The following is a 57,025-nucleotide window of genomic DNA, read 5'->3' on the forward strand; positions in this document are numbered from 1 at the left end:
AAAGAAAAAGGCTATGACCTAAAAATAAAAGTGCTTAGCGATTATAAAATGTACAATAAAGCTTTAGCTGAAAAAGAAGTGGATGCGAACTTTTTCCAACATATTCCTTACTTAAACGAAGAAAACAAATCAAACAAAGATTATAACCTAGTGAGTGCAGGTGCTATTCACCTTGAGCCTTTCGGTATCTACTCTAAGAAATACAAATCAGTCAAAGATATTCCAAACGGCGGCACGATCATCATGACAAACAACGTGGCTGAGCAAGGTCGTATGCTTGCCCTACTTCAAAATGCTGGCGTGATCAAGCTTGATTCAAAGGTTGATACAATCAACGCAACATTGAAAGACATTAAAGAAAACCCAAAGAACTTGAAATTCAAAAAAATCGCTCCTGAACTCACAGCGAAAGCTTATGAAAACAGTGAAGGAGACGCAGTCTTTATCAACGTAAACTATGCAATTCAAAATCATTTGAATCCGAAGAAAGATGCAATTGAACTTGAGCAAACAAAGAACAACCCTTACGCAAACATTGTAGCTGTTCGTAAAGGTGACGAAAAATCAGAGAAAATCAAGACTTTAATGGAAGTGCTTCACTCTAACAAAATTAAAGAATTCATCGAAAAAAAATATGATGGTGCAGTCTTACCTGTATCTGAATAATATGCTCGAAAACCTTGCTTGAATGAAAGCGAGGTTTTTTTGTGTATTTTTTTAAATCTCGCTCATAATAAAGACGTACAAATGACCTGAAGGGATTGAATCAATGTGAACGAACAGCATATGAACGGAACCATGCAACAATCACTAACCGATTATAAAACCGCAATGGGTGAATTTCAGAAGAAAATGCCGGTGTTTGGCAAGAAATTCAATGAATTTACGGAGCAATGCTTTCAAAGCGGTTCTTTGACGCAAAAAGAGAAACAAATGATTGCCCTTGGCATTAGCATTCATGCACAAGATGAATATTGTATGATTTATCATACAAAGGGGGCGCTTGATCAAGGAGCTACAGAAGAGAATGTATTGGAAGTCGTCAGTGTAGCAGCAGCGTTCGGCGGGGGAGCGGCACTCAGCCAAGGGATCACTGTTGTTCAGCAATGTATTGATGAATTTGGCGGACAGACGCATTAATAGAAGGAAAACACGGTATTTTTCCATATGGGAGAGATGAGTGATTCTCTTGCCAGTGTGTGAGTAAATATGCCAACATAAAGCGTCATATCCCTTTTGAGTGAAGTGCCATTGATTTGATAAAATAGAACTACACTAAAAGAAGGAGATGGTTTATTATCGGTTCGGACCAGAGTATACTGGGATTGGATTATACCGCCGAGATGGAAAAGGCCATGCACAAATCTCATGGCATGAGCTATGCAGAGTACGAAAGAAACCATGACTTACGGATGAAAGTAGAATATAAACGAGAGCAGTCCTATCGAGACGAGAAAAGGCAGCTCGCAAAAATGAATATACAGGGCTATTGATAGCTAAGGGGCGGGGAGATCACTCTCCGCTTTTTCTTTTTATGAGAACAGTCTTTTCGACATAAATTCTTTTATCCATCTGCATTTTTTGTTAGAATTTTGAGGGCATCCTCTTACGCTTGTCGTGAATGTGTTGTATTCACTTTTAATTTGTTATAAAATTAGAATGAGAATAAATTGAGAATAATGATTATTTTGGAGGTATCGATATATGACTGCTTCGACATTAACAATTAAGGACTTGCACGTTGAGATTGAAGGGAAAGAAATCTTAAAGGGTGTAAATCTCGAGATAAAAGGTGGAGAATTCCACGCAGTAATGGGACCAAACGGTACAGGTAAATCAACTTTATCTGCTGCAATTATGGGTCACCCGAAATATGAAGTCACAAAGGGTAGCATTTTGCTTGACGGCGAAGATGTACTTGAAATGGAAGTAGATGAGCGCGCAAAAGCAGGTCTTTTCCTTGCAATGCAATACCCATCTGAAATCAGCGGCGTCACAAATGCGGACTTTCTTCGTTCTGCCATCAATGCTCGCAGAGAAGAAGGTGATGAGATCTCACTGATGAAATTCATCCGCAAAATGGATGAAAACATGGAGTTTCTAGAAATGGACCCTGATATGGCACAGCGCTACCTAAATGAAGGTTTCTCAGGCGGTGAGAAAAAACGTAATGAAATTCTTCAATTAATGATGATTGAACCAAAGATCGCCATCCTAGACGAAATCGATTCTGGTCTTGATATCGATGCCTTAAAAGTTGTCTCTAAAGGGATTAATAAAATGCGCGGAGAAAACTTCGGTTGCTTAATAATCACGCACTATCAACGTCTTTTGAACTACATTACACCAGATAAGGTTCACGTGATGATGCAAGGACGTATCGTGAAATCTGGCGGACCAGAGCTTGCACATCGTCTAGAAGCAGAAGGCTATGACTGGATTAAAAAAGAATTAGGTATTGAAGACGAGACTGTTGGTCAAGAAGCGTAAGCGATAGGAGGATTATTGATGACATTAGAAACGAAATTATCTGTAGATCAAGATTATGTCAAAAGCTTCTCCGAGAAGCATCAGGAACCGGCATGGATGAGCTCCCTTCGCTTACAGGCTCTTGAAAAAGCAGAAGATCTCCCAATGCCAAAGCCTGATAAAACGAATATATCAAATTGGAATTTAACAAACTTTAAACAGCATACAGTCGAAAATGTGCCATTTAGATCATTAGAAGAGCTTCCAGAAGAAGTGAAATTGTTGATTGACCTCGAGGATACAGACAAGACATTATACATTCAGCGTGACCAAACGCCGGCTTACTTGTCGCTTTCCACTGAAGCGAAGGACAAAGGTGTCATCTTTACTGACATCCATACGGCCATTCGTGAACATGCTGATTTGGTTGAACAATATTTTATGAAAGATGCTGTAAAAGTCGACGAGCACAAGCTGACAGCCTTGCATGCTGCTTTAGTTAACGGCGGAGCTTTCCTTTACGTTCCGAAACATGTTGAGCTTGAAGCACCAATCCAAGCGGTTTATCTTCATGAAAAAGAAGAAACAACCCTATTCAACCATGTCATTGTGGTAGCAGATGATCATAGTGCTGTGACATATGTAGAAAACTACATCAGTACAGCAAAGCCAGAGGAAGCAATATTTAACATTGTCTCTGAAGTGTTTACAGGAGCGAATGCTCGGGTGACATACGGTGCAGTAGATAATCTTGCTGAAGGTGTCACGGTATACGTGAATAGGCGCGGAATGGCAAACGGCCGTGATAGTAAAATCGAATGGGCACTTGGCCTGATGAATGATGGAGACACAGTGTCTGAAAACATCACAAAGCTGATGGGAGACGGCACAATCGGTGATACGAAATCTGTTGTAGTTGGTCGAGGTAAACAGACAGAAAACTTCACAACAAGTATCATTCACTTCGGTAAAAACTCTGAAGGATATATCTTGAAGCATGGTGTGATGAAGGACCAAGCATCCTCTATTTTTAACGGAATTGGCAAAATCGAGCATGGTGCGACAAAGTCAAATGCAGAGCAGGAATCACGTGTACTTATGCTTAGTGAAAAAGCACGCGGAGATGCAAACCCAATTCTATTAATTGATGAAGATGATGTCACAGCAGGACACGCAGCCTCTGTTGGTCGTGTCGACCCAACTCAGCTTTATTACCTCATGAGCCGCGGGATTTCCAAAGAAGATGCAGAAAGACTTGTGATTTATGGATTCTTAAATCCAGTTGTAAAAGAACTGCCGATTGAAGGAGTTAAAAAGCAACTCATTTCTGTAATTGAAAGGAAAGTCAAATGATGAATATCAAAGACGTTCGTGAGCAATTTCCAATTCTTCATCAGCAAGTGAACGGGCATGATTTGGTGTATTTGGACAGTGCGGCTACTTCTCAAAAGCCAAGAGTTGTGATTGATGCATTGAATGAGTATTACCGGTCTTATAACTCGAACGTCCATAGAGGTGTTCATACCCTTGGCACGAAAGCAACGGATGCATACGAGGGTGCAAGAGAAAAAGTTCGTGCATTCATACGTGCTTCCTCTGTCCAAGAAATCATTTTTACAAGAGGAGCAACAACGGCACTTAATACGGTTGCGATGAGTTATGCAAGAGCGAACCTTAAAGAAGGCGATGAGATTGTGATAACGCATATGGAGCATCATGCGAATATCATCCCTTGGCAGCAGGCAGCGAAAGCAACGGGCGCAACATTAAAATATATTCCATTACAGGAAGACGGTACGTTATCACTTGAAGATGTGAAACAAACGATCACACATCATACGAAAATCGTGGCTGTCACACATGTCTCAAACGTATTAGGAACCATTAACCCGATTAAAGAAATCGCCAAAATCGCTCACGATCATGGGGCGATCATAGTGGTGGATGGTGCTCAAAGCACACCGCACATGCAAATCAATGTTCAAGAGCTAGATTGCGACTTTTTCGCTTTTTCTGGGCATAAAATGTGTGGACCGACGGGAATTGGTGTGCTTTATGGGAAGAAAGATCTTTTGAATAATATGGAGCCTGCCGAGTTTGGTGGTGAAATGATCGACTTTGTGGATCTGTACGATTCCACTTGGAAAGAGCTTCCGTGGAAATTTGAAGCGGGTACGCCGATCATCGCAGGAGCAGTTGGACTTGGAAAAGCGATTGATTTCTTAAATGAGATCGGTATGGACGAGATAAGCCGTTATGAGCAACAGCTTGCGTCTTATGCGCTTGAGCGCTTTAAGGAACTAGACGGTGCGGTTGTGTATGGTCCGGAGCATCGAGCTGGACTTGTGACGTTTAACTTAGATGACGTTCATCCGCATGATGCGTCAACTGTACTTGATTCGGAAGGTGTGGCCATTCGTGCTGGTCATCACTGTGCACAGCCGCTCATGAAATGGCTTGGCGTATCAGCGACTGCAAGAGCGAGCTTCTATATTTACAATACAGAAGAAGAGATTGACGAGCTCATTGCAGCGCTCCGTAAGACAAAGGAGTATTTTACGAATGTCTTTTAATGTAAACTTAGATACACTGTACAGACAAGTGATTATGGATCATTATAAAAATCCGAGAAACAAAGGTGTGCTAAACGACAGCATTGTAGTTGATATGAACAACCCGACATGTGGTGATCGCATTCGTTTAACAATGAAAATTGAAGATCAGCAGGTCAAGGATGCGAAATTTGAGGGGGAAGGATGCTCGATTTCAATGGCATCTGCCTCGATGATGACGCAGGCGATAAAAGGGAAAGATATTGCAACAGCCTTAAAAATGTCTCGGATTTTTTCAGATATGATGCAAGGTAAAGAATACGACGATTCCATTGATCTTGGCGACATTGAGGCGCTGCAAGGAGTAGCGAAATTCCCAGCACGCATCAAATGTGCAACATTATCATGGAAGGCGCTTGAAAAAGGCGCATCTGCCGAAGATAACGGCAAATCATAAGATTGGAGTGAAAATGGATGGCTAAAAAAATGCCAGATGTTGGTGAATATAAGTATGGCTTTTCTGATAAAGACGTTTCCATTTTCCGTTCAGAGCGCGGACTGACAAAAGAAATCGTTGAAGAAATTTCTCGTATGAAGGAAGAGCCTCAGTGGATGCTCGACTTTCGCTTGAAATCTCTTGAACACTTTTATAACATGCCGATGCCGCAATGGGGCGGAGACTTACATGCATTAAACTTTGATGAAATCACCTATTACGTTAAACCATCAGAACGTTCAGAGCGTTCTTGGGATGAAGTGCCTGAAGAAATTAAACAAACTTTTGATAAGCTTGGGATTCCAGAAGCAGAGCAAAAGTATTTAGCAGGTGTATCTGCTCAGTACGAATCTGAAGTTGTGTATCACAACATGAAGCAAGACCTTGAAGATCAAGGAATTGTATTCAAAGATACAGACAGTGCATTAAAAGAGAACGAAGACATCTTCCGCGAGCACTGGGCAAAGGTCATTCCGCCGACTGACAACAAATTTGCTGCGCTGAACTCGGCTGTATGGTCTGGTGGTTCATTTATCTACGTACCAAAAGGCGTAAAAGTAGACACTCCACTTCAAGCATACTTCCGTATCAATTCTGAAAACATGGGGCAGTTCGAGCGTACGCTGATCATCGTTGACGAAGGTGCACATGTGCATTATGTAGAAGGTTGCACAGCACCAGTTTATACAACAAACTCACTTCACAGTGCAGTTGTTGAAATCATTGTTAAAAAAGGCGGCTACTGTCGTTATACAACGATTCAAAACTGGGCAAACAACGTCTTCAACCTTGTAACAAAACGGACGGTTTGTGAAGAGAACGCAACAATGGAATGGATTGATGGAAACATCGGTTCTAAGCTGACAATGAAATACCCTGCTGTCATCTTAAAAGGTGAAGGCGCACGTGGTATGACATTAAGTATTGCCCTAGCAGGTAAAGGTCAGCACCAAGATGCAGGAGCAAAAATGATTCACCTTGCACCAAACACATCTTCTACGATCGTGTCGAAATCGATTTCGAAACAAGGTGGTAAAGTTACGTACCGCGGAATCGTACACTTCGGACGCAAAGCAGACGGTGCACGCTCAAACATCGAGTGTGACACACTCATTATGGATAACAAATCAACCTCTGATACGATTCCTTACAATGAAATCTTGAATGACAACATTTCATTAGAGCACGAAGCAAAAGTATCAAAAGTATCAGAAGAACAACTTTTCTACTTGATGAGCCGTGGTATTTCCGAAGAAGAAGCAACAGAAATGATCGTCATGGGTTTCATCGAGCCATTTACAAAAGAACTACCAATGGAATACGCCGTTGAAATGAATCGTTTGATTAAGTTTGAGATGGAAGGTAGTATAGGTTAACCGTTGATATACTGGGGATTAAAGGTGTTTAGGCATTACATTTTTATTAAGCACCCACAAAACACCCACAAAACACCCACAAAATTTAATTATTGAACATACCGCAGATACATTTCCATTGCTTGGTCCTCAATTTTTTTGGTGACATGGAGATACTTATCTGCGGTTGTTTTTATACTAGAATGCCCTAACCGTTCTGATACATATTTAATATTCACGCCAACTTCTAAAAGGTGTACAGCATGGCTATGTCTTAAAGCATGTGGAGACAGAACGGGAAGGTTTGCCCTTTTACAGACTTCTTTGAAATACTCTCTCACAACATTTGTTTTTAACCATTTTCCCTCATGCTGAAAGAAGACAATGTTATTCTCGGGCTGAACATAATTAGTGTACATTAAAACTACTTCATGTCTGTTTACTCTGTGTTTTTTAATAATGATACTGTGTGATCATCAATTTTTATTGTTCTGTAACTAGATTGTGTTTTGGGGAGCAAGACGCTGATGTTATCGGCTTCCTTTATCGTGATGGTGAAACAAAAATCGTTACACATGACAATAAAGTAACTCGTGTTAACTTCAACGAAGGCGAGTTATTCAAATAAATAAAACCGTTCTACCGGAAGGCCGGGGGACACTGATCATGACAGCAAAGCGCTGTGTGATTGGTGTCCCTTTTTTTATTTTCAGAAAAGGGGAGATTTATATGCAAAAACTAACAGCGGAAGAATTACAGGATCTTAGAAAATTAGAAAGATGGTGTTACGACACAATGAATTACGCACGGATTTCACCTACTTTATTGACTAAGTTACTAAACGGTTACAACCCGAAACAGGATAACTAGAAATTAAGGAGAGGAATGAAATGAAAACGTTGAGAGCTGCTTTTCTAAAAGCGGGTTATAAATCTATGCCAATGAAAAGAACTGACATTCCCAAGAACGAATGTGCCCGAAATCGTGCGCAGGTGATTTCAGATGAAGAGATAAAAGATCTCATGGGTATTTACCGCCCAATATATAAAAGAGGGCGTGGAGAGGCGTTTAAAAGCAAATAAAAAGGGGACATGGTTGATGTTAGGTGAACCACCTGTAATAGATAAAAAAGAAACTAGAAAAAGAGTTGAAAGTATTCTCGACAACTATCGTTTGTATCTTCTTCAAGTCCCAGATGATATGCTACCAAAGGTAACGGCTGGGTTTAGTATCGTGCCGCCCGCCACTACCAACGCTTTCCGCTCATCAACAGAAAGCACAGCCATTAAGCGGATTGAATGGGAACAGAAACGAAATGCCTTTCTTGAGAAGGTGCAAAGAGCGGTCAATCGTCTTCCGTATAACGAGAGACAGATCATTATAAAACGTTACATGCAGCAAGAACCTGTTTTCGATTACCAGGTTTATAATGAAATCGGCATGAGCGAAAGATCGTATACAAGGTTAAAAGCAAGGACTTTCCTAGACCTGGTTTACGCTCTCAATGAAGTTGTATATAAAGCACCCGTTTAGAGGTGTTTTTTTGTTCGACAAATTTTGCAAATGTTTAAAATTAGATAAAATGTGTCGATATATTATCGGGGTGATAATATGACGAGGACTTTTGGAGAAGCTAAAAATACTAACATCTACTTAGAAAATCGATATGGGAAAATCTATGATTTAACGTTTGATGGTGATAAGAAGTTACAAAAATCTATTATTTTAGATCACGATAAAGATGAATTAAAAAGGATGTTAAAAAATACTGAAGCTGCAATTAATGTAGCGAAAGATACTGAAGCACTGTACATTCAACCATATTCTATTATTTTGGTTATGATAACCGTTATAATGTCTGTTGGTATGACAATGATATCAACATTAACATCATTGTTGAATAATATTTTTGGAAGATATTTGGACAGTAAAGGTAGTAAAGATATTGATTTCTCTCAATTATTCGATTCAATGGCAGGATTTAAACCAGTAATGCAATATGCTTTATGGATAGCTATTGTGCCTTTTATTGTTTTAATTATTTTTTGGCTTGTTACTTCAAAAAGAACTAAGGCGAATGTTGAAAAAAGGTATACGGTCTTTGTTTTATTGAATGAGTGCTTAGAAAATTATGATTATGAAAAGAAGCAACAAGCAAAACTAGAATCTAAAAAAGATGATAATAGAGTCTGATTTTCAAAATGTAAGGGCTTCTAATGAAGTGGTCTTTTTCAGAGAAAGGGGGGAATATTTTGAATTTTTTAGAACACCTTGATTTTCCAACTGTTAATGATTGGAATGATTTGTTTAAGGACAAGAAGAAGTCTTTTGATAGAATAATATTAAGAGGAACCACAGAAGAGCAGAACATCTTTGAATTTATGCTGAGGCTTGAACTCGAGAGTTGGATAAATTTATTTAATAACCGAGTACACGATTTACAAATGAATTATGTAATGCTCAAGTTTTTTTATAGGAAGGGTATTCCAGATGACGTGTGGAATATTTCGCCGGGTTCAGAAGGTCAATCTGTGGAATATTTTCCGAATTTCAAAGAGGAGCATTATTCTTATCATTATTGGTTTGGAAGTTATGTCAAAGGTTACTATACAGAGTTTATTGGTATAGTAGATACTATATATCATTTAATAAATATAAAATTCAGGTATGATTTAGAACCAGGTATGCATTTTAATAAGGAAGTAATTAGAAAATTGTACGATGATGATAAAGAACTTTTTCACCAAATGAAAAGAATTAGAAAAAATGGTGTCTTTAAACAAGTGAACGATTATAGGAACAATTTAATACATAATTACTCACAGATGCAAGTTTCATCAGGGATCAGCAGAATTAATTTGCCTGATGGCGGCTTTAGAATAGAATATGGAGTTGGGGATTATACCAAAACAAAAGAATATTTTGAAAATATAGAAAGTAGTATTGATTTTCTAGCTTCCATTGTTGAAAAGATTAGAATAAAAATCACATGATCTTAGTAGCTCTTAAGCACCTTTTAAGGTGCTTTTTTTGTTGGCGTAACACTGGTGTGTTTTTGGCGTAATGTTGGCGCAGCATGAGAGAAAAAAGGTTGTAATATTGTATTATGCGATAGATTGAGAACAGGCTTCCATTGGAGGAGAATTTTCGTTCGACAAATTCTGCATCTCCTTCAAATTAGCCATTTTAGTTCGATAATTTAACTGATGTATTAAAAGCATTGGAGGGGTCCAGTTGAGACAACAATTTCGAGAGTTTTATTTTAATAAAGATAATGAGGATATTTGGGAAGAATCAATTATTGTCTTAGATACAAATGTTTTATTGAATTTATATAGATATACTAAAGAAACATCAGATCAGATCCTAAGTTTGTTACAAAAATACGAAAAAAACCTATGGATGCCTCATCAAGTGGCTTTGGAATATCATTATAATAGAAAATCCGTAATTGTAGAACAGAGTGGTTCATATAAGAAAGTGTGTGATACTTTTAATGAAGTGCCCGATAAAATTAGAAATATGCTGAATCAAGATTTGAGTAATTTTAAAAAGAGACACAAAGAGGATGTAGATAGTTTCATTAAGATTATTAAAGATATTACTAAAGAACAAATTAACAAACTAAAAGATAGAAATGATAGCGAATTGGATTTAACTAAAGAAGATACAATAAAAAATAAAATTACTGATCTATTTTTACATAAAGTAGGTAAACCATATGAAGAATCTAAATTGAAAGATTTAGAAAATGAAGCAGACGCTCGTTTAAAAAACAAAATACCCCCAGGATATAAAGATTATGATAAGAAGAAAGGTAATAAATTTCATAATGGTGTTGTCATACAAAATAAATATGGTGATTTAATTCTTTGGAAACAATTGCTCGATTTTGCAGGAGAAAATGAGGTTAATATAATTTTCTTAACTGATGAACAAAAGGAAGATTGGTGGTACGACATAAACAATCAAATAATTGGACCAAGAATTGAATTGTTAAATGAATTTACTCATGTAACTAATAAAGAGTTTCATATGTTTAGCTCAATTGGTTTTGTTGAAAGACATTCAAGTTATTTTAATGAAACTGCAGTTTCGGAAGTAAGAGAGGTAACAAAAGAGTACACAAACATAGAAAAATTAGCTTTTTTAAATAATCAATTTGCTGATAAACAATCAGAAGCTATGAGGCTTAAAGAAAAAGGTATCAAAATGATGAACTTATTTTCAGACCTTGAACACAAAAGTTTATTTGAAGCAAGATATAATGTTAAAACTAATGAAGAAATTTATGAAATAATAAGCGAAAGCTTACATACGAAAATTGAGAAAAGTTCGTTTCTAAGTTTTTGTTATTGGTTTAAAGATTATGATTTTACATTCGATGAATTTGAAGAGGGATATGAACGTTTTTATGCTAAAGTTAAAAATGAATTTACTATGTACATTGCTGATAAAATAATGAATATTTTATATAGGCTAAACATAGTTGAGACTGATCCAGCAAATAACAGCTGTATTAATATGAATGAATTGAGAAATGTTGTATACGGTTATCTGGTGGAATATGACAAATGATTTGACAGTAATCCTTTTTAGTACCCATTTGGGTGCTTTTTTATTTGAAAGTGTTCTGTATTAATAAGTAAAGGGGATGAATGATGCCGTTAAAAAGATGCAATACGCCTACTTGCCGAGAATATATAGACTGGACCGAACGCTATTGTAAGAAGCACTAGGGCTATGCTGATAAGCAATACAACAAAGATGTGAGGTACAACAGGGAGAACGAAGCGCATTACAAATACTATCAAAGCAGAGAATGGAAATCACTTCGAGAAGCGAAGTTGCGTGAGAGTCATTACAGATGCGCTGTGTGTGCCGCAGAGGGACGAGTAAACATGTCCAATAGGTTAGTGGTCCATCATAAGTATAAAGAGCTTAGAGAGGTATTTCATGATGATATAGAGCGCAATGATTTAAACAACCTTGAGGTGCTTTGTCAGTATCATCATAATAAAATTACATTCGGGAAGGGGAAAGGATGAGTCAAAATATAGTTGTGAGCCTATGGAGTGAAGATAAAAAAGAATTTGTGAAAGTATGTGTGAATAGCAAAAATAAGGAAGCTTTACTTGATGGGCACACTTATGAAGCAGCGAAGAAAATGTATAAAAAATTATTTTAAGTCCCCCCGACATTTAACGGGGTAGGCTTTTTTGATTCCTGGAAATCGGCGACCCGTCAACTTTAAGGAAAGTGTTGAAATGAAATTTTGATTTTTCCCGTTTTTTGTGGTTTTTCACCTTTTCTTAAAACGGCTTGAACTATTGCAGTTATTGAGATAGAGCGGTCTGACACATTTGTTTAATCTTCTAAAATTAATAAGATGCATTCTTAACATTTTTAATGATTTGGGATGACCGGAATATTGTTCCTGCCATGCTGAAAGGTGGTGGTTTTTATTGGCGAGAAGAAAACAAATGACGGACACATTAAAAGGACAAATATCAAACGAAGAACGAGAGCAGCGGCAACAGCATGAAGAAAAATTGAAAGGCTTTTCGCCATTGAAAGAAAACCCGCCTTTTTGGCTATCAACAATGGCAAAGAATGAATGGAAGAGGATTTACCCACATATTATCGAGCTGCCTATATCTGAACTAGATCGCACTTTGTTGGCTATGTACTGTAATAGTTACGCAAAGTATCGAAAGGCACCTTGTATAGTAAGGTGTTTTTTTAAGTTTTATTTCCTTAGATAATTGACGCAATCTGGTTCTTTTCATTGTATAAAATGTATTTCGCTAGACATTTGTTATTATTTTAAAATATATGGTTAATAAATCCAATATTCTGTTGGGGAAATCACCCTCATTATAGACAAAAATATATACTTGAAAGACTAGTAATCGTTTAAATTCTACTAAATGACAGATAATTTTACATAAAAAAGTTAATGTTGACATTTTATTCATAATTTGTTTATATTTATAATTGTAAGAAAATTCACGCAAAAGGAGTGGTTAGATTGAAAAAGCTAGGTTATGTAACAAACACTGACTCGAACGACATTTCAGTTATTGACATTAATACTAATGTTGAGATTGGAAGAATTCCGGTGGGAGGAAGTCCCCGTGGAGGAATGGCTATCGAAAATAATGGCGAGTTTGGATTTGTATCAAATTGCGCTGGAAACACGGTATCTGTAATCGACATCAAGAATTCAAAAGAAGTCACTAAAATAACTGTTGGTTTAGCTCCAAGAGGAGTAGTAATCTCTCCTGATAATTCATTACTATTTGTTTCTAATTCAGGTTCAAATGATGTATCAATTGTTGACCTAACTACAAAAGAAGAAATTACGAAAGTTCCAGTAGGAAACAATCCTAGAGCACTCTCTATTACACCTAGTGGAGAATACGTTAATATCCCTTGCTGGGGTGAAGATGCACTTTCAGTTATTAAAGTTAATTATGATCAACCTGAAAACTCTTATGAGACTACACGTATATCTTTAGGCGAATTCAGAAGACCTTATCATGCTTTTTCTGATGCAGACAATACTCATGTCTATACGGCTAACACGCACGGTCATTCAGTATCGATTGTCAACATCTTAGATGAAGTTATAGAAGCAGAAGTTAAAGTAGGTTACGGTCCAAGAGCTGTAATATCTGATTCAAAACACCCTTACTTATACGTAAGTTGCGAAGCTTCAAACGTAGTGAGTGTAATCAACAAGCACACATGGAAAGAAGAGAAACAAATTGATGCAGGGCTAACACCTAGAGGATTAAAACTAGACGAGGAAAATGGTACTATTTACGTTTCTAATTTCTCAAGAACTTTTCCAACCACATCTTCTCCTATCATGAACAGCCTATCTGTTATTGATTTAAAAGAACAAAAACAAATTGGCACTATCAAAACTGGGCTTGGACCATGCAGTATTAACATCTTTGATCCTGTAAAACTAAAAGTAGAATCAGTTGTAGATACTGAAGTCAAAGCAACCAATTAAAATGGTACAAAAAAGAAGGTAATTCGTAATTCGCCTTCTTTTTGTTTTTCTAAGGAGATGGATAACGTGAGCAACAATATTACTAAATTTTTGAAATTGAATGATTGGTCAATAATACCTGAAAAAAATAAGGGAGAGTCTCCAAACTCAAAAAAATTTGAGGATCTTCGATATGTTTATCATCAAAGAATCAAAGGTTTTTGCAGACCTTATGTATTAGCGCAAAGAATAAGTTGGGAAATTAGGTCACCAATAGAAGTTCAGGTTGAACCCGTGGAAGAATACCAGTTATCTTGTAAAGAAGAAGAGTTGCAAAGTTTGGGAAATACATTGAACATTGACTATTGGGTTAAGAGGGGGGATGTATTTCTAGGATTGAAACCTGACGGTTGGTTCAGACTTCATCAAGCTAAAATGAATGGTCAATGGCATAACTTATTTATCCCAAATGGTGAAAGAACATTTGAATGGAGGTTAGGTTGGGGGCTGGAATGTACAGAGGATCAAATAGCAATGTTACTACCCGCTGATGGTCAAGATAAAATAAAAGTACACCCAGGTATTTTAGAAAGTAAAACGTTAAACAGATTTAATGAAGCAGGTACTGGTATGTCTTTAGCTATTGAACCGATGAAAAAAGCGATAATTAAAAGAAATGAAGTAATTGCAAAATTAATAATAATGCCAAAAAGTGTACTAGAAATTAAAACTATAGTTGAAGAAAGAGGTATAAGGGATGAGTAAGTTCTCATTGTACTGGGAAGTCCTTAAAAATAAATATTTTTCTATTTTATTTTTATCTTCATTTTTAAATACATTAGCACACTCAATAGCTGTAATCACAATCATCTGGTTTATTTATCAAGAAACAAACAATCCTGTGTTCATTGCAATTTCTCTACTATGTTTAGAGTTGCCATCCATGTTGTTTGCACCAATTTGGGGGACTTTTTTAGATAAAGTTAAAATTGTTTATGTTGTTGTTTTTGCTAACTTAACAAGAGCTTTACTATTTTTATTTTTATTATTTAATATGACATTAATTACAACAATTGACTTCATTATCTTTTTTGTTTTATTGAGTTTATCAAGTTCGATAGCTCCAATTGTGAAATCTGGAGAGACTATGCTATTGTTCAGAATACTCCCCAAAAAAGATCTTCTTCCTGCAAATTCTTTAATGAATATTCAATTTGATTTAGCATTCGTTATAGGACCAATGATAGGAGGTATAATTGCTACAACAAAAATCGGCCCCTATGCTTTTTTGATTAATTTTGTCTTATTGGTGTTTGCATCAACATTCTTCTTCTTCTTAAGAAGTTTTTCTCATGTTAAGGAAAAAGTGAAGACAGTTACTAAGAATCGAATACTTGAGTGGTTTATTGAGTTTAAGAATGGGATTACATATATCGTTAAAGATAAAGTCGTAGGTTCCTTAGTAGTTTTAAATTTTTTCTATAACCTTTTTATATGGGGAACAACACCTACTTTATTACCTATATTAACTGAACAGACCAAAAATGCAGGTGCTACTGGATATGGTTTATTAATGGCTTCAACTTCTATTGGAATCATCATTGGATCAATTTTAGTTGGTGTATATAAAACTAAATTTAATCCCATATATATTGTTTTGTTATCATTAGGATTTCATGGAGTTTTCTACTCAACACTAGGTCTGCCAATGAATATATATTTCTTTGCCTTAATGCTTGGGATAGCAGGTCTTATATCCGCACCTTCAATGATTTACAACAGAACGATATTTCAATTACTAGTGCCAGAGAACAAACAAGGGAGAATTTTCACTTTATTAAGTACTGCCGGTGCATTAGGATTTCCACTAGGAACTATAACAGTTGCTCATATCACTACTCAGTTTGGTAGTGAAAGTGTAAGTAACATTTTTCTTATCTTTGGTTTATCGTTTGCTCTTATTACTCTAGTCATTGGTACTGTATATATGAAACATTTTAATAATCACTCCGCAAAATTAACTGAAATGACAAAAGAGGGGGGTTAAAAATGTTAAAGACAAACTTCAATACCTTAGTAAAAATTCAGTTATATAAACAAAAGCTTTTGAAGAAAAGCGAATTAAATGGAATCAACGGCATTAACACTTTATTAAATGACTTAAGTTATATTCAACTAGATACTATGAATGTAACAGCTAGAAGTCAGGATATATTTCTTTGGACGAGAATATTAGACTATAAGAAAAGTATGTTATTAGATCTATACAAACTAGATTTAATATTTGAACAATATTTATACGCCTTGTGCATATTACCTTATAGTTCAATATCGTATTTAAAAGATACTCATTTAAGTAATAAAGCAAAATTACAAGAGGACCCAGAACTAGACTTCATATTAGATATTTATAACAAAGCAAAAAGCAAAAAGAAATTGCAATCTATAGACTCTAATAGCAAGACCTCATCAAATGATGCGTGGCAAGTCACACCTACGAGAAATGCACTAGATAAATTATGGAGAGCAGACTTATTAAGAGTGAAAAGAGATAGTAACTTTAGAAAAGTTTATAGTTTACCACCTGAAAGATCTAATACAGTGGAGAACAAAAGTGAATCAATGCTTGAATATTTTATTGATAAAGCATTTGAAAATTTAGGTATTGCTACAATTAAAGAAGCGAAAAACTATTTTGGATTGAATAAAAAGAAGACATCAAAAATAATTAACGGTATGATTAGTGATAAAAAATTACTACCAATCATGATAAACGGGATAAATGATGGGGAGAGTCATTATATTAGAGATTGTGATGTTCACTTAATTGAGAAAATTGCTCAAGTTGAGAGTGAAGCATGCACACTATTAACTCCATTTGATAATCTACTCAGAGACAGATCAAGAGTACAAAAATTATTTAATGTGGATTATCGTCTAGAAAGTTATATACCTAAAGAAAAGAGAAAGTTTGGTTATTTCGGGATGCCAATTTTAATTGGTGAAAGATTAGTTGGAGTGATAGATCTGAAATTGTTTAGAAATGAGAAAAAACTACAAGTGAACAAATTATCTTTATTTTATCCTATGGAAAAAGAATTTCACTTAAAAGAGATAGGGGCGATTTTAAAACGGTTTGCTAAGTTTATTGGCGCGGAAAGTATTGAATATTCTGAAAATATAGAGTGCGCTTCTTTGGAGGTGTAAATATTTTGATAGATCTCAAAACGAGACCTCTTCGACAAATTCTAGAGAGTAACAATATTAAATACGTCGTTAGTGTACCTTGTACTATACTAGCTTCTTATTATGATTTTCATGATTCTGATAAACTCGAAAATATTATAGTTACAAGAGAGGAAGAAGGTATAGGTATTATCTCAGGATTATCAATTGCTAATGAAAAAGCAGTTATAATGATGCAAAACTCTGGTTTAGGTAACTGTTTAAATAGTTTGGCTTCTTTAAGCATTTCATACAAAATAGGTTTTGTAATATTGGTTTCTTTAAGGGGAGATGATACTTTTGAAACCAATCCTGTTCAAAATGTAATTGGTAGTGCTACAAGAAATATTATAGTTTCACTTGGGTGCAAATTCTTTGAAATATCCAGTATTTCTCAGCTAGAAAACACATTTAGGGAAGCTTTGGATTTAGTGGCTTATTACAATGAACCAGTGTTCATTTTGTTACCAAGAAAAGAGATGTTAAAATGAATAAAATTGATGTTTTTGTTGAATTTAACAAATTTATAAGTAATGAACTAGTTGTATCTCCCTTAGGTGAGACTTCAGAAATTTGGAAATCAATTAATGAAAGAGATAATAATTTCTACATGTTAGGTTCAATGGGGATGCCTATCTCATTTGGGCTAGGTCTAGCATTAGGAACTACAGAAAATGTATATGTAATAGATGGCGATGGATCTTTATTAATGAATTTGGGTGGATTAAGTACTGTAGCAAAAATAAATCAGAAAAATTTAAAAATTATAATTTTAGATAACGGCTGTTATGCAACTACTGGAGGGCAGTTAGCGTGTACTAGTGATGTTACTTCTTTACATGAAGTGGCAATTGCATGTGGTATAAAAGAAGTACATGTTGCTCATAACACCATTAAGTTCAAGGAGTTACTAAATGAAACTCGTTCTGTTGTAGACACCTCTATTATATTTTTAAAAATAAAAAATGAGAAGTCGAATTCTTCTTGTATAACTTTGCTACCAGAAGAAATATCCTCATCTTTTAGAAAGCATTTTGCTCAAAAGATGAATGCTTAAAAACAATCTACTAGACATATAACTATAGATTTTTTAAAAATGGTGATACCATTTTGATTTCACTTATTAATCAAATGCCTTCATGGCGTTGTGTTCTCTTTTATTATACGTCACGTTGTCGAGTAAATCTCGCTAGCAAATAAAGAAAATGAGGGTTTCTTTGACATCTTGTCTTTGAAAACCCTCACTTTCTCTTCAATCTGAGGCGAATTGTTGAAGTTCGTCTTTTTTCTATTTCTTATGGATTTTCTATTTACTATGATGGAAGTAGATGAGAAGGGAAAGAGTGAAAGATTCCTATTTCCTATCATGCATTTGAACAGATCAAACAGCAATCAGTAATCTATTTGTCGGTTCTATTACATGCAGGAGAGCAAATAGGTCGTACGATTCAAATGGGCAAAGTGGCATGTCATGCGATGAAACTGTCAAAATTAGCAAATCTCTATCTGTATTTTAAAATTTTACATTGACACCATCCTTTTCTATGATAAAATCATAGTGTGATAATGATAATCGTTATCAAATGATATAACTACATATAGATTGGATAGGTGAGGTACATGTTCAGAAAATCTTTTTTGTCTTTTTTAGTTGTGTTCTCCATTGTTTTGCTTGCGGCTTGCGGGAATAACAGCAGTGAAGGAAAATCAGACAGTAAAGAGAAAGCTCGGACTGTTGAAAGCGCTATCGGTTCAACTGAAATTAAAGGGACGCCTAAACGTGTTGTGACATTATACCAAGGAGCTACAGATGCAGCGGTAGCAATGGGCATTAAGCCAGTAGGTGTTGTGGAATCTTGGCTTGAGACGCCTAAATATAAATATTTAAGAGATGATCTAAAGGATGTTAAAATTGTTGGACAGGAAACGCAGCCGAACTTAGAGGAAATTAAAAAACTAAACCCAGATTTGATCATTGCGTCTAAAGTTCGTCATGAGCAAATCTTTGATCAGTTAAAAGAAATTGCACCGACTGTTGCAACAGAGACAGTCTATACGTTTAAAGATACAGTAAAACTCATGGGTGAAGCGTTAAATCGGGAAGACAAGTCGAAAGAACTGTTAACGAAGTGGAACGATCGTGTGGCTGACTTTAAAGAAAAGGCCCAAAAGAAGATTAAAAACTGGCCAATGAATGTAGCGGTTGTAAACTTCCGTGCAGATCATGCAAGAATTTATCAAACTGGCTTTGCGGGATCTATTTTAACAGAGCTTGGTTTTGGGGGACCTAAAAATGTCAAAGATAAAAAACAAGATATCATTACACTGACAGATAAAGAGAGCATTCCGCAAATGAACGCAGATGTGATTTATTACTTCATGGATGATCAAGATAAGGCTGTCGAAAAAGCGTATAAAGAGTGGACGAGTCATCCTTTATGGAAGCAGCTTGATGCGGTGAAAGCGAAACAAGTTTACAAAGTAGATGAAATCACTTGGAACATGGCTGGCGGTATCATTGCTGCAAACATGATGCTTGATGATATTTATGATCGACTAGGACTTGAAAAATAAGAAATCACAGAGGAGAAAATGTGAAAAAATCATTTTCTCCTTTTTCCATCACAGATTGAAAGCGGGAATCAGATGAGAAGTTTATTAAACAAGGATTCGAGTAAGGCGCTGCTCTTTGCGGGGTTCATTGTGTTGATGTTGGTCTTTTTTATGCTCAGTATTTCTCTTGGGCAAACGACTATTCCCTTCAAAACCACCATCCATGCTTTTCTTCATTTTGATGAATCTGATGCAAACAGTGTCATTGTCATGACTTCTAGGCTATCACGAGCTTTAATTGCAATGGTCGTTGGTTCAAGTTTAGCCATTTCAGGTGCACTTATGCAGGCATTAACGAGAAACACGCTTGCTGCTCCTGATTTATTAGGGATCAACGCCGGCGGTTTATTTTTCATCGTGATCTCTATTATTTTCTTCTCGACAGAGTCGTTAACAGCCTATATGTGGACAGCTTTTTTAGGATCTGCTATTGCCGGAATGCTTGTTTTTCTATTAGGCTCGATCGGGAGAGATGGACTCACGCCGGTCAAAATTGTGCTAGCAGGGGCTGCCATTTCTGCCCTGTTTGCGTCCTTTACACAAGGCCTTTTAATCGTGAATGAGCAGTCGATTCAAAGTATCTTGTTTTGGATGGCTGGTTCTGTCTCTGGACGAAGTATCGATATGCTTCTGCCTGTGTTACCTTATATCATAGGGGCTACCATTGTGGCACTGCTTCTCGGACGTGCGATCAATGTTCTACTGTCAGGAGAAGATATTGCCAAAGGACTCGGTCAGCGTACATTGTTGCTGAAAATTACGATGGGGGTGCTTGTCGTTTTTTTAGCTGGTGGTTCAGTTGCTGTAGCTGGTTCTATTGGTTTTGTTGGTTTTCTCGTGCCGCATATTGTGAAAAAGCTTGTCGGACCTGACCATCGCTGGGTACTGCCGTATTGTGCTGTGGTTGGTGCGTCTCTTTTACTTGTGGCTGATATTGCGGCTCGTTTTCTGATTATGCCTCAGGAAGTGCCGATTGGCGTTATGACTGCTGTAGCGGGAGCACCTTTATTTGTTTATCTCGTGCGCAAGGGGTTGAAGGCGGGTGGCTAAAACATATACAGTTCGCTCAAAGGGTGGGCTCATTTCGTTTCAATTTTCAAAGCGGACTTTTTTGATTTTACTTTTATTAATGGTGATTGCATTTGGTTTGTTTATTTTCAGTCTGTGTATGGGAAGCCAGTTTATTCAGCCGGTGGATGTAATGCTTCATTTGATTGGTCAAGAAGGAGAAAATTCGTTTGTTTTAAATACGCTGAGGATTCCAAGAACATTGCTTGCTGTTCTAGTTGGGGCCTCACTTGCGGTTTCAGGGCTGATTTTACAAGGATTAATTCGAAATCCGCTTGCATCACCTGATCTCATTGGAATTACAAGCGGTGCTTCATTTGGTGCGATTATGTTTATCGTTTTTTGGATGGGAACTGTGCCAATTGCTTATCAGTCATTATGGGCGATTGCAGGTGCTTTTGCGGTATCCTGCCTGATTTATTTGCTTTCTTGGAAGAAAGGCGTCAAGCCGATTACGCTTGTGTTGATGGGGATTGGCATTTCAGCCATCATGAAAGCTTGCGTTACGTTTACCCTTGTTTTGAGTGATACGATGACAGCGACAAAGTCATATATATGGCTAACGGGCAGTCTATATGGCTCCACGATGAAAGACGTGACAGCCATGCTTCCTTGGGTCATGATCATTTTACCTATCGTCATGATGTTAGCAAGAACGATGAATGTGAAGGAGCTTGGTGATGACCTTGCGACAGGTCTTGGGGTAAAGGTACAGGCAAAACGGTTATTCTTTCTTTTATTGAGTGTGATTTTAGCCGGTATTGCGGTTGCGTTTGCAGGCGGGATTGAATTTGTCGGACTTATGGCGCCTCATGTGGCAAGGTTGATCATTGGTCGTTCCTTCATTGCCCTTGTACCGGCCTCTGCGCTGATTGGAGGTATTCTAGTGATGCTGGCAGATCTCGTCGCAAGAACTGCTTTTCTTCCTTTAGATGTACCAGCAGGTGTATTTACAGCAGCAATCGGAGCGCCATTCTTTATTTACTTATTATACCAACAACGAAATCGATAAATGAAACGTATGTAAAAAGACGGGGGTTTTGATATGATGCCAGAGTGGGTTGAGAGAGAATTACTTGATTTTGGGGTACACATCACAAGTAGTCCAATCAAGGCCGATTGCACACTTGCTGTGCTTTTTTCTGAAGAGTCTGCTGCTCGTTTATTGGAAGCTGAAAAGATAGCGATGCATGCACCAAATCTTGCAGTGGCGGCATCTATATTTTCTAAGCGCTATGCGTACTTAGTGGTCAGTTCATCTTTATACTTGATGACATTATATGATAGCATTTATCAAATTTCACCATCTGCTTGCGTATTTAGAGAGGATCGAAAAATGGCTCTCGATAAATCAGCGTGTTCATTTGTCCAATTAGAAGGAGATCGCAACGAGTGGAGAGAACAAGTGATTTGCGCTCTTTTCACACAGTATGTCACACCTCTTTTAGACGTGTTGCACCGCGTGTCAAGACTCCCTTACTCCATCCTATGGGAAAATGTAGCTGTTCGCATCAACTCTCTATATCGAAGCATGATGAAGAAAGTGGAGGATCCCGCCATGAAAAAGCGGGTGAAGGAAGATTACGTCTTTCTTAAAGAAGCGGCTGGTGAAGTATTTGGCTCTCAGCAAAATCCTTTCAAATGCAGTTTGAATTTAGATGAAAGTTTGTTACAAACATCTAACCGAAAAACTTGCTGTATGTATTATCAACTTGAGAAAAAAGCGGAAAATCTTGCTTATTGTCTCGTCTGTCCGCTTGAGAAGAAGAAAGGAACTGTATGTAAGTAGCAGTACTGCAACACGAAGACAAAAATTCCATTTATTGTAAAGTCTTGTACTTGTGTACTTGTGTGCTCGTGCACGATTTGACCCATCATTTCCCGCAATAGCGCACCTAACTAGACTTCAATGGTTTTCAGGTCACGGTGTAAATAGACAAAGGGCTAAAATAAACATCATTTTTGTTTTAGCAGGTCTTGAAATCATCCTTATTGAAATGCGGTGCAGCAATGAAGTGCAGAGCAGGCTACAGGCGGCTCTAGCCATCTATGAACAAATGGAATAACGCTAGATTGACTACTCGCAAACTGCGGGTATTTTTTTATTTGAAAAGAACACCATTTTTTGAAAAACTAGACTTATGGACAACGAAATCGATATACTGTAGAAGTTATTATATTTTTTGACATCATTTTTAATTTTATCTATTTGCAGAAAGAGGTTTTTATATGAAGAAAATGGGCAGGTTATACATTTTGATGCTGAATATTTTCATCGCCATGCTAGGCTTTGGTTTGATTGTTCCTGTCATGCCGAGTTATATCGAAGCCTTTGGCGCAACTGGAAAAACCCTTGGCTTTCTCGTTGCCGCTACTGGTCTCACACAATTTGCTTTGTCGCCAATTGCTGGTGTATTGACTGATCGTTTTGGACGTAGAAAACTGATCATCGCTGGGATCGCCGGCTTTACAATTGCTCAATTTATCTTTGCTTTTGCCGATCAGCTTTGGCTACTATTCGTGTCACGATTCTTAGGCGGAGCTGCGGGGGCATTATTGATGCCTGCCATGTTTGCATATATCGCTGACATTACAAGTGAAACAGATCGCGGGAAAGGAATGGGCTTATTTAGTGCAGCGATGACACTTGGTTTTGTCATTGGACCGGGAGTAGGCGGGTATTTGGTTGAATACGGGATTGCCTTTCCTTTTCTCATTGCTGGTTCTTTTGCCGCGCTCTCCACCTTCTTGTCGGTCATTTTTTTACCTGAAACGTTAACGAAGGAAAAGCAGGAAGAAGCACGGTTGAATCAAGAAATGAACTTCAATCCTTTTGTTCAGATGATTCAGGCTTTAAAAACATCATATGGCTTTTTATTTATCTTAGCTTTTGTGCTTCATTTTGGCATCATTCACTTTGAGTCGATTTTTGGTTTATACGTAGATCAAAAACACGGATTTACACCAAAGGATATTGCATTTGTGATTACTGTCGCAGGCCTAGCTGGTGTGCTTGTTCAAGGTGCTCTAGTGAATACCTGTGTCAAACGGTTTGGTGAAATGCATGTCGTACGTTATGCACTGCTAGGAGCTGCTTTTATGCTCATTGCTTGCCGATATGCACCTTCTTATTGGCTTATCTTTACGTTTTCAATTTTATTTTTAGCGGCGACCTCTTTTGTTCGTCCAGCTCTCAATACATTGCTCTCCAAAATGGCAGGTGATCGCCAAGGGTTAGCCGGCGGCATGAATACATCTTTTATGAGTCTTGCAAATATCGTCGGACCAAGCCTTGCTGGTATTCTATTTGATTTGAATATTGAGCTTCCTTTTATGTTTGGTACATTCGTGCTTTGTTTAAGCTTCATTGCATCCATGATTTGGGCAAAAAAGGTGCAGCATATCCATGCTCCTTCTTGAAGACTGTTCGACAAAATGAGAGTGAAAGTTTGATATCAATTAGGTGGGAATAATCGATTTTTTTCATATTTTGATAGATGACGATAATCGTGATGAGAGAGGACTTTTCATATATTCACATGGATAAACTGCTTATGAGATCAAACATCTCTTTACATCGTGTTGATCTAAATGCAGTATGTCAAAAAAGTTCATCATGGTCACCTTACGTATTTGACGACGGGTGATTTTTCTTGATGAAGCGCGCGGATGAATTCATCATCAACATGTAAATGATCCTTTACTAATTGATGTGGTGTTAAAGCCATCCATTGATTGAGAGAAATATCTGCAAAACGATCACTTTTAAAAATTTCCAGAAACCAAAGACTTTGTTCTCCGGTATTTTGAATGTAGTGCCCCATTCCAAAAGGAACATAGCCGACATCACCTGCTCTGTAATTAAAGGTTCGGGCTGTACCGCCTGCGCCAAAGACAGTCATTTTGGCAGTGCCGGTTAAATAATATTGCCACTCATCATTATTAGGATGCCAATGCATTTCTCTCATCCCGCCAGGCAATACTTCAACAAGAGCAGCGGCAATGGTTTTAGAGACTGGGAAGTTCTTAGAATCAACTATTCTAACCGATCCTCCAGAGGTTGTAAGCGGTTTTTGTTTGAGAAGTTGATATGTAAATGGCGGCTGAATGTTGCCATACGGATCAGGTACTTCCTGACTTTGCAATGGTTGCGGGGTTGAGCCTTGAAACATATAGCGCTGCTTCTTAGGAATTCGATCGAACATGTTCGAAGGCACTCCAAAATTGGCTGAGAGAATATCTTTAGGTGTATGGGCAAACCAATCTGTGATTGTAAAGGTATCAAATTCAGAAAAACGTCCATCATCAAATACAAGGAGAAATTCACAGCCCTCCCCAAGACCTTGGATGGAGTGGGGGATACCGGGCGGGAAATACCACAAATCTCCTTCTGATACATCAGCGATGACATTTCTGCCATACTCATCAACAGAAGTAATCCGAGCTTTGCCCAAAATCATATATGCCCATTCTGCCTGCTTGTGCCAATGAAGCTCGCGAACACCTCCGCATTTTAGCCGCATATTAACCCCAGCAATTGTTGTTGAAACAGGAAGCTCTCGTTCAGTAATTTCTCTAGACCAGCCGCCATGATTCAAGTGCATATGGGTATCAGAATAAGAAAACTTTAGATTAGGGATCGTTCCGGCATCAGTTTTAGGAGGAATCAGCATATCGGGGTTCTCCCTATCACGAAGGACGTCACGCGGTCCTAAGTCTGTAGCACCAGCGCCGTCCTCTCGAATAGGATGCGGGATGCGGCTCATTTCTTTATCCACTAGTCATTACTCCTCTCGCCTTTCTTTTCCTCATCAAAAATATATGAAGTGTCAGAAAGAATGATTCAATAGGAATTGAATTAAAGGTTTAGCAGCATCTGAGTACGAAGCGCTAAGCGAAGCTGCATCGTCGTATCGTCGTATCATGGGCTTTTAATCTTTTCCCAAGCAGTTCTTCGCATTTATCAAGTCGATAAATGACTGTGTTGCGGTGGACATAATGTTTGGCTGTTTCTGACATGTGGCAATGTGATTCTAAATAAACGGAAAAGACTTTGATCTTCTTGCGATTGTTCATATCACTGATGCAGGCAGATGATGAAATTTGATTACATCATCTTAGTCATTCTAATACGTCCTTTGCTTGGTGGAGCTGAATAAATTTATGGTTTCATGATAGATGTCCAGCACGAAGAGCATCCATCATTTTATATAGTTGTCAATTAATATAACAAACAAAAAAGAGATCAGAATGGCACATGCGTCAGTCATCTTCATTCAGAATTATGGGTAAATATGATATGTTGTAAACAGAAGAATTTCTTTCAGAAAAATGGGCATCCCAAGGACAAAGACGCGTGCATAAGAAAGCCGTCTAATAAAACATACCTGTTTGTGGTAAGAGGTGACAAACTTGATTTATATCGGATTAACTGGTTGGGGAGATCATGACAGTCTTTACCCACCGAAAATAAGCAGCACACAAAAGCTGTTTCACTATGCTTCGACGTTCCCAATTGTGGAATTGGATGCAAGTTTTTATGCTGTTCAGCCCGAGCGCAATCATGAAAAGTGGATAAAGGATACGCCTGACGCCTTTCAATTCGTGGTGAAAGCGTACCAAGGGATGACGGGACATCAAAGGGGCGAGATGCCATTTGACTCAAAAGAGGAAATGTTTGATGCATTTAAAATATCGCTGACTCCGCTGATTCGTGAAGGAAAGCTTGCGATGGTGCTGTTTCAATTTCCACCATGGTTTAATTGTAAAAAGGAACATGTCCAATATTTAAGGTGGTGTAAGGAGAAAATGGGGGATATCCCTTGTGCACTTGAATTCCGAAATCGAACATGGTTTTCGAGCGAATTTTATCATCAAACCCTTTCTTTTATGGAGAAAGAAGAGTGGATTCATTCTGTGTGTGATGAACCTCAAGTCGGTGAGGGATCGATTCCGCCAGTGATACAAGCCACACATCCTGACAAAACGTTAGTCCGTTTTCACGGAAGGAATAAAGAGGGCTGGCTTCATCCGGCAGATCACGAAAACTGGCGTGAAGTCCGATATTTATATTTATATAATGAAGCTGAATTAAAGGAATGGAAAACGAATCTCGACATCTTGCATCAGCAATCGAAAGATGTTTATGTCGTGTTTAATAATAACTCCGGCGGAGATGCGGCGACGAATGGTCAGCAAATGATTGATTTACTTGATCTGACCTATTCAAGCTTATCCCCGAAGCAGTTAGACTTGTTTAGTTAAAGGAGAGCTGCGGCTTTCAACCTGAATGATATGGTTCAGTGACAACTTGAGGGAGAGATCGACATGCTGCAGAAGCTATGGTTATATCATACAAACGATTTGCACAGCCATTTTGAGAACTGGCCAAAAATTGCAGCCTATATTGAAGAAAAGCGCCAGGTTCACGACCAAATGCTATTATTCGATATTGGCGACCATATGGACCGAGTGAACCTGATGTCAGAAGCCGATTATGGAAAAGTGAATGTTCAGCTCCTGAATCAGCTTGGCTATGATGGGGTTACAATTGGAAATAATGAGGGGATTACATTGCCCCATGATCAACTGGATCAATTGTATGAAGAGGCACATTTTCCGGTGATCCTATCTAATTTATATGAGAAAGGGAAGCGTCCTTCTTGGGCAAAGCCGTACCATATGATGACATTAGAAAACGGACTGACAATGTGTGTCCTAGGTGTCACGATTGCTTATACACCTGTATATAAGCAGCTTGGCTGGGACATTACAGATCCATTTGAGAGCATTCGAGATATGTTGCATGAGGTAAGAGGACAGGCTGACTTCATTGTGCTCCTTTCGCATCTTGGCATCACCCATGATCGCGAAATAGCACATAATTTCCCAGAGATAGATGTCATATTAGGTTCACACACGCATCACCTTTTAGAAAACGGAGAAATAGAGAACGGGGTGCTATTAGCCTGTGCTGAAAAGTATGGTCATTATATTGGATGCGTTGAGCTGACCTTTGACTCAAAGAAGAAACAACTCTTAGAGAAGAAAGCGACTGTACAATCAGTGGATCAATTGTTAAGCGAATCAGAAGAGGCCATTAACACCTTAAAGAAAGCAGAGAAAAGGGCAAAATTACTCATGCAGGAGGAAGTGACGTCGATCCAGACGAAGCTTGAAACAAAATGGTTCGACACATCCCCTCTTCCGCAGCTATTAACAGATGCCATTAAAGATTGGTGCGGGGCAGATATCGGCATGATGAATGCAGGCATGATACTGGATTCTTTAGAGGCTGGGGTTGTGACAAGAGAAGAGATTCATCGCATATGCCCGCATCCGATTAATCCGATTCGTGTGACTCTTACCGGCAAACAACTCCGAGAAACAGTCCAGCGGGCAGCTGAAGAGAAAATGGAGCAGCTTCGCATCAAGGGCTTCGGCTTCAGAGGTGAAGTGATGGGGAAAATGCTATATAGCGGATTAACCTATACAATAGAAGCAGAAGAAGCAAAACGGGTGAAGGCTGTATTTGTCAATGGACATCTGATCAAAGATGATGATTCATATACAGTTGGAACTGTTGATATGTATACATTAGGATCGCTATTTCCTCATATACGTGATCATGAACACATTGAATATTTTATGCCGGAGTTTTTACGTGATTTGCTTAGTTGGCGATTGAAGGAAGCTAGGTGATTTCCGCTTCAGCCTAACAACACTCGCCTTCAATTCACATAGATTGTGATGAAGGGAGTGAAGGGATTTGGTGAATTTAACGCCTATGACAATTGATGGGCATTCCTTTACAGCCGTCACAGTCAAACTGCCAAAGACCAATTTCATGGCAGTTACAAATGAGCATGGTTATATCATGTGCGGTGCACTTGATGTCGGGCTCTTAAATGAAAAGCTCGCAGACAGAGGCATCATCGCAGGGAGAGCTGTCGGTGTTAGAACGATTGAACAACTGCTGGATGCCCCTTTGGAATCTGTGACATACGCTGCAGAAGCGTTAGGAATTCAAACTGGGACGATTGGAAGAGACGCATTATTAAAAATGGTGAAATAAAATGTAGAGATGATTCCTATCCCCCCGCCTGTCTGCATACACTTGTTATGTAGAAGGGGGGATTTTTTAATGAGAATGAACCGTCGTTATCGCCCCTACAAAAAGGGCCCTTTGCCATTTCGTTATGTCATGCTGCTTGCCGTTTTATTTTTTGTGCTGTCAACGGTTATAAGCCTCTTCTTCATTAACCGTTCGATTAAACCAACACTGATTCATATTGCCGAGCTAGAGACAGAACGCATTGCGAATCATCTCATTCAATATTCTGTGCAGGATTTTGCAGCAGATCAGGAAAATATGAAAGATATGGTTGTGATGAATACAAGTGAGAATGGAAAAGTGACGACGATAGATTTTAATGCACAAGCAACATCAAAAGCAATGGCTGAATTGTCACGTCACCTTCAAAAAAATCTAGAAGACATTGAAAAGGGGATTTTCCAAAAGAGAGCCAAAGAAGCATTAAAGAATCAAACAGACGGCCATGACGGTATTATATACAATATCCCGCTAGGACAAATTTCTGGAAATGCACTCATTGCAAATCTAGGACCAAAAGTACCTGTGCGATTTAGTCTCATTGGTGACCCGCATACCGACGTCGAAAAAAATGTAAAACCATATGGCATAAATAATGCACTGATTGATATCAGTGTTCTCATAGAAGTCAAGGTAAGGGTCATCATCCCGTTTGCCTCTGAAACCATTGTCGTGAAAAATTCTGTTCCTGTATCAATACAAGCTGTCCAAGGAGATGTACCTGATTATTATAATGGAAGCGGGACGAATTCGACTTCTCCATCCATTGTTCTGCCGGAGAAAAAGGATAAAGAAGAGTAACAGCCCAATCAATGTATTGGGCTGTGTTTTTTATGATTTTCTTTTACGTTCGGCTCTCTCCCACGCCTTTAAATGCGGATATGGGTCAAATGACCATTCAGTTCGTCCGTTGTCTTTGTACATGCCATAATGCAGATGAGGCGGAAACTTACCCGCTGTTCCAGGCGGACCATACCCTGAGCTTCCGACAGACCCAATGACCTGTCCGGGTTCAACAATCTGTCCAGTCTTGAGTCCTTTTGCAAAACCGTTCAAATGGGCAAAATAATGATAATGATTATGAATGTCTCTAATTCCTATCCGCCATCCGCCAAAGCGGTTCCAGCCTTTCATTTCAATGACGCCGTATGACGTTGCACGTACAGGAAGACCATAGTGTGCAAATAAATCAGTCCCCTCATGAATTCTTCTGCCGCCAAATCCTCTCGCATCTCCCCATGTACTCCGGTAGCTGTAATCAGCCCCGACTGGAAGCGGAAATGCATGTTGATCTAGATCAAGATGGCCATAATGCTTAAATAACTTCATAAAAGATGAAATGATACCAACCGTTTGATCACGTCCATAATAGTCCCATAAGGCGATTTTTAATTGATCGGTTCCAGTGCCATAGTGCAGCAAATATTGAGCGAATGTAAATAACACATCTTCATCGTTATCACTTTCAGCCTTCCCATCCCCATTTCCATCAAGTCCAATGCCGTCAAATACTTTAATACTAAGTGGAGATGAATCATGCTTATTCGGATTTTCTGGACCGATCCACATTTCCCGGGGAATGTAAATGCCGATCACACCTTTTTGTTTTGGCAAATCTCTTCTGCTTTTTCGAATGTTTTGTTCATATTGATCGACAGCGGCAAGCACATACCATGGAACCTGTGTTGTCATAGCGACTTTTTCATATAATGCCATTCGCTGTTTCAGTTCATCTTTCTTATGGTGAGATTCTTGTGCATGAATAGGGATAGGTATCATTGAAAGAGCAATCATTATGGCTAAAACAACTTTCACAAACGTCCATCTCCTTACTTCCAATATTATGTCCTATCGTTTAGTGTGGTTTGATTGCTATGTTTCATAAGAAGAAAATGTTAGTAATTTTTCTTCTGGTCATTTTAGGAGGCATTTGGGTTTTTTGCAGCTCATTCTCTTGTTGTTCAATCTGTACTATGTTAAAGTGTCTAGAGAAAAGGCTTTAGCCGAAGAATCATTTTTTTGCAGTTTTAGGCTGCATCCATCGTATATAGCAGGAAGATTTTTGTATATGCACCTTAATGAATTCATATGGAGATGATGGAATTGGCAAAGAAGGAAGAGCACGTAAGGAAGCCGGACTGGCTTAAAATTAAACTGAATACAAATGAAAACTATACCGGTCTGAAAAAAATGATGCGAGAAAACAACCTTCATACTGTTTGCGAGGAAGCGAAATGTCCGAATATTCATGAATGCTGGGCAGTAAGAAGAACCGCTACATTTATGATCCTCGGTTCTGTTTGTACGCGCGCATGCCGTTTCTGTGCGGTGAAAACTGGACTTCCAACTGAGCTTGACTTGCAAGAGCCAGAACGTGTAGCAGATTCTGTTGCTTTAATGAACTTAAAGCACGCTGTTATCACAGCGGTTGCAAGAGATGACTTAAAAGATGGCGGAGCGGGCGTATTTGCTGAAACGGTTCGTGCAATTAGAAGAAAAAGCCCATTTACAACGATTGAAGTTCTCCCTTCAGACATGGGTGGTAATTACGATAATTTGAAGACATTAATGGATACACGTCCTGATATTTTAAATCATAATATTGAAACAGTGCGTAGGTTAACACCAAGAGTTCGTGCACGTGCTACATATGATCGTTCATTAGAATTCTTGCGTCGTGCAAAGGAAATGCAGCCTGACATTCCAACAAAATCAAGCATTATGATTGGACTCGGTGAAACGAAGGAAGAAATCATTGAAGTCATGGATGATCTTCTTGCCAATAACGTTGACATCATGGCAATTGGTCAATATTTACAGCCTTCAAAGAAGCATTTAAAAGTACAAAAATATTACCATCCAGATGAGTTCACAGAGCTGAAGGAAATTGCGTTGTCAAAAGGATTTAGCCACTGTGAAGCTGGTCCGCTTGTCCGTTCTTCATATCATGCAGATGAGCAAGTAAACGAAGCGTCCAAAAAACGTCAGGCGCAAGCATAATCAGAAAACGCCAGAGGATTTGAGAGTTCTGGCGTTTTTTCTCGTGCTAATTTTGGCCATAAGGCGCATTCCGTCTCATGGTACGGTCAGAGTTTGTCATTCCATTTGGATCTTCCTTATTTGAAATATCCCCGCCTTGAGGTGAGTATTTCATTTGCTGAATGGTTTTTGTTAAAATTTGATCAAAATCGCGTGAATTGGTTTGAAGACGTGAAAAATTGGCAATGGATTGAAAGTGCTCTGGATTATCAGAGACGTACACATGATAATAACGAGGGAGAACAGAAACGGCTGTTTTCTTTACTTGATCGGCTGATTCGTCTCTATTTCGATTTCCTGTTCGATACACAATGAGTGCATCCTCATCTGTGACAAGTGTCGCTACATCTTGAATGTTAGGTAGCTGTACGGCTAAACTTGTAATCACATGGGCAAGATGTTCGCGGTTTAAAGCAGGTGTTTTTTCTTTCTGATCCGTTACTTGCTGCCGTTGATAACGAACATATCCTGCTCTGTTTGTGTCGGCTTCTGGCATGTTGGAATTGTTTCCTTCATGACGGTCAGACAGCCTGATGGTTTTACTTGAAGAATCTTCATCCACTTGCCTGTTCATTCCTGATTGAATGCCGCACCCGCCTAAAAGCATACACAGGAAGATGCTGGCTGTAAGTCGTTTTATCATTAAAGTGACCTCCTTTTTTCTTTAGCTTCGGCTAAAACTGAAAAAACATGCTTTAGCAATTGATGGAGTTCTTCCAATGAATTATCATTAAAGATGGATCGTTTAAAAAGAGGTGAGAAGATGATCGTCATTCAGAATGCTACCTTTGATCTTGTGAAAGAGGTCAAAGACGGTTTTAATGAAGAAGCGTTTAAAGCGAGATACTCAGATATTTTAAATAAGTATGATTATATTGTTGGCGATTGGGGCTACAATCAGCTAAGGCTAAAAGGGTTCTTTGATGACCAAAATCAAAAGGCCACATTTGATACGAAAATTAGCACACTCGATGAATATATTTATGAATACTGTAATTTTGGCTGTGCATATTTTGTCTTAAAACGAATCAGAAAATAACGCAAAGGGGAGCGTCATGATGTATTTCGTAGACAGAAACAAGATAGAAGAGACATTACGTTTTTTCGAAGAGCAATATGACTTGATGCGCAGTCACCAAACATGGACAAGCCCATTAGAGAAAAAAGCGCTGGAACGTATCGTCCATTTGCTCGTCGAATGTATTCTTGATACAGGAAATGACATGATTGATGGATTTATTATGCGTGATCCTGGAAGCTATAATGACATCATGGATATTCTTGTAGATGAAAAGGTCATTCCAGTTGATGAAGGCAGTCAGTTGAAAAAACTTGTCTCATGCCGAAAAACACTTGTTCAACAATATCAAGATGTCGCTCACCGCGACTTATTGCAAGTAATCAGCGAAGTGGAAAAGGCGCTTCACGTCTTTCCGAAGCGGATTCGTACCTATTTAGAGCAGGAGCTTGGTCCAGTATCAGCATTTAAATAAACCATTGGAGTTGTGAAGTCATCATGAAATACAAAGGCTATTTAATTGATTTAGACGGTACAATGTATAAAGGAACGGAAAAGATAGAAGAAGCGGGTCAATTTGTTCAAAAATTAAATGAACGGCAAATTCCTTATTTATTTGTGACGAACAATTCATCGCGTACCCCAAAGCAGGTAGCGGAAAAGCTCGTTTCTTTCGACATTCCAGCAACAGAAGAACAAGTATTTACAACAAGTATGGCGACAGCCAATTATATTGCTGAACAAAAGAAAGATGCATCGGTCTATGTCATCGGAGAAGAAGGAATCAAGCAAGCCATCGAAGAAAAAGGATTACACTTTGGACATGAAAACGCAGATTTCGTCGTTGTTGGTATTGATCGAGGCATTACATATGAAAAATTAGCAGTGGGAGCCATTGCGATTCGTAATGGTGCGCAATTTGTATCCACGAATGGAGATATTGCCATCCCAACAGAAAGAGGGCTCTTACCTGGAAATGGCTCTTTAACTGCTGTGCTGACAGTATCAACGACCGTCCAGCCAACGTTTATTGGGAAGCCAGAGTCTATCATTATGGAACAAGCAATGCGGGTACTTGGCACAGATGTGTCTGAGACACTGATGATTGGCGATAACTATGACACAGATATCATGGCAGGCATGAATGCAGGAATGGATACACTGCTCGTTCATACAGGCGTGACAACAAAAGAGTTGCTTCAGCAGTATCAAAAGCAGCCAACGTATGTGATTGATTCTTTATCCGAGTGGATGCTGCGACTGTAAATAAAAAAGAGGACATGCGTCACGCAGTGTCCTCTTTTTTTATTTAGCATTTCTCGCACTATGTGCAAGCCGGCTTGAAGCGGCCGCAGCAATTGCCCCTACAATGTCATCTAAGAAGGTATGGCACTCACCTGTGGATTTGTCATTTAGTCTGCCGAGAATCCCAGGCTTTTCTTTATCGATATATCCATAATTCGTAAAGCCGATAGAACCGTAAATATTGACAATAGCAAAAGATAAGATTTCATCCACTCCATAAAGGCTTTCGTCAGTTTCAAGAATCGATTGGAGCGGTTCTGTCAGTTTCTTTTGTTCAGCTAGGACATCTAGTTCAACGCCTGTTAAAATTGCATTTTGCACTTCGCGTTTTGCAATGACACGCTCCACATTATCGATACATTCTGACATGTCTAGGCCAGGATGATACTTTTCCTGTAAAAAGTAGACGAGATCTGCAATATCTTGAATGGTTACGCCTCGCTCTTGCAAGCGGCGTCTTGCTGTTTGTTCTACTTCGTTCATCTCATGATGATTTGGCATCTATTATTCACCCAATCCTTGTAATTTGTCCACAACGTGTAAAAAACTTAGGATATTAAATAGTATTCATAATTCCATCAACCTGCGACTACGATATGATAAGAGATCGATCATATGAACGCAGGTGAAAAAATGAAAGAAACAATTTATTACACATTTGGTATTGATGTTCGCCAGTTTATCCCATATGGCAGCTATCAGAGCTTTCAAACGGCGAAGGCTCTGTTCATTATTGTTCCGGTATCTCATTTGCGAGAAGAAGAAGTCACAGAGCTTTATCATATCAGTCAGTATTTACTGAATGAAGGTGACCCATACGTCGCTGTGTTTGAATTAACAAAAGAAGGCAAGCCAACCTTTACACACGGAAAGGAGCTGTATGCCCTCTTAAAGGCAGCACCGCCGGTCACTAGCCGTTCATTTCAGCTTGCGCCAGAGTTGGCGGCTTTTCATCTTAGGGGAAGAGGGTTTCCTTATGAGGTGTCAGAAACGAAGCGGGTGGGAGCTTGGAAGGAATTATGGGCAAAACGATTAGATCAGCTTGAAGGGTTTTGGATGCAGCAAATGCACCAAAAACCGCTTGAACCATTTGAAAAAAAATTTATTGAATCCTTTCCGTATTATCTAGGATTAACGGAAAATGCAATTCAATATTTAGTTGATACTGAGCTCGACGATGTACCGAAAGAATGCGACTCAGGTACTGTCTGCCATCAGCGTTTTTCGCGCATGACATGGCCGGTTGGTCAGCCTCTTCGTTTACCTGTAGACTGGGTATTTGATCATCCAACAAGAGATATCGCAGAATATTTAAGAGAAACATTTGTACAGCATAAAGAAGATTTAATCGAAGAAGGCTTTTCCTTTTTACAGCAATATGAGCAAGTCATGCCACTTTCTTCATTTTCAAAACGATTGTTATACAGCCGTCTCCTCTTTCCGCTTCATTATTTTGAAATCGTGGAAGGTTACTATATGTCAAGTGAAAGTGATAAGTCTTATTACGAAGAGCGGTTAGAATATGTATTGAATGATGTGAGTCGCTATGAATATTTTCTTAAGGTCTTTCAGGAAATGAGTGCCATGCGAAGCGGAGGAAGTTTGATTCCAGCTATTAGCTGGATCAATCAAGTTTCTTATTTGTAAAGTGAATAACCTCAAACGTCTCTTTTCTCTTGAGGCGTTTTTCGTTATGCTTGAATTAATAAAAATAAAGGAGTGGTCTTCTTGACAAAACCTTATGTATACATCACAAGAAAACTAGACGAAACATCACTCACACCTTTAAAAGAAGTCGCTCATATTGGTATGTGGCCGCACGAGGATGAGCCTTGTCCAAGAGAAGAGTTAGAGATACAAGCAGCAAAAGCTGATGGACTGCTGACAATGCTGTCAGATCAAGTGGATGAGGCGCTTTTATCAAATGCTCCAAACTTAAAGGTTATAGCAAACCTTGCTGTTGGATATGACAATATTGATCTTCAAGCTGCAAAAGAACAAGGAATTATTGTCTGTCATACACCTGACGTATTAACAGAATCCACGGCTGATTTAGCCTTTGCGCTTCTCATGGCATCGGCTAGACGGATCGTCGAGGCGAGCGATTGGATAAAGAAGGGAAAATGGACAGGCTGGGGACCATTTCTCCTTGCTGGTGCCGATATTCATCATAAAACCCTTGGTATTGTCGGGATGGGCAGTATCGGAACAGCGCTTGCAAAGCGGGCAAAGGGTTTTGATATGAAGGTGCTTTATCATAACCGGTCAAGAAAGCCCGAGGTCGAGAAGCAATTAGGTGTTTCATATGCATCCTTTGAAGATTTGCTATCTGAATCTGATTTCATCGTGTGTCTCACGCCATTAACGCCAGAAACGAAGCTCATGTTTAATGAAAAGGCATTTGATCAGATGAAGAGATCTGCTTATTTCATCAACGTATCAAGAGGACAGACCGTCGATGAGGATGCGCTATATGAAGCTGTCACAACTGGTAAAATTGCAGGAGCGGGCTTAGACGTGTTTAGTCAGGAACCTGTCAGTCCCACCCATCCGTTAACCAAATTAAACAATGTGACGGTTCTTCCTCATATCGGAAGCGCAAGTGTAGAGACGAGAAAAGCGATGATGCATCTTTGTGCAGAGAACATAGCCCTTGTCTTACATGGAAAACAAGCAAAAACGCCAATTCATCCTTAAATGAAAAGCTTCTAAAGTTCGGAGCTTTTCTAACAAAAATATTTAGAATATATAGAATCTTGATATAAATAGATGTTAAGCGATTTCATTTTGATATTGTTCTGTTTTATCATCTTGTCAAAATGAGGATACCCCTTTATAATGTGTGTACATTGAATGTCTGTGTTAGGTTAACAAATGTCTTTTCAGAAAGGACATTTATGGAGAAAGGTGGAATTTCAGGTGGAGGCAATTCGAGTTGGACTACTAGGATTAGGAACAGTGGGGAGCGGTGTCGTCAAGATTATTCAAGATCATCAGGATAAACTCATGCACCAGATCGGCTGTCCCGTATTAATACAAAAAGTACTTGTTAGCAATCCCGACAAAAAAAGAGATGTGGATGTGGCAAGAGAGGTCTTCACAACTGAAGTATATGATGTGATCAGAGATCCAAAGGTCGACGTCATCATTGAAGTGATGGGAGGCATTGAACATACAAAACAATATTTAATTGATGCCTTAAATGAAAAGAAACATGTCATTACAGCTAACAAAGATTTAATGGCACTTTATGGAACAGAGTTATCACATGTAGCGAAAGAGAACGGCTGTGATCTTTATTATGAAGCGAGTGTGGCTGGTGGTATTCCAATCCTCAGAACATTAGAAGAAGGATTAGCTTCTGATCGAATCACAAAGATGATGGGAATTGTCAACGGCACAACAAATTTCATTTTAACGAAAATGAATGTCGAAAAAAGTGCGTATGAGGATGTATTAAAGGAAGCACAAGATCTTGGCTTTGCTGAAGCGGATCCAACTGCAGATGTTGAAGGATTGGATGCAGCGAGAAAAATGGCCATTCTTGCAAGGCTTGGTTTTTCAATGAATGTGGAATTAGAGGATGTAAAGGTCAAAGGTATCTCGGCAATCTCTGATGAAGATATGAATTTCAGTAAAAGGTTTGGCTATACAATGAAGCTGATCGGCATTGCGCAAAGAGATGGGGATAAAGTCGAGGTCAGTGTACAGCCTACCCTATTACCTGATCATCATCCGCTTTCTTCAGTCAATAATGAATTCAACGCTGTGTACGTCTACGGAAGTGCAGTTGGAGAAACGATGTTCTATGGGCCTGGAGCAGGTAGCTTACCAACAGCAACAGCCGTTGTATCAGATTTAATGGCTGTGATGAAAAACATGCGTCTTGGGGTGAACGGAAGAGGATTTATCGCGCCGCAATTTGAGAAAAAAATCAAATCATCATCTGAAATATTTGCACAGCAATTTTTAAGAATTCATGTCAGAGATCAAGTAGGGGCATTTTCCCGAATTACGTCTATTTTCGCTGAACGGGGCATCAGCTTTGAAAAAATACTTCAGCTTCCAGTTCAAGGACATGATGAACTGGCTGAGATTGTCATTATTACACATCAGACGTCAGAAGAAGATTTCTCTCATATTCTGCAAAAATTAAATGATCTCGACGTTGTGGTTCAAGTGAAGAGCACTTATCGAGTAGAAGGGAACGGTTTAAGCTGATGAAGTGGAATGGACTTATTGAAGAATTTCAAGACTTCTTACCAGTAAACGAAAAAACACCAAAACTCACACTCAATGAGGGAAACACACCTCTGATCCATCTGGCCAAGCTTTCTAAAAAGCTTGGCATTGAGCTACATGTGAAAACAGAAGGTGTCAATCCAACCGGTTCCTTTAAAGATAGAGGAATGGTCATGGCCGTTGCAAAGGCAAAAGAAGAAGGCAATGATACGATCATGTGTGCTTCGACAGGGAATACATCTGCAGCTGCTGCCGCTTATGCGGCCCGTGCAGATATGAAATGTATCGTTATTATCCCAGATGGGAAAATTGCCTTTGGTAAGCTGGCACAAGCGGTCATGTATGGTGCGGAAATTATTGCTATTGATGGCAACTTTGATGATGCACTTAAGATTGTACGTAGCATTTGTGAAAAAGCACCGATTGCACTTGTCAATTCAGTCAATCCTTATCGAATTGAAGGACAAAAGACAGCCGCATTTGAAATTTGTGAACAGCTTGGTTCTGCACCAGACGTACTTGCCATTCCTGTTGGAAATGCAGGGAATATCACAGCGTACTGGAAAGGGTTCAAAGAATATCATGAACGAAAGGGAACCGGACTGCCGGTGATGCGTGGCTTTGAGGCTGAAGGTGCGGCAGCAATCGTCAGAAATGAAGTCATTCAGCAGCCGGAAACGGTTGCGACTGCGATTCGCATTGGAAATCCAGCGAGCTGGAAACAAGCTGTTCAAGCGGCAGACGAATCAAATGGTAAAATTGATGAAGTAACAGATGAAGAAATTCTTCATGCCTACCAAATGATCGCCCGTGAAGAAGGTGTTTTTGCAGAGCCAGGCTCATGTGCTTCCATTGCAGGTGTGTTGAAACAAGTGAAATCTGGTGAAATCAAACCTGGCAATAAAGTGGTCGCGGTCTTAACAGGAAACGGCTTGAAAGATCCAAACACAGCCATTGACATTTCTCACATCAAACCGGTCACCCTCGATGCAGACGAAAATCAAATTCTTGCCCATTTAGAAAGGGCCGCACGCGTATGAGTGAAGCCTCCATGCTTTTTTCAATCACAGTACCAGCTAGTACTGCCAATTTAGGACCAGGTTTTGATTCAGTGGGAATGGCGCTTAGTCGCTATTTAAAGCTATCGGTCTACGCCCATGACAACTGGCTGTTTGAAGCAGAAACAGATGTCGTATCTGATATTCCAGCGGGCACCGATAATCTAATTTATCAAACAGCCAAAAAGGTCGCAGATGACTTTGGAAAAACACTCCCGCCTGTTCATGTGAAAGTGTGGAGTGATATTCCATTGGCAAGGGGGTTAGGCAGCAGCGCCGCCGCGATTGTGGCAGCCGTTGAACTTGCGAACCAACTACTTGGACTGAATATGTCAGACGATAAGAAGTTATTTTTTGCAAGTGAAGTAGAAGGTCATCCTGACAATGCAGGGGCATCTTTATTTGGCGGTTTATTAATTGGTCTTCATGAAGAAGACAGAACGCATGCTGTCAAAGTACAGCATGTGGATATAGATGTTGTGGTGGTCATTCCCTTTTATGAAGTACTGACAAAAGATGCCCGAGATGTGTTGCCAAAGGATTTTTCATATAAAAATGCAGTAACAGCGAGTGCTGTGAGTAACGTCCTTGTCGCTGCCTTAATGACGCAGAACTGGTCGCTTGTCGGAGAAATGATGAATAAGGATTTATTTCACCAGCCTTATCGCACCATGCTCGTGCCAGAGTTGTCTAAGGTTGAACACGTTGCTTCATTAAAAGGAGCGTATGGAACGGCATTAAGCGGTGCTGGACCAACCATCCTCACATTAGTTGAAAAAGGGAAGGGAGAAGCACTTAAACAACAACTCTCACAGAATTTCCCGCATTGTGAAGTAGATTTACTGACGGTACCGGTAGAAGGTGTTGTCGTTAATTATCATACTGTCAATCAAGTGTAGGACGTGTGGATTGAGCACACGTTCTCATTTTGTTTTCTTCATTGAATTTTTTTACAGGGAAAATCAGGGATTGTTAATAAGAGGAACGAACTATTTTTTATGGGATAAAAGGGGGAGATTCATTTTTGAAAAAGTCGGTTGTTGCAGAAGATTTGACGAAAATCGTTTCCGTTTCTAATCCGATCTATTCGCCAGACGGGAAAAAGGCTGTCTTTACAAAAGTAACAGTGAATGAGCAAAGAGATGATTACAATATTCATCTGTGGATGCGAAATGAAGCGGAAGCGAAAATATCTCAGTGGACATTCGAAGATGGAAAGCACCATCAGCCAGCTTGGTCTAACGATGGAGAGCAGCTTGCATTTATTTTACAAAAGCCGAAAGGAATCCCACAACTTGCATTGATTCAAAGTCAGGGAGGCGGTGTCCGCATCTTAACGAAAATTCCATACGGGATATCAAATCCTGTCTTTTCATCGGATGGTTCTTTCATTTATGCGGGCGTTCCTTTAAAACAAACAGAATCTGTAGAAGACGAGGAAAAGCAAGAACGAGACGATTTTGCTCCAGCGATATATGATGATTTGACGTATAAAGCGGATGGAAGAGGCTTTTTAGAAGGTCGCTTTACACAAATCGTCAAAGTGGATATTCTTTCAGGGAAAATTGAGCAAATCACCAACCAGCAGGCAAACCATGTGAATCATACGATATCTCCTTGCGGAAAATGGCTAGCATATATTCAAACAACCCTTCGCACGCCTTACATAAGTGATGTGTTTCTCCTTTCATTAGAGGATGGTACAACCAAAAAAGTAACACAATCAAAGGGGGCCTACTCTAGCGTATCCTTTTCCCCAAACGGAGAAAAACTTGTGTTTATTGGACATGAACGAGAATTCCAAAATGCAACCTTTCCGTCATTATGGCTGTATGATTTGAAGGGAGAGAATATCCTCAATCTATCTGAAATGCTCGATATGTATGTTGGCAATTGTGTAGCAGGTGATAGTGTGATAGGTAACGTTAATCAAATTCCGCAATGGACAAAAGATAGTCAAGGGTTTTATGCGCTTGTATCTGATCAAGGAAGCACAGGAATTTACTATTTTTCGATTGAAGGATTAGCGTATCCAGTTCGACTAGAGGCGGAACATATCACCAACTTCAGTCTTCATCCAGATGAAACAAAGATGCTGGTCAGTCGTTTGTCATCCATTTCTCCAAGTGAGCTGTATGAGCTGACTTTAGGGGAACAAGCACTAAAGCAGCTGACCTTTGAGCATGAATCGTTCCTAAAGGAACATACATTGTCAGTGCCAGAGCCGTTCTCTTTTCAATCGAAGGAAGGAGATACGGTGTATGGCTGGTTGATGAAGCCTGCTCATGTGGAAGAGGGGAAAAAGTACCCGCTCATTCTAGAGATTCATGGAGGACCGCATGCGATGTATGGTCATACGTATTTTCATGAATTTCAAATGCTCGCCTCTGAAGGGTATGCCATTGTTTACGTGAATCCTCATGGTAGTCACGGGTATGGTCAGATGTTTGCCGACCGCGTGAGAGGAAACTATGGTGATGTAGATTATGAGGATGTCATGGATGCCGTTGACTATGTGTTAGAAACAGAGGATGTTCTTGATGAAACAAGGCTTGGTGTGACTGGAGGTAGTTATGGCGGATTTATGACCAACTGGATAATTGGACAAACGGATCGCTTTAAAGCAGCTATCACGCAGCGGTCGATCTCAAACTGGATTAGCTTTTATGGAATAAGTGATATTGGCTACTTCTTTACGAGGTGGCAGATTGGTGGAGATATTTACGACTCTATTGACAAGTTATGGGACCGTTCTCCATTAAAATATGCGAAGCAGATGCAAACCCCTCTTCTGATTTTACACAGTGATGAAGACTATCGCTGTCCGGTAGATCAAGCAGAGCAACTATTTGTAGCATTGAAAGAGCTTGGGAAAGATACACGATTGATCAAATTTCCGAAAGCGTCTCATGATTTATCCAGAAGCGGTCATCCCACGCAACGAATACAAAGACTGACCTTTATCAATGAATGGTTTCGAGAGAAGCTATCCACATAAAAAAAACGACCTGCAATGGGTCGTTTTTGTATTCATATATGATTTAGAAAACCTGTTCAACTTCTACAACGCCAGGCACTTCTTCTAATAATGCACGCTCAATACCGGCTTTAAGTGTAATGGTTGAACTTGGGCAGCTTCCGCATGCACCAAGAAGACGCAATTTCACAATACCATCTTCAATGTCTACAAGCTCACAGTCTCCACCATCACGTAATAGGAATGGACGAAGTTTGTCCAGTACTTCCTGTACTTGGTCTTTCATTTCGACTTCAGTCATTAGAGATATTCGCTCCTTTCACAACATATCACCATTATATTCATCTGGACGATAAAAATCTATTGATTGGTTTCAAAGTTTCTTTCTCATTATAGCACATTCTTATATTGAAACAAAAAGTCATTTTGACTTTTTTTAAACAGAAATTTCAGCTAAAATGAAAAAAGAACAGGGGGCTTGTAGAATGAATCAAATCGTTGATCTTTACGTATATGGAAGAGATGTACGATGTGCCAGCTGCGTGAATCTGCCTTCTTCAAAAGATACATATGAGTGGTTAGCTGCAGCGTTAAAACGAAAATATCCGAATCAACCTTTTCGCATCACATATGTCGATATTGAGCAACCTCCGGAAAATGAACGTCAAAAAGAGCTGTCCCAGCGGATTTTAGAGGATGAGTTCTTTTATCCGCTAGTCCTTGTAGAGGATCAAATTGTCGGAGAAGGCAATCCAAGATTAAAAGACATTGATCAAGAAATGAAGAAGTACGGTTACAAAGAGAGCAGCGAATAAGCTGTTCTTTTTTTGAGAAAAATAAATAGAACACATGTTCTTTTTAGGGTTGAAAGAGAACGTATGTTTCGTTTATAATGAAATCAAAGGAGCGTGAGCATCATGAATTATTTACTTAAACAATCTCTTCATCAGAAAACACCGATTGAAATGATTTATATGAAGAAAAACGGAGATTGCACGAAGCGGAAAATTATCGTACACCGTCAATCTGAACAGTTGATACAAGCGTATTGTTTATCGAAGAAGACAATGAGAACATTTCGTAAAGACTGCATTCTTGCCCTTGCTCCTATACGTTTTACAAAACCATCGGCACATGCCGTTTCATAGAAAAAAGCTCCTTTTCAAGTTAAGGAGCTTTGAGAAAAAATTCGCATAGAATTAACCATTGTGATGCTTGTACATCCAAAGGAGTCCTGATTTTAGTAGTCTTGGTACACGTCCAACAAGCGGACGATCGGCAACTAAGCCAAAGCCTGCTTTTTTTCCTAAAGAACCTAATACGCCTTTCAGTTTAAACTGCGGATACGCTTCAGGTAGAGGCTCGTTTTTCCAACGTTTTTGTAGAGACTGGACGATTTGTTCTGCCTGTGCTTCAGCAAGTTGTGCACTTGGTGCATGCGGAAGGCTTGCACAATCACCAACGACATATACATGCTCATCTCCAGGGAGATTATGATGAGGTGTTAATACCACACGACCTTGTGCGTCTTTTTCAACTTCCATGTCTCGTACCACTTTGCTTGGCTGAATGCCTGCTGTCCACACAATGACATCTGCTTCAATCGCATGATCATGGTTATAAACGAGTCCTTCTTCAACCTTCGTAATATTTGCGCAATTAATGATCTGCACGTCATTTTCTTCAAACCACTTCTGTACATATAGACTTAATCTCTTTGGAAAGCTTGATAGAATCAGTTCTCCACGGTCAAATAGAATAATGTTTAAATCAGCTCTGCTTTCTCGCAGTTCACTGGCTAGCTCTACCCCACTTAGCCCAGCACCGACAATCGCAACCGTTGCACCTGCACTTAAGTTGTTTAATTTGTTATACGTAAGTCTTGACTGATCAATGGTTTGAATGCTGTATGTATGTTCCTTTGCACCAGGGACATCATGGTACTTGTCCTCACAGCCGAGTCCAATGACAGTGTCGTCATATAGAATCGGTTCACGATCGCTGAATAAGATCAGTTTGTTTTCAAGGTCAATTTTTTCAACTTCCCCATATTGAATATCCAGCTTTGGATGCTCTGGAAAGGATACTCGAATGTGATGATCAGAGATTGTTCCAGCAGCAAGTGCATAATATTCTGTTTTTAAACAGTGGTAAGGGTTTCGATCAATTAATGTGATGGTGACATCATCAGGTAATTGATTTGGCAATAAGCGGTGGAGAACCCGCATATTCCCGTAACCTCCGCCGATCAAGACTAATTTTTTCATGACGATTCTCCTTTTCCCCCTAGACATTGAAAAACACTTATACTAAAAAACTTTAAGTTAAAATACCAAATAAAATTATATCGAATTTACTGTGAAACCACAATAATTGTTTCAAAATAACCTACATATTCATTAGTTAGTCCTAATTAGTAAAACATGTTACACAGATTAGGTGTAACGATTTAGGTAAGCTCATTTTTTGACTAATGAGGTCAAATTCGGTAGGATGTAAAGGCAATGTGAGGTGAAGCACAGTGTTTCCACTGATCGAATTTTGTGTAAGCAATCTTGCACAAGGGTCTCAAGAAGCAAAAGAGAAGCTTGAAAAAGACCCAAACCTAGATGTAATGGAATACGGTTGTTTAAGCTACTGCGGGAAATGTATGGACTCCCCATTTGCGCTTGTGAATGGAGAATTTGTTTCAGGAGAAAATGCAGAGCAGCTAGTAGAGCGTATCTATGCTTTTATAGAGGAAAATGACATGTTTTAAATGCACCATATCGGAACAGGAGGTGCATTTTTTTAAAACTTGGAGCTTCCATTTTCAAGGAGAATTGATAGAAAGCGCATCCAATATGTTATGCTAATAAAATATCATTAAAATGAAGAATTGGTTTTGTTCGGTGGCTAGACAGATGATGCGAAACCGCTAAATCCTGAGTTTATGAGGGCTGTTAGTGTGAATGTTATAAGACCTTGGGGAAATTTTTTTTCCTTAGTTTTCATTGTAAATCTTCCTATATTTGTTGTATTCAGGTGACATCATGCCATGACAAGAGAGGAAGGGCTGGGCATATATGGGTAAAAAAACTAAAAGAAAAAACGATTCTGTTGGAGATCATATGTTTGCTATTGTCGTTGTTTTTCTTATGTGTATGTTCATTATTTCTTCACCTTTTTTGATGTTTTTAGGAGTTTTTAAATTAGTGTCCTTGTTCCCAGATGTTTCAATCAATACAAGTGGTACTTTTAATTCTTTTGTAGTTTTATTTAAGTTTTTCTTGCTAACAGTAGTAGTGGTGGGTGTTGTAGATATAGTGTTCTCCCAAGTTTTGATGAAAAAAAAGGGATTCTTCAATTATGTTAGTGAAGCTATATTCATGTTTGGTGTGTTTTATCTTTATGTTTTGATCTATTCATTGAATGCTCAGGAGATTGTTATAAGGAATAATGGTGTATTGTGGGTATCTTTATTTTTGTTTATTTTGTATGTGGTGATCACTTCAGTGTATCCAATTTCAAAAAGGATACATGGAATGATGATGAGTAATATACAGGATAAATACAAATAAAAATTTATCATGACTGATTTTTCACACGCCTGACAATGGAGAGATTTTAGCACACCCGTAAGTGAGTATAAGTGTGCCATCATCATGGGTATTCTATTTTCAAAATTGCTACCACAAGAAAGGAAACGTTTTGCTTAACACACAGTAGCATCAATGGTTCAAAAAAGTGAAATAAGTTTCCAGTTTGTTTTGAGATGTCTCGGAAAATGGTGCACTCATAAGGAGCGTTAAAGTTTAAAAAAGGTAGTGAAAAATAGTCAACGGTACCACAAGGTGAAAAAGGCATATGCATAATAAAAGCCCTTTGCCATGGCAGCAAAGAGCTTCTATGTATGAAAAACGGGGGATGATAAGATTGTCTCCTGAATTGACTCCTTTTATACTATAAAGAAACAAACATGTTTGGAGGACTTTCATGACATCATTTCAATTTACGAAAATGCACGGACTAGGGAATAATTATATCTACGTCAATCAAATACAAGAACAACTTCCAGAAGAGCAACTATCAGAGATAGCAATCCGCGTGTCTTCAGTTTATACAGGGATCGGTTCAGACGGGATGATTCTCATTTGCCCATCAGACGTTGCGCCTGTAAAGATGCGCATTTTCAACAATGATGGATCAGAGGGAAAAAACTGCGGCAACGGACTTCGTTGTGTCGCAAAATATGTATATGAGCATGAGATTGTGAACGACACTACGTTTCAGATTGAAACGTTATCAGGGCTCGTTGAAGCCACTGTCCATGTACAGGATGGTCACGTTCATTTAGTCACAGTGGATATGGGGAAACCTCGTTTTGAAAAAGAAGCGATGCCAATGCTGGGGGAGCCGGGCAGTACAACGATCAATGAGCCGCTTGATTTTGGCACTGCGACTTTAAATGGAACGGCCGTTTCAATGGGAAACCCGCATATCGTTTTCTATTTAGAGGACATTGAGAAAGCTCCGCTCGATACACTTGGACCGATTATTGAAAAGCACGAGACGTTCCCAGAAGGCGTCAATGTGGAATTTGTGGAAATTGTCAGCGAAACTGAATTGCATTTTCGTGTATGGGAAAGAGGTTCAGGTATCACGCAAGCCTGCGGGACTGGCGCATGTGCAGCTACTGTATCGACGATTGTCAATGGACATGCGAAAAAAGAAACAGATGTGACCGTTCACTTAGCGGGTGGAGACTTAATCATACGCTGGCAGGACAATGATCATGTGCTCATGACAGGACCTGCTGAAACCATTTGTGATGGTCGCTTCTATCTATAAACCATATATTTGAGAAAAGACCGCATCACGTTTATAATTGATAAGAAACATCCAGTCAAAAGGAGGGATGATTATGAGTACACCAGTTACGATTACAGAAGCGGCTGCGTTGCAGATTAAAGATATGATGAAAGAACATGAAGAAGAAAATGCATTCCTTCGAGTGGGCGTAAAAGGCGGCGGTTGCAGCGGTCTTTCATACGGTATGGGGTTTGACCACGAAAAAGCCGAAAAAGATACACAGTTTGAACAGCACGGCATTCAAGTCCTCGTCGACTCCGAAAGTCTTGATATCATGAAAGGAACCATCATTGATTTCAAACAATCATTAATGGGCGGCGGCTTCACCATCGATAACCCGAACGCCATTGCGTCATGCGGCTGCGGTTCTTCTTTTAGAACAGCCACGAATACCGGTACGCCGGAAGAGTGTTAAGGGTTTGGCGTCTATTGATTTTGTTACGTACCTTCTCGAATAGTTAACGAAAAGGTATCACTAGTCATTTATTTTAACAGCTTGCCCTCACAACTGGCTATTTCCGTTCGAAAAGAGTATCATGAAAATCAAATATAAACTGTAGTCAGAAAAGAGGTTGCTGAGATTTGAGTGAACAAATCAATTGCAGGAACTGTCATGAACTGATTCCTTATCGTTCGAAAACGTGTCCGTCTTGCGGGATTGAAAAGCCGCTTCCGAAGAAGGAACGTGCGAAGGATCGAGTGATTTTAGTGGTGGCAGGTATAGTTGTGGTGCTGCTTGTTGCAATGGTTCTTGGAATGGCGAACGCCTATATTGGGGTTTTTCAATAAACGAAAAAGGAGTTCCGCAGGTGGAACTCCTTTTTGGATCCGCTCTTATTTGTTTTCAAATAAGCTTGTAGAGTGAAGAGGCTGTACACGGGCTTTCGGATCCATGTATGCTTTTGCATTGTTCACCGCAGTTGGAGCTTCACCGAATCCGCTTGCGATCAGTTTGACTTTTCCTTCATACGTACAAATGTCTCCTGCTGCAAATAAGCCTTCAATATTTGTTTCCATTGTGGATTTGACGACGATTGAGTTCTTTTCAATTTCAAGGCCCCATTGCTTTATTGGTCCAAGGGAAGAAACGAAACCGAAGTTGACAATGACGTCATCTACATCAAGGACTTGTTTGCGGTCGCCTTTTACCTCTTCGAGCACGATCTGTTCAATGCGCTCTTCACCAATGAGCTCAGTAGGTACAAATGGTGTCAGCACATTGACTTTAGAGTTGTGCAGGTTTTCTACACTGTGCTCATGCGCACGGAATTTATCGCGTCTGTGAACAATGGATACTTCCTTTGCAATTGGCTCAAGCATGAGTGCCCAGTCAACCGCAGAGTCTCCGCCGCCAAGAACAGCCACACGTCTGCCTGCAAATTGGTTCAAATCGTTGATAAAATAATGGAGGTTACTTCCTTCAAACGCTTCTGCTCTTTCAAGCTCTAGCTTTCTCGGTTGGAATGCACCGTTACCAGCTGTAATAATGATCGTTTTAGAATAATGGACCTCTTTGTTCGTCACAAGCTGAAAGATACCGTCAGCTTGTTTTTCAACGGATTCAACTGCTTGTTCTAAGCAAATGGTTTGATCAAATTTATTCATTTGCTCTTTTAAGTGATCAATTAATTCTTGTGCGCGGATTTTTGGAAATCCTGCCACATCATAAATGTATTTTTCAGGGTAAAGAGCAGATAGCTGCCCGCCGAGTTGAGGCAGACTTTCGATAATTTTCACACTTGCCTGTCTCATACCCCCGTAAAAAGCGGTGAACAATCCAACTGGACCGCCCCCGATCACGGTAATATCATATACCTTAGAATCTTCTTGCATTCCTGTAATCCTCCCAAATGAAAATTGTTATCATTATATCATATCATACCACATCTCTTCGATTTTGCTGTTTTGAAAAACTTGTCGTTTTTTGAAATGTAGGTTTAAAAAAGAAGCAAAAATGAGAAAGTCCGTTTATCATAAGGATTTTCCTTTTAAAGTCTTGAAAAACGAAGCAGAAATCGCTATGATTGTTAAGGGAACTAAATATTAATTTTTTATGAATTTTTGTCGGAAACGGTCAGATGCTTTCGATTTTTGTAGGTGAAAGTTCAGATTTTCACATACTTATTTTTTGTCTAAATTTCATAAAATGCCGGAAAGCGGTTGAGAATAACGATATATAATTCTTTATCCCGTTTTACAGCAAATTTAAAAAAGGTGGATGTGATTCCAGTGAATAAACCGAAAATCGTTATATTAGGTGCAGGTTATGGCGGATTAATGACAGTGACAAGACTAACTAAAAAGCTTGGCACAAATGATGCGGACATTACCCTTGTAAACAAGCATAATTACCATTACGAGACAACTTGGCTACATGAAGCAAGTGCAGGTACACTTCATCATGATCGTTGTCGTTATCAAATCAAAGATGTCATTAACAGTTCCCGCGTCAATTTTGTACAAGCAACAGTTCAAAGCATTGATAAAGAGGCTAAGAAAGTTGTGACATCAAATGGCGAACTTTCATACGACTACCTTGTTGTAGCGCTTGGTGCTGTTCCTGAAACATTTGGTATTGCTGGGCTAAAAGAGTATGCATTCTCTATTTCTAACATTAACTCTGCTCGTCAGCTTCGTGAGCACATTGAGCTTCAATTTGCCACATACAATAATGAAGCTGAAAAACGCCCAGAACGTTTGACAATCGTTGTTGGTGGTGCTGGCTTTACAGGAATTGAATTCCTAGGTGAGCTTGCAAATCGTGTTCCTGAGCTTTGCAAAGAGTACGACATTGATCAAAAAGACGTTCGTATTATCTGTGTAGAAGCTGCGCCGACAGCTCTTCCAGGGTTTGATCCAGAATTGATTGACTATGCAGTGAACTACCTTGAAAGTAAAGGTGTTGAGTTCAAAATCGGCACAGCAATCAAAGAGTGCACGCCAGAAGGTATTATTGTTGGGAAAGATGATGATACAGAAGAAATCAAAGCTGGTACTGTTGTTTGGGCTGCAGGTGTACGAGGTAATCCAATTGTTGAAGAAGCTGGATTTGAGAATATGCGTGGTCGCGTAAAAGTATCTCCAGACCTTCGTGTACCTGACCATGATGATGTCTTCATCATTGGTGACTGTTCATTAATCATTAATGAAGAAATCAATCGTCCATACCCGCCAACAGCGCAAATTGCAATGCAACAAGGGGAAACGGTTGCGAAAAACTTGGCAGCGCTAGTGAAAAACGGTACGCTTGAGAGCTTTAAGCCAGACATCAAAGGAACAGTTGCTTCTCTTGGTGAACACAACGCAGTAGGTGTTGCATTTGGCAAGAAATTGCAAGGTACGAAAGCTTCTGCCATGAAGAAAATCATCGACAACCGATCTTTATTCATGGTTGGCGGACCCGGACTTGTTCTGAAAAAAGGTAAATTCAAATTCTTCTAAAATAAACAAATGGAAAACGTGTATCCTCGTGATACACGTTTTCAGATTGAATGACAAAGGGCTAAAATGGTTTTTATTTTAGCCCTTTGTCATCTTTTCAGCGATCTCCCTTGAAGTTGAGGAAGACCTATGCGGAGCGAATGAAATATTCGTGAGCACCGACGCTCAATCGTCTACACGTTTTTTCTTATAAAAAACGGAAGATTTTCTCACTTGGTGCTGGACAGTAAAGTGTGGTATAGTATGAATTATCAGAAAATTTTGATTAAGGAGTGGGCAATATGAAAACACAAACAAAAGAAAAGCAGTCTACCTGTCAATATTGTTCAGGGAAAGGGTATTTTCAGCTATTGCTCGGCGGATCTGAAACATGTGAGGAATGCAAAGGGACAGGAAAGAAGTATCGGTAAATAAGCATTTTCCATTGATTGACTTCATCTCTATTTCCAAGTTAAACTAATGATGGGATATTTGGGGGTGGAGATGAAGTGATCAGTTTACCGGTGGTTATTATTTCAGTTATTTTATTTTTCGTGCTATTCTTTGGTATCGGCTTTTTGCTGAATATGTTGCTTAGAATGTCATGGATAATGGCAATTTTATATCCAATTGTATGCCTTTTCATTATTAATAATGAAAAAATGATTACATATGTAAGAGAGCCTGCCATTGCCTTTTCAGGTATATGGGAACGTATAATATCACTCGCTGCAGCAGATATTATCATTTTATTAAGCGGCCTTATGGGAGCGATTGCATCCGGATTTGTCATCAATGCCCTTCGAAAAAGAGGTTATCAAATGTTTTAACTCACTTGTTTGTTTGCAAGTGAGTTTTTTGTTTCTCCTATGCATAGTTTCCACATGGTTTGGAAACAAATAGATGGGTAGAGGAGTGACAAATATAGATGAAAACATGGATAAAACGAATGCTCATGACAGCCTTGTTCATCCTTGCGCTCATGACAAGCTTTACGGGCATATCAGGAGTAGAGCCAAGTGATCTGGCAGCGTGGATGAATGAAACGGATGCTGTCAAGCAGGTATCTTCTTTTTTTCATGATAAAAGTAAACAGACAATGGCAGTGAAAAGTGATGATTTACGAGCTGTTTCTCTCGAAGAAGCCTTTAACTGGAATGAATATCCGAAGCAAAAGGTCGTCGCTACGGGTTATACAGCAGGCGTGGAATCAACAGGCAAGACGAAGGAACATCATGCATACGGCATTACATATTCAGGAGTAAAGGTAAAACGCGATTTATATTCAACAGTGGCCGCTGATCCAGCTGTCTTTCCAATTGGTACAGTGCTGTTTATACCAAATTATGGATACGGTGTGGTAGCCGATACCGGCAAGGCCATTAAAGGTCATAAGCTTGATTTATATTATGAAACCGTTGATGATGTGTATAGAGAATGGGGTAAAAAAGTGCTGGACGTGTATATCATCAAAAAGGGAGACGGCACTTTAACGGAAAAAGAATTAAATCAGTTAAATGAAGCTGAATCTATGCAAGTATTTCGTCAACAATTTCAAGCAAATAAAGAATAGAAAAGCTTTGGGTCTATGACGCCCAAAGCTTTTTCCGCTTCTACATCAAGTAATAATCTAAGATGAGTGTAAGCAAGATGCCTGTCAAGCCCCCGAAGAATACTTCTATCGGCTTATGCCCAAGCAGCTCTTTCAATTTCTTTTGTTTCTCTTTTTCTTCTGCACTTGGAAAATTCTTTGCTTCTACTACAAAATGGTTAAAGTCTGTCACCAGTTTGTTGAGAACAGTGGCTTGCTCTCCTGCCTGTCTGCGAACACCTGTCGCATCAAACATTGTAATAATAGCAAATATGGCGGAAATGGCAAAAATAGATGTTCCTAGCCCGTGCTCTAAAGCAACTGCTGTTGAGAGTGCTGTCACTGCTGCGGAGTGTGAACTTGGCATTCCGCCTGTGCTTGTAATGAGCGACCAATCTAGTCGTCTAGAAATGATAAATTGAATAGGTACTTTTACAAATTGTGCAAAAAAGATGGCTGCAAGGCTGGCAAGCAGCGGAAAATTCGTTAGTACGCTCATGAACAAGAAACATCCTCTCTTTAAGAAAAAAATATCGTGTGAAATCGTTGACGTTTTACCCGATTAGGATAAAAAATGATTGCGGTAAGAACCGTTGCCAAGTTCATTTTCATTATAACATTAAAAAAAGTAGATGTGGAACGAGGAGAACATGGACCGGTTTATCAATATGTGATCGCTTCTACATGATGCCCCTTTGTGTTCAAAAATATAAATGTTCACTAGAGAAAGACAGCCAGCAATGATCGTACAGACACACAAATTTTGCTATAATAAAAGTTCCAATGCGGAAAATGGGTTCATTGAAGGAGCGTGTGATAAGTATGTTTTTCTCAACAAATGAGTTGCAACATAAAGATACACTGGCCATTGGACTTTTCCAAAAGAGCCAATTATCAGGAAAAGCAAAAGAAATGGATGAATTACTTGAAGGAAGAATTACTGAATTATTAAAAGAAGGTGATATTTCCTCAAAACGAAACCAGCTTTCTAAATTCTTTCCATCACCTGAAACAGGCATCAAACGCATTTATTTTGTCGGTCTTGGGAAAGAATCAGATTATACGTTTGAAGAGGCAAAAGAAGTCTTTGCGCACTTATTTAAAAAGCTTCATCAGGATAAGAAACAAGCAGTTTCTGTCTTACTTGATACGTTTATTGGGAAGGATTTGCCTGTTAATGATGCAGCACATGCCCTTTCTGAAAGCTGTCTGCTCGCTACATATGAATTACAAGATTTTAAATATAAAACAAATGAACCTGATCGTTTTATCGAATTTGTCTATGTAACAACAGAACACGATGTTGCTGAAATTCAGGCTAGCCTGAAAGTAGGCGAAGTGTATGGGCAATCTGTCAATTCGGCTCGTACACTTGTGAATATGCCGCCCAATATGCTGACATCCTCTGATCTTGCCTCCTATGCGGCAGAGCTTGCTTATAAATATGAATTCGAGATTGAAATTTTGGACAAAGAACAAATGGAAGAGCTCGGTATGGGCGGGATTCTAGCCGTCAATAGAGGCTCAACAGAACCGCCAAAATTGATCATCCTGAAATATCAAGGCAAGGAAGAATGGACAGATGTGATCGGACTGGTTGGAAAAGGGATCACCTATGATACAGGTGGATATTCGTTAAAACCAAGAGCAAGTATGGTGGGAATGAAAACAGATATGGGTGGAGCCGCTTCTGTTTTAGGAGCGATGGAAATGATCGGTGAGCTTCGTCCAGAGCAAAATGTGATTGCTGTCATTGCTTCGACAGATAATATGATATCAGCAGATGCGATGAAGCCTGATGATGTCATTGTGTCACTTAGTGGAAAAACCATTGAAGTGCTGAATACAGATGCAGAAGGAAGGCTGGTGTTAGCAGATGGGATTACGTATGCGAAGCAGCACGGCGCATCTGTGCTTGTTGATGTGGCTACATTAACAGGCGGCATAATCGTTGCACTTGGAAATGAGACAACAGGGGTCATGACAAATAGCCCTGAACTCTACGCACAATTTAAAGATGCATCAGAAGAATGCGGAGAGATGATTTGGCAACTGCCAATTACAGAAAAAGATAAAAAACGCGTACGAAATAGCAAAATGGCTGACCTCAATAACTCACCTGGTCGTGATGGTCATGCGATCATGGCAGGTGCTTTCCTTGGCGAATTTGCTGAGGACACACCATGGATTCACTTAGACATTGCGGGTACAGCAACAACGGAAAAACCTTCATGCTTCGGTCCAACAGGCGCAACAGGCGTAATGGTGAGATCAATAGCGACATTTGTAGAAAGATTTGAAGCAAAGGAATAAAAGTAAGAGCTCTGCCAGTTGGCGGGGCTTTTTTGATGATAGGAAAAACGTCATTTGACGAAGTTTTTCTTCTATGGTAACATACGTTGGTACTTTAATTATCTACTACATTAGTAAACTAAAGGATTTTGGAGGTTTCACCATGAATGCAGTGGTTTTAGCGGTTGTTTTGATGTTGATATTAAGTTTGCTACGGGTCAACGTGGTGATTGCGCTGGCGCTTGGTGCATTAGCAGGTGGGCTTGCAGGCGGATTAGGTCTTGGAGGGACGATTGAAGCATTTACAGACGGTCTTGGAGGGAATGCGACAGTAGCTATTAGTTATGCGCTTTTAGGTGCATTTGCAGCTGCGCTGACGAAAACGGGTCTTCCAGATGCAATGGTGGAAGGGGCAGTAAAGCTCCTTGGAAAAGAAGGCGACACAAGAAGAAAAACGCTATCAAAAGTGCTCATTATTCTAGTCATCTTGATCGTATCGTGTTTTTCACAAAATGTTGTTCCTGTTCACATTGCGTTTATACCGGTCTTGATTCCACCATTGTTAAAAGTGTTTAATGAACTTCAAATTGACCGCAGATTGCTAGCATGTGTCATAACCTTCGGACTCACTGCACCATATATTTTGCTTCCAGTTGGTTTCGGACAAATTTTCCATGGGATGCTTCGTGACAACATGAAAGATGCTGGATTGACTGTTCAATTAGCAGATATTCCGTATGCGATGCTCATTCCTGTCACAGGCATGGTCCTTGGATTAATCGTCTCACTTTTTGTCTATCGTAAGCCAAAAGTATATGAGGATCGTGATATTACGGATGTAGAGAAATCAGCTTATACGAAAAAAAGTCTTTTCTGTGCGGTTCTTGCCATCCTTGTCTCGCTCATCGTCCAGCTTTATTTATCGCAAAGCCTTGGAGTTGAAGGTATGATCTTCGGCGCACTGGCAGGACTTATTGTCCTGTTTGTCACTGGAATGATGAAGCGAGATGAAGCTGATGAACTGATTACATCTGGAATGAACATGATGGCTTTTATCGGTTTTGTCATGCTTGTTGCGGCTGGATTTGCAAACGTATTAACGAAGACAGGAGACATTGAGACTCTTGTCAAAGCTTCCTCTCATGTTATAGGAAACAATCAGAGTTTAGCTGCAATCTTGATGCTTTTGGTTGGCTTGCTTGTGACAATGGGCATTGGGTCATCCTTTGCGACGATTCCAATTATTACGACCATCTTTGTTCCACTTTGTTTGCACTTAGGATTTAGTCCGATGGCCACCATTGCGATCATTGGTTCAGCTGCGGCTGTAGGTGATGCGGGATCACCTGCAAGTGATAGTACCCTTGGACCGACGTCTGGGCTGAATATGGATGGACAGCATCACCATATCTGGGGTACTTGTGTGCCGACATTTATCTATTATAATATTCCGCTTGTCTTGTTTGGCTGGCTTGCGGCAATTATTCTGTAAAATCAAAAAGGTTCCTAAGTGAAGGAACCTTTTTGCACATTTATGAAGCGGTCTGTTCTTTTCGCAAGGATGTGGCTTTTGAGACAGAACGATCAATTTTAGGTGCCAGCATCGCAAGTAGCAGGGTAAAGGCATAATCTTTCACCATAAACCAGACCATAAAAAACCATGTTGTTTGATAGGAGATAGGTGCATTGAGCCAGATATTTAACGCCAAGTACGTATAAGTTGTCCCAATCACATACATAATGGTGGTTCCAGCAATAGCAGCAAGAAAAAAGCTTGGAAATCCAGGATTTTTTCTCTTTTCAAGAATGAATCCGGAAAGCCATGCGGCAGGAATATACGATAAAATAAAGCCACCGCTTTTGCCTAAAATGACCCCAAAGCCTGCTGAAAATTGTGCGAATACAGGTGCACCAGCGATGCCAACTAATGCATAAACAATCATTGCTAATGCGCCAAGCCGTCTGCCAAGTAATAGACCTGCAAGCACACAAAAAAATGGCTGCATCGTTAATGGAATACCGCTAACCTGTAAAAAGGGTACAATCGCTGTGATATTTGCACCAATTGCCATCAGTGCAGCAAACATTCCAACTAGCACAAAGTCAGCGGTTTTTGTCTTCATTTGCATGATGTTTCCCCCTACCCTAGTTCTGTACAAATAGATTAAGGGGAAGAGGATATTTTGTCAACTTATTTTTATTTTGAGTTAACAAATAAAAACCGCCAACAGAATGGCAAATGGCGGTTTTCGTGTTTAGGCTTTTGTCATAGCAGACGTATCAATAGCTTCACTTACAGGTACATAGGCATAACCAAGGTCACGTGCAACGGCTTCAT

The 57,025-nt window shown here is 39.3% G+C and carries 65 protein-coding genes and 3 pseudogenes (2 of these 68 running past the window's edge); 55 read left to right on the forward strand and 13 right to left on the reverse strand.

The features are described 5' to 3' along the window. From metQ to sufB, 8 genes are all read left to right on the forward strand, one after another. A protein-coding gene (gene metQ / locus ACIQCE_RS08120; protein ID WP_400494343.1) for a methionine ABC transporter substrate-binding lipoprotein MetQ crosses the window boundary here: on the forward strand, positions 1–666 show its 3' portion. 156 nt of this gene lie to the left of the window's left edge; 666 of the gene's 822 nt are visible here — the last part of the coding sequence; the start codon falls outside the window, past its left edge; it ends in the stop codon at positions 664–666. 120 nt (positions 667–786) lie between these two features. After that, positions 787–1,140: a carboxymuconolactone decarboxylase family protein gene (locus ACIQCE_RS08125; RefSeq protein ID WP_400494493.1), complete on the forward strand. Its 354-nt coding sequence runs from the start codon at positions 787–789 to the stop codon at positions 1,138–1,140. Between the two features lie 215 nt (positions 1,141–1,355). Further along, positions 1,356–1,493, forward strand: coding sequence for a YuzK family famiily protein (locus ACIQCE_RS08130; protein WP_400494344.1), 138 nt, complete (start codon positions 1,356–1,358; stop codon positions 1,491–1,493). Positions 1,494–1,704: 211 nt separating this feature from the next. Further along, complete coding sequence (sufC, locus tag ACIQCE_RS08135) at positions 1,705–2,490, forward strand: Fe-S cluster assembly ATPase SufC (RefSeq protein WP_400494345.1); 786 nt, start codon at positions 1,705–1,707, stop codon at positions 2,488–2,490. An 18-nt stretch (positions 2,491–2,508) separates the two neighbouring features. Next, entirely contained in the window at positions 2,509–3,822 is a 1,314-nt protein-coding gene (sufD, locus tag ACIQCE_RS08140) for a Fe-S cluster assembly protein SufD (protein ID WP_400494346.1), read from the forward strand. Beyond that, positions 3,822–5,042 carry a cysteine desulfurase gene (locus ACIQCE_RS08145; RefSeq protein ID WP_400494347.1) on the forward strand — a complete coding sequence of 407 codons (1,221 nt, stop codon included), beginning with the start codon at positions 3,822–3,824 and terminating at the stop codon, positions 5,040–5,042. The genes sufD and ACIQCE_RS08145 overlap by 1 nt, the downstream gene beginning before the upstream one ends. After that, on the forward strand, positions 5,032–5,478 hold the full coding sequence (gene sufU, locus ACIQCE_RS08150; protein ID WP_353854624.1) for a Fe-S cluster assembly sulfur transfer protein SufU: 447 nt from the start codon (positions 5,032–5,034) through the stop codon (positions 5,476–5,478). Before ACIQCE_RS08145 ends, sufU begins: the two co-directional genes overlap by 11 nt. A 17-nt stretch (positions 5,479–5,495) precedes the next feature. Further along, a complete protein-coding gene (gene sufB, locus ACIQCE_RS08155) occupies positions 5,496–6,893 on the forward strand; it encodes a Fe-S cluster assembly protein SufB (protein ID WP_353854625.1) in 1,398 nt (465 codons plus the stop codon). Positions 6,894–6,982: 89 nt separating this feature from the next. Here the strand turns inward: sufB and ACIQCE_RS08160 are convergent, their stop codons facing one another. Further along, positions 6,983–7,291 carry a tyrosine-type recombinase/integrase gene (locus ACIQCE_RS08160; RefSeq protein ID WP_400494348.1) on the reverse strand — a complete coding sequence of 103 codons (309 nt, stop codon included), beginning with the start codon at positions 7,289–7,291 and terminating at the stop codon, positions 6,983–6,985. Positions 7,292–7,538: 247 nt separating this feature from the next. On the opposite strand from ACIQCE_RS08160, the gene ACIQCE_RS08165 reads away from it, so the two are divergent. The 8 genes from ACIQCE_RS08165 to ACIQCE_RS08200 all read left to right on the forward strand — a co-directional run bounded on the left by ACIQCE_RS08165 (position 7,539) and on the right by ACIQCE_RS08200 (position 12,060). Further along, complete coding sequence (locus ACIQCE_RS08165; RefSeq protein ID WP_400494349.1) at positions 7,539–7,742, forward strand: hypothetical protein; 204 nt, start codon at positions 7,539–7,541, stop codon at positions 7,740–7,742. 20 nt (positions 7,743–7,762) lie between these two features. After that, positions 7,763–7,954, forward strand: coding sequence for a hypothetical protein (locus ACIQCE_RS08170; RefSeq protein WP_400494350.1), 192 nt, complete (start codon positions 7,763–7,765; stop codon positions 7,952–7,954). Positions 7,955–7,970: 16 nt separating this feature from the next. Continuing rightward, a complete protein-coding gene (locus ACIQCE_RS08175) occupies positions 7,971–8,405 on the forward strand; it encodes an ArpU family phage packaging/lysis transcriptional regulator (protein WP_400494351.1) in 435 nt (144 codons plus the stop codon). Positions 8,406–8,483: 78 nt separating this feature from the next. Beyond that, on the forward strand, positions 8,484–9,065 hold the full coding sequence (locus ACIQCE_RS08180; RefSeq protein WP_400494352.1) for a hypothetical protein: 582 nt from the start codon (positions 8,484–8,486) through the stop codon (positions 9,063–9,065). A 59-nt stretch (positions 9,066–9,124) separates the two neighbouring features. Beyond that, positions 9,125–9,865, forward strand: a complete 741-nt coding sequence (locus ACIQCE_RS08185) for a Cthe_2314 family HEPN domain-containing protein (protein WP_400494353.1) — start codon at positions 9,125–9,127, stop codon at positions 9,863–9,865. A gap of 241 nt (positions 9,866–10,106) precedes the next feature. Continuing rightward, positions 10,107–11,450 carry a PIN-like domain-containing protein gene (locus tag ACIQCE_RS08190; RefSeq protein WP_400494354.1) on the forward strand — a complete coding sequence of 448 codons (1,344 nt, stop codon included), beginning with the start codon at positions 10,107–10,109 and terminating at the stop codon, positions 11,448–11,450. 323 nt (positions 11,451–11,773) lie between these two features. After that, the gene (locus tag ACIQCE_RS08195; protein WP_400494355.1) at positions 11,774–11,920 is read left to right on the forward strand and encodes a hypothetical protein; all 147 of its coding nucleotides are present in this window, start codon (positions 11,774–11,776) and stop codon (positions 11,918–11,920) included. Next, positions 11,917–12,060: a hypothetical protein gene (locus ACIQCE_RS08200; protein WP_400494356.1), complete on the forward strand. Its 144-nt coding sequence runs from the start codon at positions 11,917–11,919 to the stop codon at positions 12,058–12,060. The genes ACIQCE_RS08195 and ACIQCE_RS08200 overlap by 4 nt, the downstream gene beginning before the upstream one ends. Before the next feature lie 218 nt (positions 12,061–12,278). Here the strand turns inward: ACIQCE_RS08200 and ACIQCE_RS08205 are convergent, their stop codons facing one another. Beyond that, complete coding sequence (locus ACIQCE_RS08205; protein WP_400494503.1) at positions 12,279–12,443, reverse strand: hypothetical protein; 165 nt, start codon at positions 12,441–12,443, stop codon at positions 12,279–12,281. Here ACIQCE_RS08205 and ACIQCE_RS08210 point away from each other — a divergent pair. The 12 genes and pseudogenes from ACIQCE_RS08210 to ACIQCE_RS08265 all read left to right on the forward strand — a co-directional run. After that, positions 12,380–12,592: pseudogene (locus tag ACIQCE_RS08210) on the forward strand (P27 family phage terminase small subunit); the annotation flags it as partial. The gene ACIQCE_RS08205 and the pseudogene ACIQCE_RS08210 sit on opposite strands and share 64 nt — an antisense overlap. A gap of 311 nt (positions 12,593–12,903) precedes the next feature. Then, complete coding sequence (locus tag ACIQCE_RS08215; RefSeq protein WP_400494357.1) at positions 12,904–13,896, forward strand: YncE family protein; 993 nt, start codon at positions 12,904–12,906, stop codon at positions 13,894–13,896. 66 nt (positions 13,897–13,962) lie between these two features. Next, positions 13,963–14,640 (forward strand): hypothetical protein, encoded by a 678-nt coding sequence (locus ACIQCE_RS08220; RefSeq protein WP_400494358.1) that lies wholly within the window; start codon positions 13,963–13,965, stop codon positions 14,638–14,640. After that, positions 14,633–15,922, forward strand: coding sequence for an MFS transporter (locus ACIQCE_RS08225; protein WP_400494359.1), 1,290 nt, complete (start codon positions 14,633–14,635; stop codon positions 15,920–15,922). The genes ACIQCE_RS08220 and ACIQCE_RS08225 overlap by 8 nt, the downstream gene beginning before the upstream one ends. A gap of 2 nt (positions 15,923–15,924) precedes the next feature. Continuing rightward, complete coding sequence (locus tag ACIQCE_RS08230) at positions 15,925–17,082, forward strand: DNA glycosylase AlkZ-like family protein (RefSeq protein WP_400494360.1); 1,158 nt, start codon at positions 15,925–15,927, stop codon at positions 17,080–17,082. Positions 17,083–17,087: 5 nt separating this feature from the next. Then, positions 17,088–17,591, forward strand: a complete 504-nt coding sequence (locus tag ACIQCE_RS08235; protein ID WP_400494361.1) for a hypothetical protein — start codon at positions 17,088–17,090, stop codon at positions 17,589–17,591. Continuing rightward, positions 17,588–18,157, forward strand: a complete 570-nt coding sequence (locus ACIQCE_RS08240) for a thiamine pyrophosphate-dependent enzyme (RefSeq protein WP_400494362.1) — start codon at positions 17,588–17,590, stop codon at positions 18,155–18,157. The genes ACIQCE_RS08235 and ACIQCE_RS08240 overlap by 4 nt, the downstream gene beginning before the upstream one ends. A gap of 563 nt (positions 18,158–18,720) precedes the next feature. Then, positions 18,721–19,674, forward strand: a complete 954-nt coding sequence (locus ACIQCE_RS08245) for an ABC transporter substrate-binding protein (RefSeq protein ID WP_400494363.1) — start codon at positions 18,721–18,723, stop codon at positions 19,672–19,674. A 72-nt stretch (positions 19,675–19,746) separates the two neighbouring features. After that, the gene (locus ACIQCE_RS08250) at positions 19,747–20,763 is read left to right on the forward strand and encodes a FecCD family ABC transporter permease (protein WP_400494364.1); all 1,017 of its coding nucleotides are present in this window, start codon (positions 19,747–19,749) and stop codon (positions 20,761–20,763) included. Further along, on the forward strand, positions 20,756–21,793 hold the full coding sequence (locus tag ACIQCE_RS08255; protein ID WP_400494365.1) for a FecCD family ABC transporter permease: 1,038 nt from the start codon (positions 20,756–20,758) through the stop codon (positions 21,791–21,793). Before ACIQCE_RS08250 ends, ACIQCE_RS08255 begins: the two co-directional genes overlap by 8 nt. A gap of 33 nt (positions 21,794–21,826) precedes the next feature. After that, positions 21,827–22,570: an IucA/IucC family C-terminal-domain containing protein gene (locus ACIQCE_RS08260; RefSeq protein ID WP_400494366.1), complete on the forward strand. Its 744-nt coding sequence runs from the start codon at positions 21,827–21,829 to the stop codon at positions 22,568–22,570. 440 nt (positions 22,571–23,010) lie between these two features. Further along, positions 23,011–24,201: an MFS transporter gene (locus ACIQCE_RS08265; protein WP_400494367.1), complete on the forward strand. Its 1,191-nt coding sequence runs from the start codon at positions 23,011–23,013 to the stop codon at positions 24,199–24,201. Positions 24,202–24,401: 200 nt separating this feature from the next. Here the strand turns inward: ACIQCE_RS08265 and ACIQCE_RS08270 are convergent, their stop codons facing one another. Then, entirely contained in the window at positions 24,402–25,547 is a 1,146-nt protein-coding gene (locus ACIQCE_RS08270) for an oxalate decarboxylase family bicupin (protein ID WP_400494494.1), read from the reverse strand. A 92-nt stretch (positions 25,548–25,639) separates the two neighbouring features. Continuing rightward, positions 25,640–25,830, reverse strand: a pseudogene (locus tag ACIQCE_RS08275) (helix-turn-helix domain-containing protein); the annotation flags it as partial. A 363-nt stretch (positions 25,831–26,193) separates the two neighbouring features. Between ACIQCE_RS08275 and ACIQCE_RS08280 the strand changes: the two are divergent. The 4 genes from ACIQCE_RS08280 to yunB all read left to right on the forward strand — a co-directional run bounded on the left by ACIQCE_RS08280 (position 26,194) and on the right by yunB (position 29,695). Next, positions 26,194–27,045: a DUF72 domain-containing protein gene (locus ACIQCE_RS08280; protein ID WP_353854638.1), complete on the forward strand. Its 852-nt coding sequence runs from the start codon at positions 26,194–26,196 to the stop codon at positions 27,043–27,045. A gap of 63 nt (positions 27,046–27,108) precedes the next feature. Continuing rightward, on the forward strand, positions 27,109–28,482 hold the full coding sequence (locus ACIQCE_RS08285) for a bifunctional metallophosphatase/5'-nucleotidase (RefSeq protein ID WP_400494368.1): 1,374 nt from the start codon (positions 27,109–27,111) through the stop codon (positions 28,480–28,482). A gap of 67 nt (positions 28,483–28,549) precedes the next feature. Continuing rightward, complete coding sequence (locus ACIQCE_RS08290; RefSeq protein ID WP_400494369.1) at positions 28,550–28,855, forward strand: YunC family protein; 306 nt, start codon at positions 28,550–28,552, stop codon at positions 28,853–28,855. A 69-nt stretch (positions 28,856–28,924) separates the two neighbouring features. Next, a complete protein-coding gene (gene yunB / locus ACIQCE_RS08295) occupies positions 28,925–29,695 on the forward strand; it encodes a sporulation protein YunB (RefSeq protein ID WP_400494370.1) in 771 nt (256 codons plus the stop codon). Between the two features lie 30 nt (positions 29,696–29,725). On the opposite strand, the gene ACIQCE_RS08300 is transcribed toward yunB, so the two are convergent. After that, positions 29,726–30,673 carry a M23 family metallopeptidase gene (locus tag ACIQCE_RS08300; protein ID WP_353856697.1) on the reverse strand — a complete coding sequence of 316 codons (948 nt, stop codon included), beginning with the start codon at positions 30,671–30,673 and terminating at the stop codon, positions 29,726–29,728. Positions 30,674–30,997: 324 nt separating this feature from the next. Between ACIQCE_RS08300 and lipA the strand changes: the two genes are divergently transcribed. Then, positions 30,998–31,894 (forward strand): lipoyl synthase, encoded by an 897-nt coding sequence (lipA, locus tag ACIQCE_RS08305; RefSeq protein WP_400494371.1) that lies wholly within the window; start codon positions 30,998–31,000, stop codon positions 31,892–31,894. A gap of 46 nt (positions 31,895–31,940) precedes the next feature. Here lipA and ACIQCE_RS08310 read toward each other — a convergent pair whose 3' ends face one another. Continuing rightward, on the reverse strand, positions 31,941–32,576 hold the full coding sequence (locus tag ACIQCE_RS08310; protein ID WP_400494372.1) for a YhcN/YlaJ family sporulation lipoprotein: 636 nt from the start codon (positions 32,574–32,576) through the stop codon (positions 31,941–31,943). A 120-nt stretch (positions 32,577–32,696) separates the two neighbouring features. Between ACIQCE_RS08310 and ACIQCE_RS08315 the strand changes: the two genes are divergently transcribed. Genes ACIQCE_RS08315 through ACIQCE_RS08325 form a run of 3 tightly spaced genes read left to right on the forward strand, consistent with a single transcriptional unit; the run spans position 32,697 to position 34,217 of the window. Next, on the forward strand, positions 32,697–32,972 hold the full coding sequence (locus ACIQCE_RS08315; RefSeq protein ID WP_353856698.1) for a YutD family protein: 276 nt from the start codon (positions 32,697–32,699) through the stop codon (positions 32,970–32,972). Between the two features lie 19 nt (positions 32,973–32,991). Then, positions 32,992–33,426: a DUF86 domain-containing protein gene (locus tag ACIQCE_RS08320; protein WP_400494495.1), complete on the forward strand. Its 435-nt coding sequence runs from the start codon at positions 32,992–32,994 to the stop codon at positions 33,424–33,426. 23 nt (positions 33,427–33,449) lie between these two features. Further along, the gene (locus ACIQCE_RS08325; RefSeq protein WP_400494373.1) at positions 33,450–34,217 is read left to right on the forward strand and encodes a TIGR01457 family HAD-type hydrolase; all 768 of its coding nucleotides are present in this window, start codon (positions 33,450–33,452) and stop codon (positions 34,215–34,217) included. 39 nt (positions 34,218–34,256) lie between these two features. Here the strand turns inward: ACIQCE_RS08325 and ACIQCE_RS08330 are convergent, their stop codons facing one another. Continuing rightward, positions 34,257–34,757, reverse strand: coding sequence for a phosphatidylglycerophosphatase A family protein (locus ACIQCE_RS08330; RefSeq protein WP_400494374.1), 501 nt, complete (start codon positions 34,755–34,757; stop codon positions 34,257–34,259). A gap of 114 nt (positions 34,758–34,871) precedes the next feature. Here ACIQCE_RS08330 and yutH point away from each other — a divergent pair, with 114 nt between their 5' ends. From yutH to ACIQCE_RS08360, 6 genes are all read left to right on the forward strand, one after another. Beyond that, positions 34,872–35,903, forward strand: a complete 1,032-nt coding sequence (yutH, locus tag ACIQCE_RS08335) for a spore coat putative kinase YutH (RefSeq protein WP_400494375.1) — start codon at positions 34,872–34,874, stop codon at positions 35,901–35,903. A gap of 81 nt (positions 35,904–35,984) precedes the next feature. Continuing rightward, positions 35,985–36,953 (forward strand): 2-hydroxyacid dehydrogenase, encoded by a 969-nt coding sequence (locus ACIQCE_RS08340; protein ID WP_400494376.1) that lies wholly within the window; start codon positions 35,985–35,987, stop codon positions 36,951–36,953. Positions 36,954–37,175: 222 nt separating this feature from the next. Then, complete coding sequence (locus ACIQCE_RS08345) at positions 37,176–38,477, forward strand: homoserine dehydrogenase (RefSeq protein WP_400494377.1); 1,302 nt, start codon at positions 37,176–37,178, stop codon at positions 38,475–38,477. Continuing rightward, entirely contained in the window at positions 38,477–39,538 is a 1,062-nt protein-coding gene (gene thrC / locus ACIQCE_RS08350; protein ID WP_400494378.1) for a threonine synthase, read from the forward strand. Before ACIQCE_RS08345 ends, thrC begins: the two co-directional genes overlap by 1 nt. Beyond that, positions 39,535–40,455, forward strand: coding sequence for a homoserine kinase (gene thrB / locus ACIQCE_RS08355; RefSeq protein ID WP_400494379.1), 921 nt, complete (start codon positions 39,535–39,537; stop codon positions 40,453–40,455). The genes thrC and thrB overlap by 4 nt, the downstream gene beginning before the upstream one ends. Before the next feature lie 125 nt (positions 40,456–40,580). Continuing rightward, the gene (locus ACIQCE_RS08360) at positions 40,581–42,554 is read left to right on the forward strand and encodes a S9 family peptidase (protein WP_400494380.1); all 1,974 of its coding nucleotides are present in this window, start codon (positions 40,581–40,583) and stop codon (positions 42,552–42,554) included. A gap of 43 nt (positions 42,555–42,597) precedes the next feature. Here the strand turns inward: ACIQCE_RS08360 and ACIQCE_RS08365 are convergent. After that, a pseudogene (locus ACIQCE_RS08365) lies at positions 42,598–42,934 on the reverse strand (NifU family protein). Positions 42,935–43,018: 84 nt separating this feature from the next. Between ACIQCE_RS08365 and ACIQCE_RS08370 the strand changes: the two are divergent. Together ACIQCE_RS08370 and ACIQCE_RS08375 are read left to right on the forward strand one after the other, a co-directional pair. Next, entirely contained in the window at positions 43,019–43,348 is a 330-nt protein-coding gene (locus tag ACIQCE_RS08370) for a YuzD family protein (RefSeq protein WP_400494381.1), read from the forward strand. A 102-nt stretch (positions 43,349–43,450) separates the two neighbouring features. Next, the gene (locus ACIQCE_RS08375; protein WP_400494382.1) at positions 43,451–43,681 is read left to right on the forward strand and encodes a WYL domain-containing protein; all 231 of its coding nucleotides are present in this window, start codon (positions 43,451–43,453) and stop codon (positions 43,679–43,681) included. Between the two features lie 51 nt (positions 43,682–43,732). On the opposite strand, the gene ACIQCE_RS08380 is transcribed toward ACIQCE_RS08375, so the two are convergent. Continuing rightward, positions 43,733–44,800, reverse strand: a complete 1,068-nt coding sequence (locus ACIQCE_RS08380) for an NAD(P)/FAD-dependent oxidoreductase (RefSeq protein ID WP_400494383.1) — start codon at positions 44,798–44,800, stop codon at positions 43,733–43,735. Positions 44,801–45,054: 254 nt separating this feature from the next. On the opposite strand from ACIQCE_RS08380, the gene ACIQCE_RS08385 reads away from it, so the two are divergent. The 5 genes from ACIQCE_RS08385 to ACIQCE_RS08405 all read left to right on the forward strand — a co-directional run bounded on the left by ACIQCE_RS08385 (position 45,055) and on the right by ACIQCE_RS08405 (position 48,173). Continuing rightward, entirely contained in the window at positions 45,055–45,291 is a 237-nt protein-coding gene (locus ACIQCE_RS08385) for a YuzB family protein (RefSeq protein ID WP_008346813.1), read from the forward strand. A 307-nt stretch (positions 45,292–45,598) separates the two neighbouring features. Beyond that, entirely contained in the window at positions 45,599–46,093 is a 495-nt protein-coding gene (locus ACIQCE_RS08390; RefSeq protein ID WP_400494384.1) for a hypothetical protein, read from the forward strand. A gap of 415 nt (positions 46,094–46,508) precedes the next feature. Next, the gene (dapF, locus tag ACIQCE_RS08395) at positions 46,509–47,363 is read left to right on the forward strand and encodes a diaminopimelate epimerase (RefSeq protein ID WP_400494385.1); all 855 of its coding nucleotides are present in this window, start codon (positions 46,509–46,511) and stop codon (positions 47,361–47,363) included. Positions 47,364–47,436: 73 nt separating this feature from the next. Beyond that, positions 47,437–47,799 carry a HesB/IscA family protein gene (locus tag ACIQCE_RS08400; protein WP_353854656.1) on the forward strand — a complete coding sequence of 121 codons (363 nt, stop codon included), beginning with the start codon at positions 47,437–47,439 and terminating at the stop codon, positions 47,797–47,799. 167 nt (positions 47,800–47,966) lie between these two features. Then, positions 47,967–48,173, forward strand: coding sequence for a hypothetical protein (locus ACIQCE_RS08405; RefSeq protein ID WP_400494386.1), 207 nt, complete (start codon positions 47,967–47,969; stop codon positions 48,171–48,173). Positions 48,174–48,218: 45 nt separating this feature from the next. Here ACIQCE_RS08405 and yumC read toward each other — a convergent pair whose 3' ends face one another. Continuing rightward, positions 48,219–49,217, reverse strand: a complete 999-nt coding sequence (yumC, locus tag ACIQCE_RS08410; RefSeq protein WP_400494387.1) for a ferredoxin--NADP reductase 2 — start codon at positions 49,215–49,217, stop codon at positions 48,219–48,221. 390 nt (positions 49,218–49,607) lie between these two features. Here yumC and ACIQCE_RS08415 point away from each other — a divergent pair, with 390 nt between their 5' ends. The 4 genes from ACIQCE_RS08415 (at position 49,608) to ACIQCE_RS08430 (ending at position 52,377) form a co-directional block, all read left to right on the forward strand. After that, entirely contained in the window at positions 49,608–50,825 is a 1,218-nt protein-coding gene (locus tag ACIQCE_RS08415) for an NAD(P)/FAD-dependent oxidoreductase (protein ID WP_400494496.1), read from the forward strand. A 281-nt stretch (positions 50,826–51,106) separates the two neighbouring features. Continuing rightward, positions 51,107–51,235: a YuiA family protein gene (locus ACIQCE_RS08420; protein ID WP_353854661.1), complete on the forward strand. Its 129-nt coding sequence runs from the start codon at positions 51,107–51,109 to the stop codon at positions 51,233–51,235. Between the two features lie 78 nt (positions 51,236–51,313). After that, the gene (locus ACIQCE_RS08425; RefSeq protein WP_400494388.1) at positions 51,314–51,634 is read left to right on the forward strand and encodes a YuiB family protein; all 321 of its coding nucleotides are present in this window, start codon (positions 51,314–51,316) and stop codon (positions 51,632–51,634) included. A 98-nt stretch (positions 51,635–51,732) separates the two neighbouring features. Next, complete coding sequence (locus ACIQCE_RS08430) at positions 51,733–52,377, forward strand: 3D domain-containing protein (RefSeq protein ID WP_353854663.1); 645 nt, start codon at positions 51,733–51,735, stop codon at positions 52,375–52,377. A gap of 40 nt (positions 52,378–52,417) precedes the next feature. Here ACIQCE_RS08430 and ACIQCE_RS08435 read toward each other — a convergent pair whose 3' ends face one another. After that, positions 52,418–52,894 carry a divergent PAP2 family protein gene (locus ACIQCE_RS08435; protein ID WP_353854664.1) on the reverse strand — a complete coding sequence of 159 codons (477 nt, stop codon included), beginning with the start codon at positions 52,892–52,894 and terminating at the stop codon, positions 52,418–52,420. A 323-nt stretch (positions 52,895–53,217) separates the two neighbouring features. Between ACIQCE_RS08435 and ACIQCE_RS08440 the strand changes: the two genes are divergently transcribed. Together ACIQCE_RS08440 and ACIQCE_RS08445 are read left to right on the forward strand one after the other, a co-directional pair. Then, positions 53,218–54,708 (forward strand): leucyl aminopeptidase, encoded by a 1,491-nt coding sequence (locus ACIQCE_RS08440; RefSeq protein WP_400494389.1) that lies wholly within the window; start codon positions 53,218–53,220, stop codon positions 54,706–54,708. A 142-nt stretch (positions 54,709–54,850) separates the two neighbouring features. Next, complete coding sequence (locus ACIQCE_RS08445) at positions 54,851–56,179, forward strand: Na+/H+ antiporter family protein (RefSeq protein WP_400494390.1); 1,329 nt, start codon at positions 54,851–54,853, stop codon at positions 56,177–56,179. 40 nt (positions 56,180–56,219) lie between these two features. On the opposite strand, the gene ACIQCE_RS08450 is transcribed toward ACIQCE_RS08445, so the two are convergent. Together ACIQCE_RS08450 and ald are read right to left on the reverse strand one after the other, a co-directional pair. After that, on the reverse strand, positions 56,220–56,816 hold the full coding sequence (locus ACIQCE_RS08450; protein ID WP_400494391.1) for a biotin transporter BioY: 597 nt from the start codon (positions 56,814–56,816) through the stop codon (positions 56,220–56,222). A gap of 126 nt (positions 56,817–56,942) precedes the next feature. After that, positions 56,943–57,025: the final stretch of an alanine dehydrogenase gene (ald, locus tag ACIQCE_RS08455; RefSeq protein WP_400494392.1), read on the reverse strand. Its footprint extends 1,054 nt past the window's final position; 83 of the gene's 1,137 nt are visible here — the last part of the coding sequence; the start codon falls outside the window, past its right edge — the gene reads right to left on this strand; the stop codon is at positions 56,943–56,945.

This window comes from Bacillus sp. NPDC093026 (assembly GCF_044754665.1).
Classification (GTDB): Bacteria; Bacillota; Bacilli; order Bacillales; family Bacillaceae; genus Bacillus; species Bacillus maqinnsis.

Bases quoted from the DNA above. Each gene is read 5' to 3' on its own strand.
- sufB (WP_353854625.1), top strand. From the start codon at position 5,496: ATGGCTAAAAAAATGCCAGATGTTGGTGAATATAAGTATGGCTTTTCT.
- yutH (WP_400494375.1), top strand. From the start codon at position 34,872: ATGAACGCAGGTGAAAAAATGAAAGAAACAATTTATTACACATTTGGT.
- ACIQCE_RS08430 (WP_353854663.1), top strand. From the start codon at position 51,733: ATGAAAACATGGATAAAACGAATGCTCATGACAGCCTTGTTCATCCTT.
- sufD (WP_400494346.1), top strand. From the start codon at position 2,509: ATGACATTAGAAACGAAATTATCTGTAGATCAAGATTATGTCAAAAGC.
- thrB (WP_400494379.1), top strand. From the start codon at position 39,535: ATGAGTGAAGCCTCCATGCTTTTTTCAATCACAGTACCAGCTAGTACT.
- ACIQCE_RS08170 (WP_400494350.1), top strand. From the start codon at position 7,763: ATGAAAACGTTGAGAGCTGCTTTTCTAAAAGCGGGTTATAAATCTATG.
- ACIQCE_RS08285 (WP_400494368.1), top strand. From the start codon at position 27,109: ATGCTGCAGAAGCTATGGTTATATCATACAAACGATTTGCACAGCCAT.
- ACIQCE_RS08315 (WP_353856698.1), top strand. From the start codon at position 32,697: ATGATCGTCATTCAGAATGCTACCTTTGATCTTGTGAAAGAGGTCAAA.
- ACIQCE_RS08375 (WP_400494382.1), top strand. From the start codon at position 43,451: ATGAATTATTTACTTAAACAATCTCTTCATCAGAAAACACCGATTGAA.
- ACIQCE_RS08380 (WP_400494383.1), bottom strand. From the start codon at position 44,800: ATGAAAAAATTAGTCTTGATCGGCGGAGGTTACGGGAATATGCGGGTT.
- ACIQCE_RS08370 (WP_400494381.1), top strand. From the start codon at position 43,019: ATGAATCAAATCGTTGATCTTTACGTATATGGAAGAGATGTACGATGT.
- ACIQCE_RS08245 (WP_400494363.1), top strand. From the start codon at position 18,721: ATGTTCAGAAAATCTTTTTTGTCTTTTTTAGTTGTGTTCTCCATTGTT.
- ACIQCE_RS08125 (WP_400494493.1), top strand. From the start codon at position 787: ATGAACGGAACCATGCAACAATCACTAACCGATTATAAAACCGCAATG.
- ACIQCE_RS08175 (WP_400494351.1), top strand. From the start codon at position 7,971: ATGTTAGGTGAACCACCTGTAATAGATAAAAAAGAAACTAGAAAAAGA.
- ACIQCE_RS08195 (WP_400494355.1), top strand. From the start codon at position 11,774: ATGTCCAATAGGTTAGTGGTCCATCATAAGTATAAAGAGCTTAGAGAG.
- ACIQCE_RS08145 (WP_400494347.1), top strand. From the start codon at position 3,822: ATGAATATCAAAGACGTTCGTGAGCAATTTCCAATTCTTCATCAGCAA.
- ACIQCE_RS08420 (WP_353854661.1), top strand. From the start codon at position 51,107: ATGAAAACACAAACAAAAGAAAAGCAGTCTACCTGTCAATATTGTTCA.
- ACIQCE_RS08160 (WP_400494348.1), bottom strand. From the start codon at position 7,291: ATGTACACTAATTATGTTCAGCCCGAGAATAACATTGTCTTCTTTCAG.
- ACIQCE_RS08330 (WP_400494374.1), bottom strand. From the start codon at position 34,757: ATGCCAAATCATCATGAGATGAACGAAGTAGAACAAACAGCAAGACGC.
- yunB (WP_400494370.1), top strand. From the start codon at position 28,925: ATGAGAATGAACCGTCGTTATCGCCCCTACAAAAAGGGCCCTTTGCCA.
- dapF (WP_400494385.1), top strand. From the start codon at position 46,509: ATGACATCATTTCAATTTACGAAAATGCACGGACTAGGGAATAATTAT.
- ACIQCE_RS08450 (WP_400494391.1), bottom strand. From the start codon at position 56,816: ATGCAAATGAAGACAAAAACCGCTGACTTTGTGCTAGTTGGAATGTTT.
- ACIQCE_RS08300 (WP_353856697.1), bottom strand. From the start codon at position 30,673: ATGATACCTATCCCTATTCATGCACAAGAATCTCACCATAAGAAAGAT.
- ACIQCE_RS08435 (WP_353854664.1), bottom strand. From the start codon at position 52,894: ATGAGCGTACTAACGAATTTTCCGCTGCTTGCCAGCCTTGCAGCCATC.
- ACIQCE_RS08240 (WP_400494362.1), top strand. From the start codon at position 17,588: ATGAATAAAATTGATGTTTTTGTTGAATTTAACAAATTTATAAGTAAT.
- ACIQCE_RS08440 (WP_400494389.1), top strand. From the start codon at position 53,218: ATGTTTTTCTCAACAAATGAGTTGCAACATAAAGATACACTGGCCATT.
- ACIQCE_RS08400 (WP_353854656.1), top strand. From the start codon at position 47,437: ATGAGTACACCAGTTACGATTACAGAAGCGGCTGCGTTGCAGATTAAA.
- ACIQCE_RS08265 (WP_400494367.1), top strand. From the start codon at position 23,011: ATGAAGAAAATGGGCAGGTTATACATTTTGATGCTGAATATTTTCATC.
- ACIQCE_RS08320 (WP_400494495.1), top strand. From the start codon at position 32,992: ATGTATTTCGTAGACAGAAACAAGATAGAAGAGACATTACGTTTTTTC.
- ACIQCE_RS08230 (WP_400494360.1), top strand. From the start codon at position 15,925: ATGTTAAAGACAAACTTCAATACCTTAGTAAAAATTCAGTTATATAAA.
- ACIQCE_RS08205 (WP_400494503.1), bottom strand. From the start codon at position 12,443: ATGGCGAAAAGCCTTTCAATTTTTCTTCATGCTGTTGCCGCTGCTCTC.
- yumC (WP_400494387.1), bottom strand. From the start codon at position 49,217: ATGCAAGAAGATTCTAAGGTATATGATATTACCGTGATCGGGGGCGGT.
- ACIQCE_RS08200 (WP_400494356.1), top strand. From the start codon at position 11,917: ATGAGTCAAAATATAGTTGTGAGCCTATGGAGTGAAGATAAAAAAGAA.
- ACIQCE_RS08270 (WP_400494494.1), bottom strand. From the start codon at position 25,547: ATGAGCCGCATCCCGCATCCTATTCGAGAGGACGGCGCTGGTGCTACA.
- ACIQCE_RS08445 (WP_400494390.1), top strand. From the start codon at position 54,851: ATGAATGCAGTGGTTTTAGCGGTTGTTTTGATGTTGATATTAAGTTTG.
- ACIQCE_RS08325 (WP_400494373.1), top strand. From the start codon at position 33,450: ATGAAATACAAAGGCTATTTAATTGATTTAGACGGTACAATGTATAAA.
- ACIQCE_RS08225 (WP_400494359.1), top strand. From the start codon at position 14,633: ATGAGTAAGTTCTCATTGTACTGGGAAGTCCTTAAAAATAAATATTTT.
- ACIQCE_RS08260 (WP_400494366.1), top strand. From the start codon at position 21,827: ATGATGCCAGAGTGGGTTGAGAGAGAATTACTTGATTTTGGGGTACAC.
- sufC (WP_400494345.1), top strand. From the start codon at position 1,705: ATGACTGCTTCGACATTAACAATTAAGGACTTGCACGTTGAGATTGAA.
- sufU (WP_353854624.1), top strand. From the start codon at position 5,032: ATGTCTTTTAATGTAAACTTAGATACACTGTACAGACAAGTGATTATG.
- ACIQCE_RS08130 (WP_400494344.1), top strand. From the start codon at position 1,356: ATGCACAAATCTCATGGCATGAGCTATGCAGAGTACGAAAGAAACCAT.
- thrC (WP_400494378.1), top strand. From the start codon at position 38,477: ATGAAGTGGAATGGACTTATTGAAGAATTTCAAGACTTCTTACCAGTA.
- ACIQCE_RS08180 (WP_400494352.1), top strand. From the start codon at position 8,484: ATGACGAGGACTTTTGGAGAAGCTAAAAATACTAACATCTACTTAGAA.
- ACIQCE_RS08310 (WP_400494372.1), bottom strand. From the start codon at position 32,576: ATGATAAAACGACTTACAGCCAGCATCTTCCTGTGTATGCTTTTAGGC.
- ACIQCE_RS08165 (WP_400494349.1), top strand. From the start codon at position 7,539: ATGACAGCAAAGCGCTGTGTGATTGGTGTCCCTTTTTTTATTTTCAGA.
- ACIQCE_RS08390 (WP_400494384.1), top strand. From the start codon at position 45,599: ATGGGTAAAAAAACTAAAAGAAAAAACGATTCTGTTGGAGATCATATG.
- ACIQCE_RS08250 (WP_400494364.1), top strand. From the start codon at position 19,747: ATGAGAAGTTTATTAAACAAGGATTCGAGTAAGGCGCTGCTCTTTGCG.